The following is a 57,671-nucleotide window of genomic DNA, read 5'->3' as shown; positions in this document are numbered from 1 at the left end:
TATGTTAGATAATCATATAATATATGTTTTTATTAGAAGTGTCAATATTTTCTCGCAAAAAAATACACATTTAAAGTTTTTCACTTTAAATGTGTATTCTATAACTGATTATTTTTCTATAAATTGATTCAATGCTTTTAATATTTCACTATATCTTTGTTTATTTAATGAAACGTATCTGATATTCTTAATTTTTTCCTCATGTAAAAGACCAACGCTTTTCAATGACTCTAAATGATGTGATATTGTAGGAGTCTTTACATTAAGTTTATCAGCAAGTTCTTTCCCATAATAAGAATTATTACTGATAATTTTAATAAGTTCAATTCTAGTTGGATCACTCAACACCTTTAATGCTTTAGATAAGTTCTCTCCAGTGAATTCTTCCTTGAAGATATCTAGAGGTTTTACAAGAATCTGCGTTGAGGTACTGAAATATCTTGCTGGTCCATTTTGCATATAGTATGTAGGAATAAGTATATATTTTCTAAAATCATACACTCTCTTAAAGGTTTTACCCATGATTTCTTGGGAAACATTAAGAGGAGAATTATATTTAATTTTTTTATCTATATCATCAAGATCTGAACTGTATAAGGAAATAAATTGACTCATTGATTCTTCAACCACTTTGTTCAATTTTCTTATTATTCTACAACATCCTTCTCGAATCCATTGAGTTTTAAACATTAAACTGTTTACAAATTCAAATTCCTTTTCATCAATCCATTTATGCGTCTTAAGATATTCTTGTAAATCTAATTTATGATTTTTTATACCTTTTATTTCTTGTTCTGTTATCATCTCACTATGAAATAGATATATAAAATCCTCTTCATTCAAACTCTTGATATGTTCACAATAAAGTTCGGGATTATCATAATGTTCATTAATAAATAAAAATTCTATTAAGCTTCTCCCTTGTAACTGACTTACATTAAGTACTTCAATAATCTTCATATCATCTTCGTCTAATAATTCCTTAAATTTTTGAATACATTCATGATCATACATTTTATTCTTTTCAGATATGATAGCATTTATAACCCCTATTATTTCAACCATTAATGAAGTTCTGCATTCAGTATATGTTTTATATATAATCGGCAAATTATTTTCCATGGTAACCACCCTATTGATATTTTATCTCATGATACCATATTGTTGTAACTTGAACAAGTTATGCGTGGACCTATACCTTTTACCTTTTCTATTTTAAATCTAGTTTATCCCAATACTCTACTAATGACTTTAATGTATGACCATCTCGTCCACATGTTGTATCAGCGCATATCATTGAATTCAATATTGCTTCTTCACAAGCATCAGCTACTCCAAGGAACACTTTATCAATCATATTTTCATTAATAATTTTCATGTCCACAATGTCTCTTTCCTCATAATGATTTATTCTGTTTGACGTAGTAAAACCTATAGCTACTTCCCCACTACCATTGCCAGAAAAGGAACCTGTCCTTGCTAATGCTACAGATGATCTTTTTATAACTCGCTTTAGTTGTCTATAGGAAAGAGGAATATCTGTGGCAATAATCATAATTATTGAACCTTTTTCTTCTTCTATTATTGCAGCTTCTTCGTCACTAATAATTTGCCCAGCTTTAATTCCATTTAACACAAAATTCTTTTTTATGCCAAAATTAGAAAGAACTAAAGTCCCTACAGTATATTCTCTTCCATCAAGTTCTACAATTCTTGAAGATGATCCAATACCCCCTTTAAAACCATAACACCACATGCCTGTTCCAGCACCAACTGCACCTTCTTCAAACATTGTATCTGCATTTCTTATGCTATCAAAAACATGTTCTTTTTTTATATGTCTTCCTCTTATATCATTTAGATAACCATCGTTGCACTCACACACAACAGGATTAACCGTTCCTGTTGATACTCCAATATCTTCGTTGAATGAAAGCATATAATCTACAAGTGCATCACTTGCAGTACCTACACTCAATGTATTTGTTAAAACTATAGGAGTTTCTAATGTTCCAAGTTCCTCAATTTGTATAGTTCCAATAGTTTTTCCAAAGCCATTAATAACATGAGATGCTGTAACTAGTTTCTCCTTAAAGATATTTCCTTCATGAGGGATAATAGTAGTTACCCCTGTTGTTATATCTCCATTGTTTAAAGTAGTGTGACCAACTTTAACTCCTTTTACATCAGTTATCAAATTATTTTTACCACACTTTAGATTTCCAATTTTCACACCATAATCCTGTATTCTTTTAAATCCCATATTTTCACCTCTTAAATATATTTATAATTATCTTTTTTAATATGTATTGTGATAGCCACACCTATTTGGTTTATATTACCACATAACTCATTCACCATCAAATTCTATTCATATCTCTAACGAGAAGTTATTAAGAAAAAAAATCAGGCTTAAGCCTGATTAAAAGTAACTATAAGTTATTTATCTTTAATATTATTCAATGCATTTATAACATCATTAGAACATTTATTCATATCTTCTAATGCTTCTTCTGCTTTTTCTATATCACCTTTACCAAAATGAATAGTTGCGTCCTTAGCTAATTCATGTAATTTAATATGAGGTCTTTCTAAATCTATATAATTTCTATCATTTTTAAACTTTTTACCTTCTTCTCCATAATACCATTTACCAAGCCGGCATTCATGATGAGTTCCAATAGTATTAATATCAATTTTATCATATTTAAGAATCATATTATAAACACGCCATTTCCAAATTAAATGATCAGCAATACATATATCAATTAATTCTTTTTCACCTAAGCACAAATCATTATTAACTATATTAATCCTTAAGTCATTTACAAGGTTACTAACATCAAAAATAGCTTTACCCGTTCTATCACATTCACTTAATAATTCATCAGTACAACTACTTAGATTGTTAATATCTCTTGTTATTTCAGTAGTAACTGCAGTTTGCTCTTCTACATTGGCAGAAATTTGAGTTATATTATTGTTTATTTCCTTTATTCTATTAATTATTGAAGCTATTGATCCCATTGCATTATCAACTAAATTCTTACCTGCATCTAATCTAGATGAAGTTTCATTTGCTCTATGCACAGACTTTTCAATATCTACTTTAAGTTCGTTAATATTTACCTGAATTTCAGTAACAGATTCTTTAGTATGCTCTGCAAGCTTCTTAACTTCATCTGCCACAACAGCAAATCCTCTTCCCGCATCCCCTGCTCTTGCAGCTTCTATTGCTGCGTTTAATGATAATAAGTTTGTTTGATCAGCAATTCCTTTAACAATGTCTACAATATCATTAATCTTTTCTGTTTTATTCATAACCCCTTGCATATCTCTGTTTATTTGATCAATCTCTTCAAAGGATTGATTAACGAAAGAAAATGCTTTGTTAATATTTTCTCCACCTTCTACAGCAATATTTTGTGTATCACTTGTAGAACCAGCAACCTCTTCAGTGAAGCTAGCTACACCTTCTACTGAAGCATTCATTTCTTCACAGCTAGCAGCAATATTGTGAAATGTTTTTGTTTGAGCCCTTACATCATCAATCATTGTTTTAACAAATTCCATTTCAGTAATAAACTTTAATATACTATTTATATTCATTAAAACATCTTTTTTTTCTTCACATATAGAGTCTAACATATAATTCCAAAGTTGTGCCATTTCTTTACAACCTATTTCATCTTCACTTATATGAGATGCCTGCCCATTAATTACATCCTTTATAGCATTTTTTAGTTTTTCTTTACAAATATAGGATTGACTAAATTCCATTGTTTTATCTTCTTTGGTTTCTTTTCTTCTTCTTAAAAACATATGTAATCCCCTTTCGCTTATGTAAATTTTACAAATCACCCAAATTATTAATAATTAGATTGATAACTTTTATCTTCACCTATTTATCACAGCAATTTTCATGCCAAATCAAGACTTTCATAAAAAGTTAATAAACTCTAAGTATATAGCCGTTACAAATAAAAAATCTCCATAAAAAAATTTTTATGGAGATATCTTTCTGCAATTTTTACAATTTCTTAATTGCTTTTCTGCAATCCTTACAATTTCATATTATATTTTTTGATTTTATTATAAAGTGTTTTTTCACTTATACCAAGGATTTTTATGGCGTCTTTTTTATCACCATTAACATTTTGTAAAGTACTTTTTATATGATGTCTTTCAACTTCTTCAATAGTTAGCATTTTATATTTGCAAATTTGCCTAGAACATACACTTTCAATTTTAGGAGTTAATAAATAGGAAGGTAAATCCTCTCTTAATATAACTTCTTCCCTAGCAATTGATATCATTCTCTGAACAACATTCTTAAGTTCACGAATATTGCCAGGCCAGTTGTGTTTCATGAGTAAATCCATAACTTCATCAGAAACATGTTTTACAATTGTTACATAATCCCTTCTAAATAATTGAATAAAATGTTGGACTAATAAAGGTATATCATCTCTTCTTTCTCTTAAGGAAGGAACATTAATATTAAAAGTATTAATTCTATAAAATAAATCTTCTCTAAATCTTCCTTCCTCAACCTCTTTTAAAATATCTTTATTTGTAGCACAGACAATTCTAAAGTCAGATTCAATCTGCTTATTGCCCCCTAATCTTTCGAATGTTTTATATTCAAGTATCCTAAGAAGTTTGGTTTGAAGTTTTATATCAAGTTCGCAAATCTCGTCTAAAAACAAAGTTCCTTCATTAGCGGCTTCTATCTTCCCAATTTTACCAACCGAAGCGCCAGTAAATGCCCCTTTATCATAACCAAACAATTCACTTTCTAACAGTTCACAGGGAATTGCTGCACAATTGATCTTTATAAGTCCATTATGTTTTCTAATTGAGTTATAATGAATATAATCTACTAATACTTCTTTTCCTGTACCACTTTCTCCTAAAATCATTATAGGAGCATCGCTATTTGAAAGTTTCAATGCCTTATTAATACATTTCTTTATTGCTGCACTTTCACCAATAACTTTTCCTTTTTCTTTTAAGAATTCCTTATTATTCATCTTTTTTCCCGATAAAACATTAGAAACAATATTCCTTATATCTTTTAATTTAAAAGGCTTGGATATAAAATCCACAGCACCATTTTCAAAGAAAAAATTGGATTTCTGTTTTTCTGCATAAGCTGTCATAATTATAACCTTTATATTTGAATGCAGCTTTTTTATATTTTTTAATACCTCTACCCCATCCATATTAGGCATTTGAATATCTAACAGTACCAAATCAGGACAATCTGCTTTCACGGCTTCAATTACTGAATAAGCGTCATAAAAAGCTGTTGTATTATAATTTTCTTTCTCTAAAACTTTCTTAAGAAGATCAGAAATTTCTTCATGATCATCAACAATATATATTTTCTTCATTAATTTCCCCCCTTAGCAGAACAATCAACAGGCACAGTTATTTTAAATGTACACCCTTTATCATCATTGTTTTTAATAAATACATTTCCACCGAAAGCTTCAATGATTTTCTTAACAATACTGAGACCTAAACCAACACCCTTATATTTCTTTTTAGTAGAATCATCAATCTGATAAAAAGGTTTAAATATATCTTCTATTTTTTCGGGTTCTATACCAACTCCGTAATCTTTAATACAAATTTCTATATAACCTTCTATTTCCTTAAGAGAAATTTCAATATCTCCATCATTAGAAAATTTTATTGCATTATCTATAATATTATCTATAACTTGCCTAAGTCTTAGCTCGTCTACAATAATATATAATTCATTCTCTAAAGGATTAAATGATATATTAGTATCCTTATCCTTTATTAGAATGCTTCTATCTATTATTAATGAAGTCAAGAACTTATTCACACCTATAGCTGTAAAATTAAATTTATTTTTATTTGTTTCAAGTCTAGAAAGATCAAGTAAGTCATTTATCAAATACTTTAATCTATCAGAATTATTATAAGTTGTTTGTAACATATCTTTTTGTACTATATTTAATTTTCCATCCTCTTCTTCCAGTATATATTCTAAGTATGTCATAATTATATTCAATGGAGTTCTTAATTCATGGCTTATGTTAGCAATAAAACTACTCTTAGCTTTATTTGCAATTTTTAATTCCTCATTTTTTCTATATAAAGATTCTAAAGTTCTCATATGTTGTTCAGTTAATAATATTAATTGTTGATTTTTCTTCTCTAACTTTTCTCTTTCATTTGATAACTCTTCTATTAACGCATTCTTTATTTCTTTAGCTTTTTTTTCTTTAGTAATATCTTTAAAAATTCCCACACCATGAATTATCTTATTATTATAATCATAAACAGGACTTGTTCCTCCTAAGATAACTTTTTCCTTTTTATCTTTAGTACGAACTAGAAGTTCTTGTTCTTTAATAACCTCTCCATTTTTAATTGATCTTACAAGGGGATGCTCCTCTTGTGATATTTCACGTCCATCAATGGTATGAAGAGTATAAACTTTTTCAATCTTATTATCATTTATTGAAATTCCACCTAACTTATGAGCTTTATCTTCCAATATATTATCTGCTGCAGTATTTGTTAAAGTGATTTTACCATTTGCATCGGATACAATAACTCCAACTGGCATTACATTGATAAGAGCATTTAAAGTATTATTTTTAGTCTTAAGCCTATCGTTTAAAAGTTCAACTTCTTTCTGTTTATTATTAATCTCATTTATATAAAAAATCTTCTTATTGTTATCTTTTGCTATTGAAAGGATAATAAATAATGCTGCTTCTGAAAATAAAGTCATTAGAACATTAATAATTAGCCAAAATATAAAGGAAACTTCCAAAGTAAAATAAAAAATTACACTTCTTACTAAACTCTGAAATAAATATATAATCATTATCCTTTTAGTATTTTTAATAAGATATGTGAAACGATCAATTTTTTTCTTATAAAAAATCCCTCCAATCAAGGCAGGAAGCAAAGTACCAGAAATTATGCCCACCAAAGCTGTCGGTCCCCCAATATACCATCGGTATAAAGAAGGTAAAATAGCAGAAACTAATCCTGCTTTAATACCAAGCAAATGGGCTATTAAAAAAATAGGAACTGCTCTTATGTCAAAATTCATACCTTTATATTGAAACGCTTCTGATATGGTTATTATTGAAAGTATACTGCCCCATAGAGCTAGTACCCAAATAGCGTATTTTTCTTTTATTTGTTTCTTTGAAAAAAGTTCTCCAATCTTAATACTTATAAATATAAATCCTGAAACAACAATAATGTTGTGTAAAAATGAAACTATCAATCTATTCTTCACCACACTTAATTAATTTTAACTCTGTATAAATGTAAAACTTATTCCATTATATATTAGCGTTTATTTTAAAATATTTCTAGGGTAAAATTTATTAAAAACATCTTCTATTTAACATATAAAACAATATTATAGGCTAACTTTTTTCAGAAACAAACAATTATTCATAAAAAAAAACGGCTAAACAGCCGATTTCAATGTTTTATTTATTAATTAAGTGTACGTCCATCTGTGGATAAGGAATATTAATTCCTTCTTTGTCAAATTCTAATTTAACTGTCTCCATTATATCAAAATAAATTTTCCAGTAATCTTCTGTTTTACACCATAATCTAAGAGAAAAGTTTACTGAACTATCTCCATGCTCCGATAAAACCACCTGAGGAATTGGATCCTTCAAAACTAATTGATTATTTTCAGCCACTTTATATAACACTTTTTTAACTTTAAGAATATCATCCTCATATCCTACTCCAAATGTAAAATCAATCCTTCGTGTTGCATGGGCTGAGTAGTTAACCGCACTACTATTAGCAAGTTCTCCATTTGGTATAAATATCCTCTTATTATCAGGAGTATTTAAAATTGTATAAAACAATTGAATCTCTTCTACTGTACCTGAATGACCAGCAGCTTCAATATAATCTCCAGCTTTAAAAGGCTTTAAACATAGTATTAAAACTCCCCCTGCTAAGTTTGAAAGACTGCCTTGAAGAGCTAAACCTATAGCTAAACCAGCAGAACCTAGCACAGCAATAAATGAAGTCATTTCAACGCCTAACATAGTAGCTATAGTTATTACTAGTAGAATATATAATGTTACCCTAGTAGCTGACATTGTAAAAGAATATAAAGATTTATCAACACTGCTGCTTTCAAGTCCTTTTTTAATTACCTTTAATACATATTTTATTAATTTTAATCCTACAATTAAAACTATAAATGTAAGTATTAATTTACCTCCATAACTTATCATTAATGGTTTTAAAATATTAAAGTTCAATATATCTACCTCCAGCTTTTTCATTAGTCATAAGGCACATTCAAATAATCATGTACCTAATATTACTCTTATGAATTATAACTCCTTTTAGTAGAAAAATAAATACTAAAATCAAATTTTGTCGAATTTTTGTTGAAAATTAATATTTTCATTATTTACCTCTGTATTTATTAGTTATAAATGGCACTAAAAGCATTCCTGGAAAGTATGTATATTTTTCTTCAGGCATATCTTCAATGCCCAACTTCATGTTTACATGCCCCCCCTTAGGTTGTGCTTTATAGGATTTGAAAATAAAATCCCACCATGGAACGCTAAATCCAAAATTACTATTTCTTTCATTCATATGAATAGAATGGTGTACTCTATGCATATCTGGAGTTATTAATACTTTTCTTAATATTTTATCTGCCTTTAAGGAGATATAGATGTTTGCATGATTGAACAAAGATGCTGAGTTTAAAATTATTTCGAAAATAACTACTGATATTGGAGATGCACCAATTAGTGCTATTAATCCAACTTTTAATAATGTAGATATAATTATTTCAATTGGATGAAATCTTACACCTGTTGTTGAATCAAGTTCTAAGTCTACATGATGCATTTTGTGAAGTTTCCAAAGGAATCCTATTTTATGAAATATCCTATGTTGCCAGTATACAAGCATATCTAGTAATAATACTTCTATTAACACCTTAATCCACTTAAATATATTAATATTATTTAATAATCCTATACCTTTTTCTTGAACAATAAAAGCCATTTTTATAGGTACAAGTGGAAGTACTAAAAATATTAAAAGATTATTCAATATTACTATAGAGATATTACTAAAACCTCTTTTCCAAAAACTAAATTCCCATTTCCTTCTTGGTTTAACCTTTTGAAGAATTATCATAATTACCAATGTACCTAGAAAAGCGCCTATTCTTATGTTTCTTAAATTTTTCATTATTACACTCCTAAAAGAATTATATTAGAATACCTTTTAGGTTATTATGTGTTAATAAAACAAAAACCTTTCCACCCAAAAATGGAAAGGTTTTTTTGAGACTATTTAACCAAGCTTTAGTTTACAAGTATTATTTAAGATAGTCTTCTATCAATGTCATAAATACTGACGATGTCCAAGCGAATGCAGGGTCAACAAGTCCTTCTCCTGTTTTAGGGTCAAAGTTTTCAGCCATACCCCCAATTAGTATTCCTTCAGTGAATCTTTCTGCAAGATCTTTTGCAACTTCTTTTTCACCCATTCTATCCAAAGCCTCTATAAACATAAGCATTGTTGGTGCCCATACTGGACCCCTCCAGTATCCGTTATACTGATAGAATTTACTATTCATAGCTTCAGTTGCCAAACCATATCTTCCATTGAATCTATCTTTGTCCTTAATAGCCTTCAAGAGATTTTTTTTCATCCTGCCATCTAATCTATATGCTATCATTAGTGGTAGCAGCAGTTGCAAACTGTCCCCTTCCTCGATATACTCATCATTAGGAATTGAAAAAGCTTTAAATTCACCATTTTTCCATAGATGATTTATAAATGTTTCTGTTAAGGAGTTTGCTTTTTGAATCCACTTTTCTTTTTCTGACTCCATTTCTAGTATACCTGCAATCCTACTTAGGAAATCCATCTGGTATATAAGAAGTGCACTTAAGTCGGGTGTTATAACTGGAATACCTTTTGCATATAATGTTCCGTTATCCCATCCAGATTCGTTACCATGGGTGTAATACGGCAATCCCATAACTCCCAATCTGTGTGTCATCCAAAACTCAGTCTGCTTAGAGACTGTATCATAAACTTCTTTCAATTTTTCTGTGTTCCTAAATAAATCGTTTCTTTTCATCATGTAATCATATGCCCACCCGTAAATAGGAGGCTTTGCACTACTATACGATGCATATGTATCATTGATGTAATCAGGATACATTCCACTATCATGCTGATGATCCTTGAACATCATATATTGATCATATGCTAATTCTGGATGAATATTTGCTAAGAATATCGCACCGAAACAATTATCCCAACTCCAAATATTCGTCATCCAATTTTTTGACATATACATTGCATATTTCTTTAATTGCCCTTCTGGTTTTACAAAATTCATCCAAGTTATGTATGAGGCTATCTTCTTCTTTTCCTCATACTTTTCAGGTACAGTGAGTAATTGATTTGTCCATTTATCGTATTCAGCCTGTACCCTATTATGACTTTGATAAAAGTCTTCATTTTTTTTATCCACGGACTTAGGTAAAACTTTGAAACTTTCCAGTTCTATATCGAAAGGTTCATCATCAGATGTCAACATCAAATCAATGGAAGTATTACCAATAGTATCCCAAGGTGCTTTAACTTCCATCCCTCCAGCTATTCGTTTAATCCTAATTCTTAGTTCTTTTGAATAACTGCATAGCTCCCATTCATCTTCCTTAATTGAAAAAATATTGTCATATTTCTTGAGAATATAGTGCAAGTTGAGTCCCATCCCCTCTCCTCTAATTCTCAAGGAATCTTCATCTGAAAAGAACATTTCAATTTTACCAGTACCTCTTTTAACAGTAAGCAATGTTTCTGTACATGTAAACTCATAATCCTCCACAATACTTCCATTTTGAAAGAAATCCAGGCAAAATAAACGTCCTGGTGTTAAATCTCCTCCACGAACATCTCTAATATAAATATTACTTCTATCGTGGATTTCATATTTAGATATTACAAAAAAAGATCCAAATCGGCTGAATGGTATTGTTACTAAATCAATCATATCATTACCCTTAAAATAATTTTTCCTATCCATATTATATTTCACCTCATCAACATAATTCTTATAATATTTTTGTGGTTAAATCATACTATGTTAATTCCCTTTAATATTTAAATACTTTTGATACGTCAGAACTACCAGTTAAAAAAAGCAAAGCCTGATAGTAAAGCTCAAAATCAATAATATCTCCAACCTTTAAATCAACATTTGTATCTGTATAATCCATTACAACATGATCACTGCTTGAACCAATAATATCCAAACCATGTAGCTTTGAGATTAATTTCGTTGAAGAACCTATATCTTGATTCCCAACAGCTACAATAGCTCTTTTTCTTAATCCTTTATCTTCATAAGATGGTTTATTTCCAAATGCATCTATGAACATAGTGCCGATAGGATATGATGGCTTAATTTGCACTTCAACAATCTCAGCATGCAGAACAAAAGTATCCGTATAAAATCCTCTCATATCAAGTTTAAAATAATCTTTAAGATCCCTAGCTAAAAGAATACCTTCGCCAACCCTAAGATGATTTATTCTATGAGGCATTTCCCCATTGAATACAAGAGGCAAAGAAGTTGTCCCGCCTCCAGATATAACCTGTAACTTTCTACCTATATTCTCTTCAATAGAACTGGCTATATTCACTAGCCTGCTAAGATTTTTTACAGTAGGTACAATTGAACCTAAACATGAGAGGTTTGTTCCTAATCCATATAATATTACATTTTCGAATTCGAACTCTATTCTCTTTGCAACTCGTATAATTTTGTCTAATTCAAAGATTCCTTCTCTAAGATCCCCTAAGTCACACATTAGTATAACCTTATGTGTTATATCATTTTTTTTACACACTTCATTTATAAATTCCAAAGTAGATTCCTCTGAATTAAGACTGATATCAACAAATTTAACCATATCTTCAACTTCAGTTATCATAGGAATTCTCACTAACATTGTTTCAATGTGCTTCAAATGTTCTTTAATATTCTTTAATTGATGTAATCTGGATGATCCAAATGAACTACTCCCAGCCTTATACATTGATTCCGCAACTTTAGTTAAGCCATTAACCCCTTTTATTATAGTTGTAATGGCTATTCCATAAGTGCTACAGACTTTTTCCATATGTTTATAATTACTACTGATTTTATTCAGAGCTATTTCTAACTGAGGATATTTGCCACTATTCATTAAATCACATCCTTAATTTGAATAATTTTACTTTGTAAACTATTATGTAAGATTATACAATTTAATGAATGTTACTCTAAATCCGTATTGAACATTTTGGTACAAACCAAACTTCTAGTCCATTTCCTCAACCTTTCTTTTTGCTACTTTTGCAATGTATAATTTATTTCCTTCTTCACTAACTTCCTTATACATTTCTTTTGCTTTTTCTACTTCTCCAAGTTTCTCATGGATTTTTGCCAAGCCATATAATGCACTTACGTGGGTACGCTTGTCACTTTTTTCATTTAACAGTTCCTCGAACGCCGTCTGACTCTCTTCATATTTTCCTAATATATAGTCCCTCTCAGCATTCAAAAATTTAATTGCTCTTTTGAATGGTGCTTTAGTTATTGGTACTGAATCTAGTGTTATATTGAAAAGTTCTCTTTCAAATATACCTTCTGCTTCAGCTATCTCCCCTAACTCATATAAACAGCAAATCAAGTTTATAGTAAATACCAACAAGGTGCCATTTTTAGTAGAAAGCTTGGACTTATCAATAGATAGCAAAAGATTCTTCCCCTCTTGATACTCTCCCATGCACACTAGAGCAGCAGCTTTGTCCACATTTAAATATGCCTGCAGCTTAGCATTCTTACCTGTAATCTCCATTTGTTTCTCTGTTCGTTCTAAAAAAGCTTCTGGATCACACTTCTCATTTAATAAACCTAACCTTTTCTTACTTCGTTTAATTGAAATTATAATATACCCAACCATAATAACTGTAAATGTTATAACTCCTGATAATATTGAATCGTCTGTTAACACTAATAATGTTATCATCATCACAAATGTAACAACAACAAATGAACTTCTTTTAACTAACATTTTTATCCTCCTCGTTAAGTTAATCAATTATTCTCCATCAACTAAAAAAAAGTTATATTTTCGACTTCACTTTATTATATTACATTAATCTTCTTTAAAAGTTAATAAATATTAACAAAACTATAAATTTGAATATTATTTCTTCAATGAATAAAGAGTTAGTATTAGTGCAAACTAATACTAAAATTCTAATTAAGAGGTGCTTTTAATGAGACATAATCATGAAGGAACGGTTGATAGAGTCAGAAGCTTTTTAAGAGAAGGAAAAGGCATGACTGAAATTATGAATATTACTAAGCTTTCATCAGAAGAGTTTCTTGAAATCAGAAATAAACTTCAATCTAAGTATAAGAAAGAACATAACGATAGATTACGATAGATGATTTCATCTAAAGAAACACAAGCAATATAGTATTATTTGAATATGCCTTATACCCTAATGAATAAAGAAAACGTATAAGTGCAAACTAAAAATAAAATTTTAATAAAGGGGTGTTTTATTAATGAAAGGCGATCATGGAGATAAAGTTGATATGGTAAGAGATCTTTTAAGACAAGGAAAAGGAATGATTGAAATCATGAACTTTACTAAACTATCATCAGAAGAATTTACTGCGATTAAAAATAAGCTTGATGATAAAAAAGAAAAAGAATTCAATGATAGATTAATATAAATAACTACATATTCTTAAAGAAACACAAGCCATTAAGTTTTCCTTAATGGCTTGTATTTATTAAATCATTTAATTGACCACCATATGACCACTAACCGGATCTGTTGTACTTACTTTTATAATCTTATTTGTACTCTTCTAAAGTCTTTAATAAAATTTCAGTATCGAAAGGTTTCATAATATAACTCTTAGCTCCTAATGCCATACATTCATCTTTCACACTTTCGTGCCCTACTGCTGATATAATAATTACAACTGTTTTAGGATTAATTTTCATTATATCAGTTAACACATTGATACCGTCCATCGTAGACTCAGACATGTTTAAATCTAGAATTACAATATCTGGTTTTTCACTCTTGAACACCTCTATTGCATCATCTTTACCTGATGCCTCAAATATGTTATGGAAACTTCCTTTTTCAATAATCTTTTTTACAAACATTCTCATATAAGATGAATTATCAACTATTAATACCTTTTTCATATTAAAAACTCCTTTATATCTCTGAATTTTAAAGACACCCTAGTGAAGCAAATCTTTTATTTTAGCAAAAAGTCTAGCACATTCATCTGTTTCCTGTTTCAAAGCTGCCTCCTCTAACTTTATTGCTAATTCATGAATAGAAATTATTCTTAGAGTTCCAGAGGAACCTTTTAACTCGTGAGTCACCCCCGCTAATTTATCAAAATCATTGTTATCTATAGCATTGTTTATATCTTCCAATAAATTAGGTAGACATTTTATATATTCTTCAAGTATTTCTTTTGCATCATCTTTTTTAAGTCCTGTGGTTTCAACAAAATAATCAATATTATTATCTATAATATTATAATCGGTCACAAGCCCACTCTCTTTAATATTCTCTTCTATCATGTTAAACATAGTATCAAAATTAATAGGCTTACTAATATATTCGTCCATACCAGCTTCAATACATTTTTCGTAATCACCCTCCATAGCATTAGCAGTCATTGCAATAATTGTAGTATGTTTCTTATCACCTTCAAGCATCCTTATTTCATATGTACATTCATACCCATCCATTACTGGCATCTGGCAATCCATAAAAACAACATCATAATCTTTTTCTGATACCGCTTTTAATGCTTCCTTACCATTCACCGCCACATCACAAGTCATGTCATGGGATTTAAGCATACTTATAACGATTTTACGATTCATTTCATTGTCTTCAACCAATAAAATTCTCGGTTTTAATGTATTCTTAACTTCTTTAACTATATGTTTCGTTATAAGTTGATGTTCTTTTTCATATTCTTTTTTCAACCCCAATACTATAGCAATACAACCAAGTAAGTCGTCTCGTCTTACAGGTTTACCCAAATACGATGAAAATCCATATTCTTTTGCAACCTTCGCATCTCCCTTTTGAGTTACTGAGGTTAGAAGTATTAGCTTAGTATCCTTTGCAAAAGGTATTGTTTTTAATGTAGTTGCAAGTTCATAACCACTCATGTCCCGCATTTGATAGTCTATAATAGCGACACTTATTTTATTTTTTGTATTTGCATTTGAAAGAATTGTTGTAATGGCACTGGTAGCATCCTTGGCCTCAAATACCTTCATTCCAGTTCCTTGAAGATATGAACTAACACTTTTTCTATTATTCGCATTATCATCAATAATCAAAATATTCACACCTTGAAGCTTTTCAAAAGCAAACTTCTGTTCTGAGGCTCCTTTAGCAATCTTCAATCTCACATCAAATTTGAATGTAGACCCTTCCCCCAGCATGCTTTCAACACGAATTTCACCGCCCATCATTTTGACTAATTCATTAGATATGGCAAGTCCAAGTCCCGTTCCTCCATACTTTCTAGTTGTAGAAGCATCTGCCTGACTAAAATATTGAAAGATTGTATTAATATGCTCCTTACAAATTCCAATTCCAGTGTCCTTTACTTCAAAGCTAAGTACGGCTATTTCATTCTCTTCCTCTAAATAATCAACTGTAACAGAAATTTCACCGCGTTCGGTAAATTTTACTGCGTTACTTATAAGATTATTTAATATCTGCCTAAGTCTTGATGGATCGCCAATAACCTCTTCAGGAACACCTGCTTTAATCATAGTATAAAGTTCAAGGGCTTTTTCTGCAGCTTTAGGGGCAAGAAGTGAAACCGCATCTTCAATAGTATTTCTTAAATTAAACCTAATTTTTTCCATAGTTAGCTTTCTAGCTTCTATCTTTGAAAAATCCAATATATCATTAATTATATGTAATAATACCTCTGAAGCAGATTTTGCTTCACGTATAAACTCTTTTTGTTCTAAAGACAGATTAGTTGATTGCAACAGTTCAAGAAATCCAAATATTCCGTTCATTGGTGTTCTTATTTCATGAGACATATTTGCAAGGAACTGACTCTTTGCGATATTTGCTGCTTCCGCCTGTTCTTTTGCCTTGTTAAGCGACCTTTCAGCAAGCCTCTGCTCTGTAATGTCCTCCGCTGTGCAAATAAGATACTTAATATTACCTATTTCATCTCTTTGGGGCTTACTTTTAATTTTAAGTAGCCTATTTTCACCTTTACAATTCTTAATCTCAAGCTCTTTTTCTGCGGGCTCATTCTTTCGAAACAACTCCCAGTTATGTTCAGAAAACTTATTTGCAGTATCTATATCAAATATATCATATAAATCCTGATATTCTAAATCGCTTTTCTTCTTGCCGAAAAACTTTGCATGAGCTTCATTAACAGTTGCATAAGAAGTTACATTGCTTAAAGCCCAAATCTGTGATTCACAATTATTAAGTAATATTGCTTGCCCATTAAGTGTTGATTCATATGCTTCTTTCTTTACAATCCTTGCTCTTGTATATGAAAAAGCCTTTGAAATATCTCTTAATATCTTGATTTGCTCTTCTTCCCATGTCATAGACTTTGATAAATTTTCATAGCCTACAAATCCAATTAACTTGTTTTCGCTTTTCAATGGAACTATAAGAGAAGATTTTATTCCTTCCTTTAAAAAAACTTCTGCTTCAAATACCGCTTCTGCAGGAAATTTCTCCACATTATTTATTGCAACAAAATCATTATTCTTAATCTCCCGAATCAACCATGGAAGAGCATAAACTACCTCTTCCTCCTGTATTGTTCTTTTTGGCCTTATATCTTTCTTATTCCATTGACATTCTATTTGCATAAAAGTAGGATCTTTAGAAAAATAATAGATATAAATTCTATCCAAGTCAAAAAATAAACCAATTTTCTCCAATGTTTTTTTTAACTCACTCTGATAATTAATACTATCTACATCCAAAAATCTCTGAAAAGTATCATTAATTAGTTTCAGACAATCATTGGAATACCTAATATTTATGTAATTACCTTCACCACTCATAAAATCCCCCCCAAATTAAAGTTCACAGGTCTTTGTAATAAAAAGAGTTAAATCTTTTAATAAATCAATTTCATAAGGTTCTAAAAGTAATTTTCCATCTTTATCATATATAACTTTTACCACAGGCCTCATGGGCATTGAGTCGTTTTGCTTTACTACTAAACTTTTTTCATTGGTACTTAGAAGAACTCCACTCCCTGTTGGGAAAGCAGCTATATTATTAGTAAATTTTGTAACTATTTCTGCATCAAAATAAATGTTACTCATACCTATAAGATATTCAATAACCTCTTGCACAGATTTACCTTTGTCTGAATTTCTACCTGATATTAAATTATCAAACACATCACATATACACACTATTTTTGCAATTTCATTTATTTCATCATCTTTTAATTTTAAAGGATATCCACTGCCATCACTTCTTTCATGATGCATTAATGCAACTACCTTGACAAACGCATTCCAAACATACTGATCTCCTAAAAAATCATAACCAACCTTTGGATGCATTAATCTAATATATTCATCTAATTCTTCCTTAGTCTTAAAATTTGCTACAAGTTTCTTATCATTCATAATTTTTATCTTACCTATATCATGTAGTAATGCACCTGCAGCTATATCTTTAAGCTTTAACATATTGTATCCCATATGAGTTCCTATTATTGTAGACAATACACAGACATTTACCGAATGGGAATAAATATTGTTATCACATGCACTTATTTCAGCAACATTTATCAAAACATTTTTATTTGATAGTATATCTTCAATCACTGCGTTCACTGAATTCATAACACTACTATTATCAGTTTTTCCTTCACGACAATAGCTTTCAATCATCTCCTTAACAGCACGTTTACTCATTTGCCTTGTCTTTTCAGAAATACTTTCTTCAATAATCACATTTTTTGATATGTCATCATCAATGTATATTGTATTAATTCCCATTTCTTTAATTTTTTCAATATAATAAGGTTTTAATTTTACTCCAACATTAAGTAAAACCCTACCTAATTCATCATAAATCTGCCTTCCAAGGATTTCATCTCCCTTTAGGCTGAAGACACTAACAAGTCTCATATATCCCTCCAACTAAAATAATTAATTTTTTACTGAATAGTAAAAATTCTTATAAAAAAAACAAATATCTTTCACTCAAAAAACGTAGTATCCTTTACCAACTAAACAGAAAAGGAAAACTTATCATTAACGATTATTATTTAAATATATTAGCATATTCTTTTACTTTTGACTACATAAAGCGTGTAAATTACTTCTAATTATACTTTTTAGCTTGCTGTATAATACTTAGCCTGAGCGTTCCACATATCACAGTATAGTTTCTCATCTTTAATCAACTGTTCATGATTTCCACGTTCAACTATACTACCATCATTTAATACAATAATATCCGAGCAGAACCTACAACTGCTCATTCTGTGTGAAATATATATACATGTCTTATCCCCAACCAAAGAATCAAAGTTTTGATATATTTCATATTCACTTATAGGATCCAGCGCGGCTGTAGGTTCATCAAGAATAACAAAAGCTCCATCTTTATATAAAGCTCTAGCTATGGCGATCTTCTGCTGTTCTCCTCCACTGTATTTTTCATTTGAACTGCTGTCACTGCCTCCAAATGCTTCTACTTCACTCAATTCATTCAAACTTTCATCCAACCTATGCCCATATTTCTCAAGTCCGGTTTTAAATAAACATTCATGGACTTTTTTCTTATGAAATTCAACAGAGTTTGAGATATTCTCACCTAAACTGAAAGAAAACAATCCAAAATCCTGAAATACAACAGAGAATAGCGATAGGTATTCCTTATAATCATATTTTTTAATATCCACACCATTCAATGTAATTCTTCCTTTAGTTGGTTCATATAATCTGCTTAATAATTTTATAAAGGTACTTTTACCAGCTCCATTTGGTCCCACCAGAGCACTCTTTTGATTTGAGTTTATTTCGCAAGTTACTCCCTTAAGTACATATTCATCACTTCCAGGATACTTAAACCAAACATCCTCAAAGCATATGTTATACTGGTGATCACTTCTTTTTTCCACTGGAATGGAACCTGTTTCAAACTTGTTTTCCATATCCAAAAACTCAGTAAGCTTATCCATATATCTCATCATATCCCCAATTTCATGATTAAACACAATGGTTGCTAAAAGTGATTCATTCATCTTAATAATAGCCTGGCTATATTTAAGAAACCCTCCTATTCCAATAGCATTTGCAAGTACTTTTAAAGCTACAAGACTGTACGCTAAAACAGTTATAACTCCACTTGATGAAGCTTTAACAACTCTTTCATAAACTCTATATTCTGCTTCTTTTTTATTATTATCATTAATGTATTTACTTGTATTATCAAGAAGATTGCTTATGGATTTCTCTGCATCATAAGCTTGTATTGTTTTAATCATCTCTTCGTCTCTAAACATTCTACATAAATAATCAAATCTTCTTTCTGTGTCCAGTCCTACTTCAAATAGTTCACTTATTTTACTTTGGCTCCATTTCACCACTTTCCCCGTGATTCCCATAACCCCTAAAACAACAGCTAGAATTAACAAAATACAAACAACTGGATTGGTAACAATATTTAAAACCTTAGATTCTGATCTGCTAACACTGATACAAAACTGCAGAGTTAACCCAATTGCAAATAAAAAAGATACAATGCTTTGTAGAAGTTCAGCATATTTACTAAACAACTGCTCATAACTTGCATTATAATTTAAAGCACTTATAGCACTTGTATAGCTACTTATAACTTTTCCGTCCTCTATACTTTCATAGTCTACCTCAAGAGGTTTTTGGTGAATTATATCCTCTATCTTTTCAGATAGTGCTGAATTTCTATCGGTTGTTACTTTCTTTAACCACTCAGATAAAATACTCCCTACACAAAATAAAAGTGACATTGCTATTGAATAGTATAAAGCTTCTTTAAACTGCTTATTTATAACTGATGTAAGTATATAATTGCTGAAAACTATTGGTATAAATGGCACCAACCCTCGCATTATTCCTAAAAGAAGAATCAGTGGTCCTATTGAATGATCAAGATAGTGAAACCTCTTCATTATTTTAAATGCTTTATTATGTGTTTTTAACATTTGCATGCTGCCACCTCCTCTTGATAATAATGTGCTTGTGCATTAAACATCTCTCTATATGGACCCTCTTCTTTTATTAGCTCTCTGTGACACCCATCTTGTTTAATAATTCCATCCTGCAGGAATATAACTCTATCACAGAATTGTGTTGAGCTTAATCTATGAGATATAAATAGAGATGTTTTTCCTTTAGTCAACTGATTATACTTATTATACATCTCTGCTTCAGCTAGTGGGTCCAGTGCCGAAGTAGGTTCATCTAGAATAAGAACCGGTGCATTTTTATATAAAGCACGTGCAAGCATAAGTTTTTGATACTGCCCTCCGGATAACTCCACACCTGTTTCTTCTAAATTCTTTGTAAGAATAGTTTTCTCTTTATTAGGCATTTTCTGAACGTGATCATAAAAATCAGCCTGCTTTAAACTTTCATTTAAACGCTTCATATCAACATCTTCATCTAATTTACATGAAATGTTTTTTCCTATACTCTCTGGAAATACTTTTGTTTCTTGAAAAACAACGCCTGTAAGTCTTAATAGTTCCTTTGGATTAACTTTTGAAATATCCACCCCATTTAGGAGAATTCTCCCCTTTTGAGGTTTATACAATCCGCACATAAGCTTCACAAGTGTGGTTTTACCAGCCCCATTAGCTCCAACCAATGCGATTTTTTCTCCTTCTTTTATGGTCAAGTTTAGATTATGAAAAATTTCTTTTCCTCCTTCGTATCCAAAACATACATTTTCAAAAATATAATTATACCCTTGAGCTTTTGGAATATCCAACTCATATTCTCCCTCTCCTAGTTCTTGTTTCTCCAAGAAAATTCTGAAATTATTAACTAGAATAACATTTTCAGCAAGCTTAGAGTATTCTGTAAAAATGTTTTTTATCCAAATATTAAATTCAGCTATCACTGAAAGATACAACACAAATTCACTTATGGCCATACCTTGGGATACTCTGTATATCAAATAGCCATAACAAATAACATCTCTTAAAACTCCTGAAATATGCTGAATGCTCTCTGCAGCAAAAGTATTTTTTGACTGAACTTTAACATATACCATTCTTCTCTTAAGTAGACTTTCAAATTTATCAGTAAACCATTTCTCCATTCCGTATATTCTAGCATCTTTTCCTATTTTACTATCAAGACACTTTCTATGAAGATACATCCTTTCATACAACAAACTATTTTTCTTATCTTGATTTTCTAATATCCACGCTCTATTTTTCCTGTCTTTAAATGTTCTCACATAACCGGTGAAGAGAAGTACTATCATTATAAGTGGATTTAATTTAGCTGAAATTACCATAAAAATCGTTAAGCATAAAATATTCACTATGAGATCAGCTATATTTTTTATAAGCGCCATTACCCCTATAGTATTATCACCTACAGCCTCACTAGCCTTCTCAAATTCCCCTTTTCCAACTCTTCCTTCCACCTGATTAAACGGCAGCTTCACTAATTTTAAAAACAGACTAGGCATTTCTAATATTTTGTATAAAAATATGCTGGTATTTCTCTTTGTTAAAAAAAACTTTTCTGCCATAACTAAAAAAGCATAAAGACAAACAATTGCTACTATCTTAAAAAATGCCCTTTTGGGATTATCTTCTTTTTCCAAAATAAAGACAATTCTACTTGCCAGTACAACAGTAAAAATAGTATTTATCAATTTTAATCCCATATATATACAGAAACTTATTATGCCCCCTATTCCTTCTTTATCTTTCCATCGTTTGAATACAAACCTAGTATTCTCTATCTTTTTTCCCAATTCAATCACCTCACCAATATAATATCAGTTTTTTTTCTCTTCAAAAAAAACTGACGTGAATCGTCAGTTTTTGTGCGTGAAATGCAATTTATAGTGGAATTGTTATCTCACTTGCAAATATTCCAGGTTCATTTTGAAGATTAAGAAACCCATCATATTTATGAACTAAAAACTGCACTCTCTTCATTCCCAGTCCATGTTCTCCACGTTTATTAGATATATAGTTTCTTTCATTGAAATCCAATTCCTCTTGTGCACTATTTTGAATAGACATGTAAAACTGCGAACCAAATACTTCTGAGTATATTCTGATGAATCGTTTATGCTCTGGTATCTTCATGCAGGACTCAATTGCATTTTCAAGAAGATTGCTTACCATTACACACATATCAATATCCTTTACCTTTAGTTCTTCTGGAAGAACTGCTTTAAAATCAACTTGAATTCCATACTTCATCATAATACTGATTTTGCTATTAAGTATTGCATCCATCATTATATTTCCTGACTTCACAAGACTGTCCACAGAATCAAGTTCTAGCTCAAGCTTAGATACGTATTCTTCTAACTCTTTAAGCTCCCCCATTGCAATATATGCCTTCATTGCCTGAATATGATTGTGATAGTCATGTCTCCATCCTCTCATATTAAGATATACATTTTTGATTTCTTCATACTGATGAGATAAAAATTTTCTCTGCATAGCATCGATGCTTTTAATGCTCTCATTATCACTTAATAGTGCATATTGATCAAATGCTAGAACAATAATAACAGCAGTTAAAACCAGATCATCTGTTATAGATATGCTTACAGCTGCAATAGATACTAAACCCAAAATGAAACTAGTATATGCATTTAACTTCTTCTTATATATAAATGTAGTCCACAAGCATACCAAAACGAATATTGATATGCCAATCCCGCTTTCACCAAAAATTCTACCTAAAATATAGAATGCTAAAATGGGAAGAAACCATTTCATCTGTTGAACAAAAATATCATTATTATAAAATATCAGATAAATAACTGCAATAAAACTTTCCATTCCTAGTATCAAAAAAACATGGTACCAAGAATCCATTTTAAATAACATGAACCCATAGTCTATCACTAAGCATGATAGCATGGCCAAAACCCCAACTGATTTAACCTTCCAGTTCTCATCAAGCCTTGTGTTTCTAACAAAAAAATAAATCAATATAAAAAGCATAATTCCTCTATAAATCATCACTTATAATCCTTTCTTCTGTAATCCATGTAAGCCTTCATTAACCCCTCCCACTTTCCTCTTGCTATGGGAATTTCTGTTCCATTTTTTATAAGTATATTCTTCTTATCTATTCTTTCAATACAATTAAGATTAACTATATAACATCTATGAGGTTTAAAAAATTTATCTTTAGAAAGCTGCTTTTCCCACTGACTCATTTTACTATTAGATACGAACTTCCCTTTAGATGTGTTTATATTAGTATTGTGATTATCACTTTCAATATATATTATCTCACTTTCATAAAAATTCACAATTCCATCTTTTGTTTTAATAGTTATAGAAGGTTCTATTAAAGATACTTTATCTTTAATTTTTTTCAGGAGCAGAGAAATACTCTCCTGTTTTATAGGCTTTAATATATATCCACAGGCATCAACCTTATACCCATCAAAAACATAATCTTTTTCTCCAGTAATAAATGCAATTGGAATATTTTCATCTTCTTTTCTTATAGCTTCTGCCAGAGAAAATCCGTTCATCTTATTCAGTATAATATCCAGCAGAACAGCATCAAATTTTTGGTCTTCAAGTGCAAACAAAAATCTCTCAGCGCTTTCAAATATGTTAAAAGATAATGTAATGCCTTCATCTTCTGCTGCTTTTTCAAGCATTGAAAGAAGATACTCCTGATGTATTTTCTCATCTTCTATTATGGCAATTTTCATATTCTACCTCCGGAATATTGTGTATAATCTTTTTTATTATATCAATTTTCCAAATCTTTGTATACGAAAACCCAGGACAGTATATCCTGGGTTTGCTATCTTTTAAACTCGTATAATCCCTGCTGAGCTACAACCTTAGATAAGTGCTTATTCCTGATATTACATTAAGTATAACGATGCAATAACATTACTCCAAGAGTTATACCCTTACATAATCATAAAAACCCACGACAAAACTGTCGTGGGTTTTTATGGTGGAGACGAATCGCATTATCCGAAATCCACTAATACTTTTATTTATGCCTTATAGTACGATTATTTTTATGATAGCGAGTTGTCGCCTTGAATCATTACTCACCTTTTTCATCAAACGTTTGTTGCAACAATTTAATATATTTTTTACCCCATTCCTCCATGGCTTGTGTCACTGGTAAAAACTCAAGGCCTATTTCCGTAAGTGAGTATTCAACTTTAGGAGGAACTTGTTTATACACTTCACGATGTACAATTCCATCTTTCTCAAGTTCTCTTAACTGCTGTGTTAAATATCCTTGTCGAATATTTGGCAACGCTCTGTGGAGTTCTCCAAATCTTATTGGACCTTCTGAAAGAAAATGAATTATAGCAAATTTCCATTTGCCTTGCATAACCATATTTGTAATTCCTACACTACAACCCATTTCAAGCAAATCTTTATTCAATGCAATCAACTCCTTTATTTTCAGTATTTCTACTAAAAAACATAGTATATCAGAAATACTATAGTACTATTCATATAAACTCTTTATAACTATAATATATTTGAAAACATATTCTCTGTCAATATTTTTAAACAGACTATATACTCCTTAGTCCATGTCCAGATAGATTCTTAAAATCATATCTAGAAAAATTGTAATTTTCCATTAATCGTTTATTAAAAATCCGCATTCTTCGCGCTGCAACTTATTATTAATAAAATTCATTTAACAGCTTAACTCCTTATTTTTCAACATTACTACTATTTATAGTAGTATGTCATATTAATTATAGTACTACACAAATTTCATCAATAGTATTATACTGAAATTAATCAAAACAATAAACATACCCATCGGAAATAAAACTAACAGATATGAAATCACATAAATATTTTTGAAATAAGGAGTGGAGTATAAAATGAGTAAAAAAATACTAACAACACCTGAGAATCGCTTTTTAAACCTTAAGGATTACCCTTTTGAATCACACTATATGGATCTTGGTGGAATGAAAATGCATTATCTCGATGAAGGTGATAAAAATAATAAAACAATTTTTCTGCTTCACGGGCAGCCCTCATGGAGTTACCTTTACCGACATATGATACCTGTATTAGTAAAAGAGGGATATCGCGTTATTGCTCCCGATTTAATAGGTTTTGGTAAATCTGACAAGCCCATTGATTCTAATGATCATTCTTATAGTGCTCATGTTAAATGGATGTCAACCTTTATTGAAAAACTAGAGATCACCCATGCAGCTGCATTTATGCAAGATTGGGGAGGTATGATTGGACTACGAGTGCTAGCCAATAATCCAAAATGGTTGGATCGTCTAATTATTGCCAATACTGCCCTAGCAGAAGTTAAAAGTTTTCAAAGATGGATGATGCCTAAAATGCTTAAACTTCTAAGAACAACAAGTGGCAAACCAACACTTCATTCACTTGAACAAAAGATGAATTATGGCAATTGGGCTGGATATTTCACTCATTCAGAAAAACTTGAAATAGGTAATATCATGCAGTTACTTACTACGAAAGAGTTAACTCAAGATGAGATGGATGCCTATGATGCACCATTCCCAACGCCGGAGTATTATGCTGGTCCCCGTAAAATGCCTGAAATTGTAGCAACAGATTTGGATAAGGCATACTCTGATTGGCAGGAACTAAAAAAATGGTCAAATCCTGTTCTTACACTTTTTAGTGATAAGGATCCATTCCTTGCAGATCAAGGATATGACAAGTTATTCCAAAATAACTTTCCTGGTGCAGCAGGACAGCCACATATTACAGTAACAAATGCATCACACTTCTTACAAGAAGATCAATCAAAAGAATTAGTTAATAGAATTTTAAAATGGCTTAGTCAAACCAAATTTTAATATAAAGTATAAACAATAAAATAATAAAAAGAGGATGATATAATATGAAAATTTTAATAATTGGTGGAACAGGTACAATAGGAACCTCAGTAGCTTCACTTCTAAAAAAGGACAATCATGAGGTTATTACTGTTGGTAGATCGAGCGGCGATATTCATGCAGATATAATGAATAAAGAATCACTTGAGAAAATGTTCACTGAAGTTGGAGAAATCGATGGCATCATTTCAACATGTGGTGGTTCAGGAATAAGACCATTCCATTTGCAAAATGATGATGACATCAATCTAGCGATAAACAGTAAGCTCAAAGGTCAGATTGATGTAATCCGCCTAGGTGTACACAAAGTAAAAGAAAATGGTTTCATACTTGTAACTACTGGTACTGCAAGCCATACTTTCATCCCTGGTGCATCGTTAATAACGATGTCAAATACTGGACTTGAAGGATATGTAAGAGCTATTAACATTGAACAGTATAGAGGTGTTAGAATAAATGCTGTAAGTCCAGCATTTGTCAAGGAAACTGCTGAGTTAATGGGCATGGAAATTCCTAATTCAATTCCTGCAGCTGACACTGCATCTGTTTATAAAATGGTTATGGAATCAAATGAATCAGGCATTGTCGCAGATGTTCCTAAGTACTTGAATCTGTAACATTTAGCATTATATTTAAGTTATAAAGATGTCTAACTCACTTCTAATCGTATAGTATAGAAGTGAGTAATATTTAAACAAATAAGGAGTCATAATATGAAAACAGAACTATACTATTTTACTGGAACAGGTAACGGGCTGCATATTGCAAAGTCAGTTAAGGAGAGTTTAGTTCAGAGAAATGAAGCAGTTGAACTAATTCCCATAAACACTCTTAATCTTTCCCAATCGCTACACTCAAGTGCTAATCGTATAGGCATTATATATCCAACTTATGCTATGACTGCCCCAGCTATTGTAAAAAGATTTGCTGAGAAACTTCGCGTGTCATCAAAATCTTATGTATTTACGTATGCTCATTGTGGTGGCGGAGGGGCTGGAGGTGCTACTTCAAGTATTGTAGATATACTATCTGATAACGACATCATCGTCACCAACACATTTCAAACAAGGTTTCCAAGTAATAGTACACTTTTTAAATACACTGATGAAAAGCTTGAATCGATTTTATCTAAATCGGAAGTTTCCGTTAAGGAAAATGTTCGCGCAATTGTCGATATGGTAGAGAACATCAGACCAAAGTCAAACTCACTGAATAGAGCTTCTAGAAAAATGAGCGGGATATTTTCTTCAGCGTTAGAGAACCATCTTCAATTTAAGGTTATTGAAGCAAATGATAATTGCAATGGTTGCTCTGTTTGCTCAAAAGTCTGTCCCATGGAGAATATTGAAATGAATGGCAAACCCCAGTTCAAATCAAACTGCGAAATGTGCTTTGCATGCATTAATAACTGTCCTCAAAAATCCTTGGGCTTTAAAAAGATGAACCGTAAGGACTTTAAACCTTATAGACATCCAAATGTTAATGTCAAGGAGCTTATGTATCGCTAGGATTAAATTGAATAGGTTACACTTTATTGATTATTAAACATAAAAAGCTGAGTCAGTCTATATCTATATCTGACCCAGCTTTTTTTATTATAATTTCATTATTCTTAATGCATCTAATTTAATAATATAACACGTGCCATTACTATTAGTTTTTACTAGAATTCATTTCTCTATTATCGACTTTTTTAAGCTCTTTTCAAATCAGAGACATGTTATAAATTAATACCTCTTTGACTCATTTACACCAATATCTTTTGCTACATGTGATGCTTTTTTCCCTTGCTCGGTTACCAATTTTATTATGTCTTTTTTATATTCTACTGAAAAACTGCTTCTTTTACCCATTAAATAAACACATCCTTTTCATATCTATATTATACATACTTTTTTATGTGTCTAACAAATTGGGTATACTCCAGGTTTGGCATGGACAATAATAGCAACACTTCTGTTAGGAGATGTTAATTACATTGTAGCCAATAACTCTTAATTCGTCTGCCTAAGTAATCTTATATTCAATTCCCACAAAGCTGATCTATTACTATCATACTTTAGTAATTCCATTGCTTCATCATACGAGACCCACTTGAATCCCTTATGTTCAGAGGAAATTTCCAATTTATCACTTATAACATTAACACCAAAACTATATTCTTCAACAACATAAACATCGTCACCCCAAATGAATCCACCTGCACAATGCTCTACAGGAATTGTAGTTCTTGAATCTAACTCAATTAAAGCAGAATTCAATGGAATCCTGGCTTCTTCGTAAGCCTCTCTACGAGCAGATTCAATAATAGACTCATCAAAATCTTCACCACCACCGGCGATCCATTGCCAACATTTCATATCGCTTCTACTAAAGATGGCGAACTTAATATCATCATTGATAATTTTATATGGTATTACTAAAACTTGATATGGTTCTCTCATATTCGTTCCTTTCAATTCTTAAGTAATTGTTATCACCTAACATTCCGAGACTGGATGCCGTCTGGCATCCTTCATTTTGGATTGGCATGGACAACATTTCAATAATTTTTTAGCTCTCTCATCATCATCCTCTTAATGAAATGGATACGAACAATATGCCTCTAAGTAAACCTCATAACTTATTTCTCCAGAATTTAGGAATAATATTATTATACTCTAAAAAACTTATATTTACAATTGTCATATCTGGAATGTTTCAACTTCTAATCAAACATTTTAGTTTCGAAGTATATGATTCACTCTAAATAATCTAAAACCATTGTAAAAGAGTCAATAAGAACTCTTTATCTTATTGACTCTAATAACTTTAGACATTAATTTACAACAACCACCACACCTACTACTTCAACTTTAGCAGTGAGCAGCACTCCACATGTGTAGTATATATAGTAACTCTAAAAAAACCTCTGTTATTTATTATACGGTTCACCATATCCTCCATTATAATCAATTCTATGCTCTATGATTGTTTTGTTTAATATGACTATACTTACTTATGGTAAGGTTAAATGCAGTTGGTATAACCGCAGTTTATCATATACAACTCATCATTCTTAATCTTCTCTGATTTGTATTTCCTGGTAGTTCTTCTTGTCTTAATTACATCAAGTATCTGATTCATTGTATTCTCCTTTTTTATTTATTCGTTCATGAAAAACACTTTTCTAAACAAATGTCGGGAGCCTGCCCCATGTATATGCTCGTATTAATTTATATAATCTTAGTAAAATTTTTTGCTCATTAATAATGATTTAGAATTTTATCTCTTCTATAACATTGCCTAAACCACCATGCAAGCTTGCCACACCGTCGTAAATGCAGAAGGCTTCAAACCTTGGATTATCTGATGACTTATATACTGATTTTAAAAGTGGTTCATATTCAAACATTTCATCTTTAAGTTCTTGACTATCTGAAAATTCAACCTTACCTCTAAGTCTTAGCCATTTCATGTCGTCGCCCATTACAGCAAATCCAGCAGTTGGATTTGCTTTTAATTCTTTAAACACTTCTTTGTCATTTGCAGTACCAAATATGAACTTTCCATCTTTTTCAAAAATAAAATGGAAAGGTCTCATAACCACTTGACCATCTTTAATTGTTGCAAACTGTCCTACTCTATTTTTATTTAAATATTCAACTACTTTACTCATTTTGTTACCTCCTATATTTGGGGTTATTGTATTGATTTCGTTAATAATTTCTACTTTTGTGCAAATACTTCTGCAGCCGTTTTTTTACCTATTCCTAAAGCATCTAATGGCAACTCATTTATTAACACCGAATTTCCATGCTCTGGTGTTCCTGTAATCTCCATTGATACTTCTGTCAATCGTCTAATCAGTTCTTTCTTTTCTTCGGTTGTCATCGGACCTGAAGTTACGTTAATTACTGGCATTTAATCATCCTCCTAAAACTGTGTATTTCATAGTTTGATTACTCGGCAACGTGGTTCATTTTGCTCTCAACCATCTCTGCAACGGTTAACTTACCCATTCCTAAAGCATCTATTGGCAACTCATCAATCAGCACAATATGTGCTTGTTCAGGTGCTCCAAGAACCTCCATTGTTACTTCTGTCATTTGTCGAACCATTTCTTTCTTTTGTTCGGTTGTTAATGGTGACGTAGTTACTCTAATTAGTGGCATCTTGTTATCCTCCTTAAAATTACAATTCATTGTTTATTTACTCACCAACGCATTACTATTATAGATTGACGTTAAGCATTTTGAATACATCGGATACCCTTAGGACCATTACACTGGAAACAAGTATTACATCTTGTATTTTCTCCATTTTTAAATCTGCGGACCAAATCTTGATCTGCTATAAATGGTCTACTGAAAGAAACTGCTTCAATGTTTCCACTATTAATGAGTTCTTGTGCCGCTCTTTCGCTACGAATGCCTCCGATGGTAATAAGAGGTGCTTCAATCTCTTTAGCAAGTTCAATGAATTGATCTTTTAAGTAAGGTTCTCCTCCATTGTAGTCAGCAGTGGGAGCTGTTTCACCAACGATTCCGCCACAGGCTTCAATAGCATCGTACCCTAATATTGCCAAATGTTTCGCAATTTCTTTACCTTCTGAGAACTCAAGTCCTTTAACACCATCTTTCATAAGGTCATCTATTGATAATTTAATGAAAACCGGGTAATCATCACCACATTTTTGGGCAATAACCTCTCGAATTTCGCCCAATATCCTCGAACGATTTTCAATAGATCCACCGTATTCATCTGAACGTCTATTATAGTAAGGTGATAAAAATTTATTAAGCAAGAACCCAGCTGATCCTTGAATTTGAACACCATCAAAACCTGCCAATTGACTTCGATATGCTGCATCTCCAAATCGATTTACAATCGTATCAATATCTTCTTTCGTCATCACTTTTGGGATAATTTTAGAGAATCTATCTTGAACCGCAGATGGTCCAACCGGCTCGTAGTCAGGTTTTAAAAATACAATAGGTCCGCCATGTAAAAGTTGAGAAACAATTTTACCCCCAGCTTCATGAACAGCATCTGTCAATTCTTTGAATGGCACAATACAAGAATCGTCGCAGATTCTCATTGAGTTTGTGAATACTTTTTCTTCTGTTACTTCCAATCCACTTGTTACTATTAAGCCCACTTCTTCCTGAGCCAGTTTCTTGTATAGATTAATGATCTCAGGTGTAACTGATCCATCAAGAGATATGCTCTCGTGAGTTGCTGAACGTACAAATCGGTTTCTAACTTCAATACCTCCTAATAGAGTCTTTTCGTATAATGATTTCATTTGAATGCCTCCTCCGTTATAGATTCTCTTTCTTAGCAAACTAGCTCAGAAATTTATCAATATTTATCGATGTGTCTCGTTGATTACAAGTTAATTGTATTACCATCCCATCATTATCACAAGTACTATAATTAATCGTATATAGTACTATAAAACGGAGTAAAGGCGATTTTAGTACCTTTACCCGTATTATAAAATTTATTTTTTTACCTAATCTGATTTTTCATGACTATCTCATTTTTATGTATATATTTAGTACAAGATTTTTAATTAAACATAAAAAAAGTGATCAGCAAAATTCATTTAGCTGACCACTTTTTTATACCTATCTATCCACTCTATCCACCTTTATGTACTGAAAAATCAAAATATAATCACGATGCTTGTCTTTACTTATGGTGCTGTTCACCTCTATTTATCCAAAATATCAAATAAAAAAACCACAACATTTAGAGAGTTTTTTTACTATCTTTAAAAATACGTTCTATTATATATCAAAAAAACATATTTATAGAGTGAGTGCTCGTTCTATATTAATTATTAAAGTGTTTATATTTTGAAGGGAGGTTTAAAATGACTGATCAATTGACTAAAGCTAATATTAATCTTTATGCTGTATTGCGTAATCTTGAAGACCTATGTGAATTAGACAATGAAATGAAAGAACTAATAAAAGGTAAGAATATTTCAATTCAATTTTCAGTAAAAAATGGACCAAAAGCATTTCTCTCCTTTAAGGATGATAAATGTGTATTTACGAGGGGTAAAGGAAAATGTAACTTGAAGCTTTATTTTAAGTCACCAGAACATTTCAATGCTATGATTGACGGTAATGCAAATCCAATTCCTACAAAGGGATTCACAAAGATAAAATTTCTTACCAATGAATTTGTCACACTTACCAATAAACTCTCCTACTATTTAAAACCAACAGAAGAACTCTTAGAGGATAATTCATATATGAAAATAAATACAATATTATCATCCTATGCTGCATTCTTTGCACTATGTGAAATAGGAAATACAGACAGAATAGGAAAATTAAATGCTAGCAGAATTCCCAATGGAGTCATAGGGGTTTCTGTATTAAATGGTGGACCATCAATAAAAATAAGTGTAAAAAACGGTCATTTGGAAGCACAAAAAGGCCCTGTTTCTTCTCCAAGGTCTTCAATGATTTTCGCAGATATTGAAACTGCAAATGCTGTCTTGAATGGAAATATTGATTCTTACACCTGTATTGCTACAGGAAGACTGCAAATGAAAGGTTTTATCCCAATGCTTGATAATCTTAATAAATTACTTGGCCAAGTACCATCATACCTATAGCGATATTGAAAGGAGTTAACTATGAAATTATATAAATATGAGAAAAATTTAGAATTATTTAAAAGAGCTTTAAAAGTTATTCCTACTGGTATTTATGGACATCTTGGACCTGTGGAAGGATGTTATATACCTACTAGCGCATATCCTTTCTACTCTGAACGTGCAAAAGGTTCTTACTTCTGGGATGTAGATGGAAATAGATTTATAGATTATATGTGTGCCTATGGTCCAAACGTTCTTGGATATAACGATGATGTAGTTGATAATGCAGTTAAAGAACAACTTAAACTAGGAAACTGTACTACTGCTCCATCTACTAAAATGATAGAATTTGCTGAACTAATGGTAGATACAGTTGAAATGGCCGACTGGGCTTTCTTTGCCAAGAACGGAGGAGACGTTACTAGCTTTGCTCTTATGGTTGCTAAAGCCGCTACTGGCAGAAAAAAAACAATTCTCGTTAAAGGTGGATATCATGGTGTTGCACCTTGGACACAGAAACTAGGTTGCCCTGGAATAGTTGAAGAAGATATAGCTAATAACATATACGTAAACTGGAATAACTACGAAGAGGTTGAAAAGATTGTTAAAGATAATCCTGATGAGATAGCATGCTTTATGGCTACACCTTATCACCATCCTGTATTCCAAGATAATGAACTACCTCAAAAAGATTACTGGCAAAAAATAAGGAAGTTATGTACAGACAATGGTATTGTACTTGCTATTGATGATGTTCGATGTGGTTTTAGATTAGATATGGCTGGCTCAGATCATTACTTTGGATTCAAAGCAGATCTAATGTGTTTCTGTAAGGCTTTAGGAAATGGTTGGAACTTCTCAACTCTTTGTGGTACAGATGCACTAAGAGATGCTGCTTCTTCCGTTATGTATACTGGCAGTTATTGGCTCTCAGCTGCCCCCTTTGCAGCTGGAATCGCTTGTATCAATAAACTTAAAGAAATTAATGGACCAAAGCTTATGCAAGAAAAAGGCAAAAAGCTAACTGACGGTCTAGTTGAAATAGGAAAAAAATATGGTTTTGATTTAAAAGTTAGTGGTATCCCTTCTATGTGGTATATGAGAATCACTAATGATGACTCTCTTACACTCCATCAAGAATGGATAGCTGAATGTGTAAGAAGAGGTGCTTTCTTTGCAGCACATCATAATTTATTTATAAACTGCTCACTCAGTAATGAAGATATAAAACTTACTCATGAGATTGCAGAAGAGGCGTTTAAAGTAGTTAAGTCTAACCATCCTGAAATCAAATAAATTTATAATATTTGTTATAAAAAATATTATTTAGAAAGGAAGAATAATATGCCATTATCAAATCAAGAATTACTCATGCTTGAAAAGAAAGCTCACCAATTAAGAAAACTCTGTGTTGACACAGTAGTTTGGGCTGGGAGTGGACATGTCGGTGGTTCCCTTAGCTCAATGGATATTTTTACAATTCTATATCATAAATACATGAAAATTGACCCTAAAAACCCCCTTTGGCAAGATAGAGATAGATTTATTTTAAGCAAAGGACACGTAGGTGTTGGGTTTGCGCCAGTACTGGCTGATAAAGGATATTTTGATAAGGAGTTATTGAAGGAATATAATCACACAGGTTCTAAACTAGGGATGCACTTAGATTCACAAAAAGTTCCTGGAGTTGATGCATCAAGTGGTTCCCTTGGTCACGGTCTCCCAATTGCTATTGGAACTGCTCTTGCTGCAAGACTTCATAATAAGTCTTATATAACCTACTGTCTTCTTGGTGACGGAGAATGTGATGAAGGTTCTGTATGGGAAGCTGCTATGTCCGCCTCTCATTATAATGTAACTAATCTTATAACTATAGTTGATAGAAATAGATGTATGATTGATGGTCGTACTGAAGATGTTATGAAGCTAGAACCTTTTATTGATAAATGGAAGGCTTTTGGATTCATTGTAAAAGAAGTTAATGGACATAGTTTCAGAGAATTATCTGAAGCAATTGATTTTGCTCTTCAAGAAAACTCTGCTCCTGTATTAATTCTTGCTAATACAATAAAGGGGTGTGGAATTGACTTTATGGAAGATGACTATCGCTGGCACTATGGTTCCTTTGATTCTGAAAAATATAAACAAGCAAAAGAAAGTCTTGAAAAATATTATGAAGAAAGAATCAAGGAGGTTAAATAATGGCTGGTTTAACATATACAATGCTTGATACTACTAACTTATCAACTGCTGAAATATACGGTAAAGTTTTATGTGACCTTGGAGAACAACATCCTGAGATAATCGGTCTATCAGCTGACCTTGCAAAATCCACAAAGATTGGTGTTTTTGCAAAGAAGTTTCCTAATCGTTTTTTTAATCTAGGAATCGCTGAACAGAATATGTTTGGAATAGCTGCTGGGATGGCTAATGCTGGGCTAGTTCCTTTCGTATCTACCTTTGCTATTTTTACTTCAATGAGAGCTCTTGATCAGGTTCATACTGATATTTGCTATCAAAATCTTAACGTTAAGATGATAGCAACTCATGCTGGGCTTTCCTTTGGTCAAGCTGGTTCTACTCATCACTGCACCGAGGATCTTTCAATTATGCGTGCTATGGCAAACTGCAAAGTTATAGCTCCTGCAGATGGAATAGAAACTGCTAACGCTGTTCAGGCTGCTTATGAAACTAATGGTCCTATATATATTCGAATTAACCGCGGTTTTGATCAAAAACTCTATACTAAGATGGATTATGGTTTTGAAATTGGTAAAGCAGTCCAGATGGTAGATGGAACTGATTTAACTATCATTGCTTGTGGTTCTTGTGTTTATCAGGCTGTAGAGGCAGCTAAAATACTTGATACTGTTGATGGAATAAAAGCACGAGTTTTAAATATGCACACAATCAAACCTATTGATGTAGAAGCTATAATGAAAGCCGTACATGAAACCAGAAGAATAATTACTGTTGAAGATCATAATGTTCTTGGAGGTCTTGGAAGTGCTGTGGGTGAAGTTATAGCTGAGGGTGGAAAAGCATGTGCTTTTAAGCGCTTAGGAATCCCAGATGAATTTTCAATAATAGGCTTACACGAGGATCTTATGTCTTATTATAAGATAGATACTAATGGAATTTTGGAAAATGTTCGTGAACTTATGGGTAAAGACTTTGAAGAAGATGATGATTGGGAAGATGAGGTGTAATTATGATACCTATTGAAGAGCTTTATGCAAATAAAATTTTCTTAAATGCTGTGCTACCCTTATTAAAAGTCATCGTAGAAAAGAAAGAAAATCTCTCAAAAAAATTCAATAATAAAAATGTATTGATACAGATAAGTGCTAAAGATTCTGATGGTAAAGTAGGAACTCATTATAAAGTTGAGGATGGTTTATGGACTGTAGTAAAAGGTATAACTCCTTCCCCTGACATTGAACTTGAATTTAAAAGCATACCAGCATTAAATAATTTTTTTAGAGGAAAAAGCAAGAAACTACCTAAAATTAGAGGTTTCAAAAATATAGGCCTTTTGATAAGTACTTTTAAAGCACTGATTACCATGTCCAATTTATTAGGAGCAACTTCACCACCTAAGGACACTCAAGAAAAAGACCTACTTGCACAATTGTATTTTTATCTTCTCTCTTCAGGGATAAGTCAACTAAACAAAGCTGGTCATCCTGAAGTTTCAAAGTGGGTAAAAAGAAGTCCAGATAGAGTTTATGCTTGGGTTATAGAGGGTAAACCAGAGTTATCAGCATATATTAGAATTAAAGCTGGAAAAAGTAAGGCTTCTAGAGGTATATATAAACGCTCTAAACCTTTCTTCACTATGCATTTTGATTCTGTTGACAGTGCCCTTGGTATACTCCTAGAAACTGATAATCTTATTGAATCAACAATTAGCGAGAAATTGGTTATGGAAGGAGCTCCCGAATTTGGAGCACAGTTAGGTGAATATATGACATTAGTAGGCTCTTATGCCAAATAATTTAAACTTGTCTTAAGGATGGTGTTAATATGAAAATACGCTCTATAAATCATGTTGGACTAACAGTATCTAATTTTGAAAAAGCAGTAAAGTGGTATTCCACCATGTTTGGATTCAAACTTATATCAGAGCAAACACTTAGTGAAGATGAAGTTGAGCAGCTATATCCTCTATATAAACTTCACAACACTAGTATAAGACTAGGTTTTTTACGTGCTCCTAAAGGAGGCATACTTGAAATATTTGAATTTAATACAACATCCCCTTCAAGTCATGTTATATGGAATAAACCTGGGTGCACTCACTTCACATTAGATGTGAAGAATATCTCTAAGTGGTATAAGAGCCTTAAGGCTAGAGGTATATTCTTCTTTATGGAACCACAACAAACTGATGGAACTGATTGGGTGTTCTTAAAAGATCCAGATGGAAACCTAATTGAACTCATAGATTTAAAAATCAATTATCCAATTATTCAAATTTTAGGTGGGTTAGTTGGTAATTTAATGGCAAAAGGTAAATTCAAAAAGTATTATATGGAGGATTAATATGGAGAATAAATATCAAAAACAAATTGAAGAACTAATGAAGAATCTGGATTCTTGGTTTGAAGATCCTAAGAAACTTGAAGATGGAAAAATGACCTCTAATTTATTTCCATATAATAAACTATTTGAACCAATACAAATCAATAAACTTAAAATAAAAAACCGTATTGTAATGGGTCCCATGGGAAATGTGAGTATGGCTGATGAAACTGGGAAACCTAACGAGAAGATGATTCAGTATTTCTTAGAACGCGCTAAAGGCGGCGTTGGTCTTATAACAAGCGGAATGACTCCTGTCTACTGGAAAGATGATCCTTCATATGAAGATCTAAATAGTACAGGGATTTTCCCAAGACTTGATAGTCACAGATCTTCCTATGCTGGTTGGAGAGAACTAGTTGAAGGATGTCATGCCTATGGTTCAAGATTTTTTATTCAGCTAGCTCCTGGTATGGGACGAGTTGGGAATCCAGAATGTTTAACTAAGAAAAAGAAATTTCCTATATCTTCATCATTCAATCCCAACTGGTATATTCCACAGATACCTTGCAGACCTTTAACAGATAGAGAATGTAGAAGAATTATAAATCATACTGGTCAAATAGCCTCAGACTCAAAAGAATTAGGAATTGATGGTGTTTATCTTCATGGTCATTCAGGATATCTCATTGAACAGATGACAGATCCTGCATATAACAGAAGAAAACTTGGCCGGTTTTCCAATTGGCAGACCTTTGGTTTGAATACTGTGAACGAAATTAGAAAAAGATGTGGTAAATTCTATCCAATTCACTACAGAATAGACCTTTCTTTAGTCTTACATGAAACATATGGCGATAGAATGAAATCTGTTAAGGTATTAAAGAAATTCAGTAATGGTCGAACCGCTGATATGACTTTAGATTATATGAAAAATCTAGTTGAAGCAGGTGTTGACGCTTTTGATGTAGACTTAGGAGGATATGATAATTGGTGGATGCCACACCCTCCAAATGGAATGCCCCCTGGAGTATATATTGAACTAGCTGATATGGTGAAAAGATATTTCAAGGAGAATAATATTAAATCCAATATTGGTTTATCCATTCCCATTATTGCTGTAGGAAAATTAGGTTATCCTGATCTTGCTGAAAGAGCACTTAGAGAGGATAAGTGCGACATGGTCATGCTTGCTAGACCCCTTCTTGCTGACCCATTTTGGCCTAATAAGGTTTACTCCGGAAGAATATCTGAAATAATCCCTTGTATTGGAGATCATGAAGGTTGCCTAGGTCAACTGGCTATAGGGGGACACCCACACTGTGCAGTAAATCCACGAACAGCATTCGAACATAAATATAATAATGACATGTCCCCTACCCCTACACCTAAAAAAATTGCAGTAATTGGTGCAGGGCCAGCTGGAGTTATTTTTGCCTGTACTGCTGCAAAACGAGGTCATGATGTTACCATATATGATAAAAATAAAAAAGCAGGAGGTATGATTATTCCTGGCTCAAAACCTAAAATAAAGTTTGAATTGCAAAACTATGTAGATTATCTTAATAATGAGTTAAAAAGAACTAAAAAGTCATTTAAATTAACAACTCAGTTTAATACCTTAGTTACTGAAGAAATTTTAAATAAAGAAAACTTTGAAGCAATAGTCCTATGTACAGGAACTAAACCATTGAAACCGCCAATAGACGGCGTTACTCTTCCTAGTGTTATTTTGGGAGTAGACTTTCTAAATAATCCAACATTAGTGGAAAATGACAAGGAAATTGTAATAATTGGTGGATCAGATGTAGGCTGTGAAATTGCCCATATGTTAAGCTTTGAAATGAACAAAAAGGTAACAATTATTGAAATGACACCATATTTCATGAAAAAAACATGCACATCCAATAGACACTATATGATTTACAATCTTCATAAAAATGGTGTGAAGCTCATGAATTGCTCAACAGTGAAAAGGATAAACAAAAATTCAGTAGAAGTATCCCAGAATATTTCTAAAACTGTACCAGATCCATATATAACATGGACCCCTATTCTTCCAGATAACATTGAGAATCCATTTAAGAAAAAAATCAAAGCTAACAATGAAATTATTACAATAAATACAGATAAAGTAATACTTTGCACTGGTTCCCAGCCAAAAGATGATTTATACTATAAGTGTACAAGAAATCGAATCGCTTCTGAAATTCACAACATAGGTGATTCCTTCTCTTGTGGCAGAGTCCTTGAAGCAGTTAAAGCAGCTTATGCTTTAGGAAATTCTATTTAAAATATATTGATATTCTAAATTTATTTATAAACACCTAAGGAGGATACAATGGATCTAGCAATTGATATTAGGGAAGAAGAAAAATCAAAAGAAAAATTTTATAAAAGTACCTTTGGAAAAATATCAAAACATAGAAGACAAAAAATCCTTAATGTTGCAATTTCAGAATTTGCAGCTAATGGATATACTGCTACCAATATTAATATTATTTCAAAAAAAGCAGGTGTAAGCATTGGTTCTATGTATAGCTATTTTGATTCAAAAGAATCCTTATTTCTTACAGTAGTAGATGAGTGCTTTCACATTTTGGAAAAAGCACTGGAAGAGATTGATATTAATGAGGGTGATTTTTTTCATACATTTGAAAAACTTCTAAGAATAGCAAAAGATTATGCATTAATCTACCCTGAAATAAACCAAATATATATTAATATTACTACCCAAAGTCTTTCATCATTTGCAGATAAACTTTCGTTTAAACTAGAATCAATTACTGCTAACCTATACTGTGAGGCAATTGAAAAAGCAAGAAAAGATGGGATAATAACTTCAGATATGGATAAAAAAATCCTTTCTTTCTGTCTAGATAATCTTATTATTATGTTTCAGTTTTCATTTGCATCTGATTATTATAAGGAGAGAATGAAAGTATTTCTAGGAAGTGAAACTGTAGATGACACAGAAAAGGTTATTCAGGGTATTCTTAACTTTGTTAGGAACTCTCTTTCTATAACACAAAAAAGTAAGGAAAATTAAAGTTATCAAGACCTAATTTGAAAAAATGCTTATAAAATCTAACATATTATATATTAGACATATATAATATGTTAGAAAAGGAGACAGTTTTATCTGTCTCCTTTTCTTATAGTTTAAAAATATATTTATGTTATTCTTACAGTTTTTTTATTGTAGAATACTCTTTTATTATGCCTTAATTGATTACATTATTGCTTATCCATTATTTCCCAATACCTGAAGATTGCGACGTAAATGCAAATGCAGATTATATTTACCTATTTTCAACTTTCACATTTGCTTCATGGCATATTTTCAACTCAATTACTTGGACAATTGAACACAATACAAAACTGGCTAATAAAACAAGTAAAAGTTTTTTCCATATCGCAAGTTCTGTAAATATAATAATCATGGGAGTGATTAATACTCCTGTGAACCCTCCAACAAAATTTAAGATGTTTAATTTGATTTTTATTGATGCAAATATATGTTGATGACAGTTAGAGCATTTCAGAAGCCGTTTTACTCCCCACCACTTACAAGATACAGATTTGCCACAATGTGGACATATATATTCCATATTGAACCCCCCAGACAAAATAAAAATAATCTTGGTTACAGATGTAACACAATATTCTACTATTCCGTAACTTTTATTATAATTCTTTAATTCATAAAACAAACAGTTGATGTATCAATTATTATTTAACATTACATTCTTCTCTTCCCTCACGTTAGCTTCATTTTGTGCAATAACAACTAGATGTTCTCACACAGATATATGTTTGATGTTTATTACTTAATATAAAAAGATAGCGAATTAATCTAACTAATCAATTAAGTTTGCTTCAAAATAAAAAAAGTTACATATTTTGTGTCCTTAAAACCTCTAATAATGTCCTATAATGGGCTTATCCTTTGTCCTATGCTTACGACTAGGTTCATACTCCTGCCAATATACTCTTTTTTCATCTAATCTCGTTCTCGCTTCTTTTTCCTCTGCAGGATACCCAACATATACAATACCAAGAGGAGTAACGTACTCTGGGATATTGAGTATTTTTTTTACTGGCTTAATATTGCTTTCCATGGGGTATACACCTATCCAAACTGAGCCAAGCCCAATACTTGTTGCAGCAATTAAAATATTCTCTATTGCTGCACTGCAATCTTGAACCCACATTTCTTTACCTGGGCCTTTAAATGCTAATTTCATATTCCCACACACAACAATAGCAACAGGTGCATTGTACCTAGCAAAATTAAATTTTTCTTTAATTTCTGAAAGTTTCTCTGCATCATCAATAACTATAAACTCCCACGGCTGACAATTTGCTGCTGTTGGTGCTGCTGTCGCGGCTTTCAATAAAGTTATAATAGTATCTTTTTCAACTTTCTTATCCAAATAGTTCCTTATACTTCTTCTTTTATATATTGTTTCGATTGTATCCACATTAAGACTCCTTTCCAAATTTAAATACTCAAATTGTATAAAACATTAGTACTCTTTTGGTGCATAATAATTTACATTTGTGCTTTAACAGGTGTTTCTTCTACTTTAAATTTTGTTATCCCCTTATGTCACCATAGAGTTATATTGTGTACTCTCAAATATTTTTCACATTTCACTAATCTCTTTTTTTATGTCTTAATTGATTACGTGATTATTAGTTTGTTGTATCGTAACATAAGAATGTTGCGAAGTAAAATAACTTCTGATTATGTTTATAATCCATAGTAAGAAATTTCTCTTAACCCAATTTCACGGATGTGATTCAACTCATGGCCATTCATCAATCCAGACTTAAATAAATTTAGATATTCTTGAGAAACGCTTTGATTGAAAACTAACATATCATCCGTATTAATTGTCACTGGTATTCCATAATCGTATATTTTCCTTATAGGGTGAACTGCATAGCTTTCCACTACTTGCAGCTTAACATTGCTTGATGGACAAACATTTAATTGTATTTTATGTTTTGACAGCCAATTCAAAACAAATTCTGAATTTGCGGATGCTATTCCATGATGAACTTCATCCAGCTCTAGTTCTTCTACAGCTTCCATAACATCATCAGCAGTTCCAAATTCACCAACATGAGCTTTCAACCTAAGCCCATGTTCCTTTGCTTTTCTATAAATTTTCTTGAAATTTTTTATAGGCTGTTCAGATTCAACACCATTAATATCTACAGATTTAAACCAGTTGTAAGATAATACTTCATCAAGCCTTGAAAATTCTTTATCAACGTCACACCCCCTAGTAAATGCCAACTCTGGTAGCAATATTGTATTAGGTGCTAGTTGTTGATTAAAGCTTTTCATTGTATCTATGAAGGCTTCTACAGGCATACCTCCAATAGTCATTGCCTCATCAAGTCCAAAACTCGCCGCCAATACACTGATATTATCATCTGCCGCTTGTACAAATGCCGCTTCCAACCTTTTTATATAAGGGCATTTCTTTTTTATGTTTTCTTTGGCCCATTCGTCCATATGAAATAAAGATTCAAATTTTGAAGGCGGCAAATCAATTTTTAAATTATATCTTGAGGTAATATAATTTACATTGCCTCCCTTTCCTAAATGGTTATGCAAATCACTTTTATTAATTGAACTTATGCCACTTAGATTATGATTTTGTAGAAAAGTTTCAAACTGCTTATTCATAATGACCTCCTAAATAAATGATTATATAAATAATCGTTAATTTACATTTTTTACATTTCTCAATTTATTTCTATTTTAGTGCTTGGCAAATTTTTGAATCTGTGAACTCGCTATTCAATATATCCATGAACACTTCATCGAATTCATTTTCACCATAAATAATCGCATTTCTCCTTCTACCAATTTCCTTGAATCCGACTTTTTTACACACTTTAATAGCTCTCTCGTTGAAAGAAAATGTTTCTATCATAACATTTCTTAAATTAATTACATTAAAAGCAAAATCTAATATTAATTTAGTGGCTTCAGTTCCAATACCACTATTTCTATTACTGGAGTCACCTATGAAAACTCCTAATACAGCATTTCTATATATGTGGTTTACTCTCATTAGTCTTATAATCCCAATTGCTTCATCATCAGAAGCATCTACAACATAAAATGCATAGCCCCTTCTATTCATATTCTCTAAATATTCTTTTTGTGCCTCATAAGTAATCATGTCAGAAATATCACCAGTTCTAATTGACACCCTTAGGTCATTACTCCATTTTGCTACCTTTTCTGTCAAACTATCATCTACTGGAGACAAATAACATTTATCTCCAACTATCTTTTTTAAAAAATCCATATTAAAAACCCCCATAGTTTATTTGATTAAATTTATTTCCTAAAGAAATACCCCTTTATTCTGTAGATATTTTTCAACCTTATCAATTCTGATACCATTTTTCTGTACAAATAGTTCATATCTTCTTTTTATCCACATGAAAGATTTATCTCTAACATGGCTATCATCATACCCATGAACTAAAGATAAACATTTTGATAAAGAATCAAAACTTAATAATGCTTCAAAATATTCTAGTTGATGAATTGTTAACCCTGAGGTATTCTCATATGCCTCTAAAAATATTGATTTAAAATCTATTCCAAACCATGAATAACATAATACTAAAGTATTTGCTAAATCAAATCTAAAGTCCGTAATTTTAGCTTTTTCCCAATCTAGAACAAATAATTTTTCTTCATCAGTATATATTACATTGAGAAAATGAAAATCTCCATGATTGAGACATTGATTACCAAATTCCACACTCTTAAATCTTTCAATTATCCCCTCAAGTATTCTCATATACTGAGGTTCCTCATAGCATTCTATTCTCTTTCTAATGCTCTTAATATATTCATAAAAGTGCTCTTTTGAACTTTTATTACTAATCAGAACATCTTGTTGAATATGTTCTATATCTAAAAAATGAATGGAAGCTAATGTGTTACCAAACGCTTTTATTGAATACTCAAATTTTTCTGGATTTTTTATGTATATCTCATCTAATGAGGCACCACTAATTTTGTCCATTATAATTGTTTTAGCTTCTTCATCTTCAAAATAAACTCTTGGCATATTGATACTACCCCTTATATATTCACTATTAAATATAGATACTTCCTTATTAAACTTAGTTAAACTATCATTCCCTTTATATTCTTTAGAGTAATCCTTGAAAACAACTTCTTTATTAAAACTCTTTCCCTTTAATTCAAATTTCAAATTAAACATTGCAATATCATTACTGAATCCTATTTCGTTTTCATAAAGATTTAAAATCCGAACTTTAGGTTTCACTCCAAGTTTTTTCATAAGTAGATGTCTAATTTTTTCAGTCATAACTTTGTAACTCCTATTTTCTTGATATAAAAATGCTTTATATTCTCATTCTTCTATCAGGGTGAACTTAATTTGTCCTTATATTTTTTATATAATGCTCCATATTATACCATATTTATACATTTAAATCAAAATCGCTAAAAGAGGCTATCAACAAATACTTTCCAATCATTTGTTAACAGCCCCTAATATTTTATTGCTACGTTAAATTTCTTCATGCTGAAAGTCCTCAACATATATTCCTGAATTATCTTTAATTATAATCATAGTATCTAAACCATAAGGTGGATTATGAGAGCCAACAAATGTTGTAACTCTTACTTTTATTTTATATCCTCCTTGAATTACTTTTATATCTAAAATTCCTGAGTCCATATATTGTCTAGATTCACCATAATATTTACTTATTGCTTCGTAAATATATGGATTAAGTACTGATAATATAAATCTTTTATACATAGCGTCTTTATAAACATAATTCGGAATAGGGTTATCAGAAAAATACACTTTAGTTAAATTAGGCAATTCCTTTATTGGACTTATATCTGTAATTTGGTTATTTGAGATATTTAATCTTCTTAGATTTATTAATGTGCTTAACCCTTTAATATTAGTTATTTTATTATTCTCAAGATACAAGTGTTTTAAATTAGACAATGAACCTAACCCATCAATATCAGTAATTTTATTATTGTTAAGACCTAAAGAAGTTAAATTTGACAATGAACTTAACTCATTAATATCACTTATTTGATTATAATCTAATAATAATTTTTGTAATTTATTTAAATCACCTAAACCTTTTATATCATTTATTTGATTATGTCTCAAATTTAAATCCTCAAGACTAATTAAAGATTTCATACCTTCAACATTCTCAATTAAATTTTCTCTCAAAGATAAATACTTTAACTTTGTTAAAGATTCTAAATGTTTAATATTTGTAATTTGATTTTCTGATACATCTAAATACTCCAAGTTAATTAAATTAGTTAATGTGTTTATAACATTAACTTTATTATTCATTAATCCTAATGATCTTAAGTTAATTAAAGATTTTAAAGGTTTAAGATCAAAAATATTATTATTTCCTAAACTTAATCTCGTTAAGTTAGTTAAATTGCTTAGAAAATTTATATTGTTAATCTTGTTTGTGTATAAGCTTAACTGATTCAATTCTGTTAAATTACTCAATGGCTCAATATCACTAACCTTGTTAAAATCTAAACTTAGATTCTTTAAATTAATTAAATTACTCAATGAACTAATATTAATAATCTCATTACTAGCTAAATTCAATTCAGTCAAACCCTTTAATTTATGTAATGAACTTATATCACTTATTTCGTTGTAACTCAATTCTAAATCTTGTAAATTAGTTAAATTAACTAATGGGCTTATATCTACTACTTTACTGCCCCATAAATCTAAACTTTCTAAACTGGTTAAATTCCTTAATGGAGTAATATTACTTATTTCTGTATTACGCAAACTTAAAACTCTTAATTTTGTTAAATTACTTAATACATCTATATCTTTTAGTTTATAGTTTTGAGATAAATTTAAATATATTAATCCAGTTAAATATTCTAAACCATCTAAATTTGTAATATTTCTAGATTTTGCTTCTAAAATCTTAATGTTATGGACATCACTTTGATAAATATCACCTTTGGATTTTTTTATAACTTCTCTTATTATTTTTTCTAAACTAGAATCTGGGAATTTTATAATTTTATCTTTTTCATGATGGTTTAACTTATTAACTTTCATAATACAACTTATAGAATGAGTATTTGTATCTTTAGAAAATGCAAAAACGCTTGAAGGAACCATAAATAAAAATACTATTGTCATAAAACAACTTATGAATATTTTCTTTTTCAATTTACAAGCCTCCCATACAATATAAAATTTATTTAATTATATTGTGTGGAACCCATTCAGCATTTAAACAAAAAAAACTCAATATAACAATAGCTTTTCAAAGCACATCTCCCAGCACTTCGAAAAGCTTTTATTAATTCAATTCCTTTAAGATAATCTCTTCAATATTTTCTACTAGTTCGAAAATAAAATGATTCATTATATTTGACAAGGCTATAATTTGCACATTCTCCTCAATAAATACTTCATTAGTGCATAAAAAACCATTAATCTCTCCACCATGGTATATTATGTTTCTAACTTTGCCTGCGATTTCCTCCAAACCTAAGCTTAATCCATAACCATAACTATTACTGTCATCCTCTGCAACATAAGGTGTAGTGATCTTCTTTAAAGACTCCTTACTAATTATACTCCCATCAAATAGTTCCTTGTTCCAAATGTGTAAATCTTCCACAGTAGAATATAATCCTCCATCACCTTGAATGATACTCATATCTATATACGATGAATTCCTAAACTCTTTACTAACTTCATCTATACAGTAGCCACTTGCTCTATTTTTCAATATCTTTAAAGGGCTATCATCACCTGACTCATTCATAGAGAGTTTGTCAAAAATACACTCTTGTATGTACTCTCCATACATTTTATTTGATACCTTTTCAATTATATAACTCAGTATCATATATCCAGAGTTTGAATATTCGAATTTGGAGCCTGGTTCAAAATTTAAAGGTAAATACTTAAAAGTTTCAATAAGTTCTTCTATAGTGTATTTTTTTACCTTCATCTTTGCATAATTCTCAGTCCAAGAATGATTTACTATACCTGAAGTATGAGTTAGTAGATGATGAATAGTTATTTTATTTCCCTGTGGGTAGTCAGCTATATACTTGTTTAATGTATCCTCCACACTCACCAAACCCTTTTCAACTAATTGCATTAAAGCAACAGCTGTAAACTGCTTAGTTATTGAGCATATACGGAACTTTGTTTTCTCTGTGTTCTTTACATCTAACTCAAAATTTGCATATCCATAGCCCTTACTAATCAGTTTTTCGTCATTTACAGAAACAAGTAAAGACCCATTAAATTTTTCACCTGCTTCATTGATGTAAGTTTTTATGTTTTCTCTAATTATTTCTAATTTTTTTATGTTCTCCCCTATTTTTTCTTCCATTTTGATTCTCCTTTTTTATTATCAAATTGAGCATAGCATATATCTAAATTATCTCGATTCGCTACTAGAGAACCCCTCCGCGTTTTATGAAGGGTTTTAATTGCTCTATACTTATATTGTATCATCAGTAAAACCCTAGAAAAACCTCAAAAATAGTACAGAAACATTCTTGAGCAAAATAAAGACCTTCAATATAAAAGAAAACTATACCCATATTGTTACATCTGATAATTATAAGGAATCTTGTAATGATAAATATAAATATTAATTATTAAATTCATTATTAGTGTGGGAAAACAGAAATCAAGCCCATTCTCACTCAAATGAGAACCGGCTTATATCAATGCTTTACGGTACACCTAACAGGATTCGAACCTGCGACCCCCGGATTCAATTTTATGGAAATTGCGCCCCCCTATAATTCCCTTTAACCGTTGGTATTACTTGAGTTAAACCCTATTCCATAATAAGGAATACTGTAGTTATCTAAAACTTTTGTGGGAAAAGTGTGGGAAAATCACTTGTACACTTTTATTTTTTCATAACTAAAATAATAAACATGATATTGTTATAGATGATTTTTAAAAATACAGGGGCAATTTTGATACATTGTTTGTCCCTGTTATATATTTGTTTTGATTTTATTGGACATGAGTATTGAATCATCTAATGTTTTAAGTATAATTTATTTCATAAAAATCAAGGATAACTTTTAAAAGTCCTTATCTCTGACTTTATTGAATTTTTATTCCGATAAATAAATTTATCTTATAATTTAATTTTTTGATTACTACAACATATTACATAATTATTTGTTGTCACTTCCAACATTATATGTTTTTATATTCGATTTGTTAATGTTAATTATCTTTCTAGATATTTTTTCAACTTAATTATTTTAATGCTATCACCTTGAAAAGCTTCAATTATCTTTCGTGCTTCATTTTTCATACCGTTTTTCGTTAAGATATCTATTGTATGATCTAAGATCTTTATATTGTTTGGAATTAAGTTATTTCCTACTTTAAGTAATTTAATTGCTTCATCGTCTCTACCTAATCTTGTATAACATTTTGATAGCCTAATGTAACTAGCCACTAATGTTGGATTTAATTCCAAGGATTTTTTATAAAAGCAAATTGCACTGTCAATATCTTCAATATCCTCATATGTTTTTCCTATAGAATAATATCCCTTATAATTATTTGGATTCTCCTGAATTGCTAACTTAAAATATTTTAATGCTTCTGCGTAGTCCCTTATGCCTAAAAATTTATCCGCAAGTTTATATGCCATTTTGAAATCATATTTATTTGATGCTATGGCTTCCTCAAGTGTCTTGATTGATTTATCAAACTCCTTGTCAAGCTCATAATAATGCGCTAATGAATCGTAATATTCTTTATATTTGTTCTTTTCTAATGCTTCTTTTAATATTTCAATTGCTTCATAATACTTTTTGCTATTCTCTAATATTTTCGTTTCCAATATAATATTACTTATCTCCATTTTACGGTTCACATCTGAATTTAAAATACGATTTTCTTCCAACTCCTGATTAATTGTTTTTTTTGAGTCCACAACAAACTTATTAATTCTATCATGTTCTTTTTCTTCTCGAATCCTAGAATATATCGGCACAACTACGACCCCTATGGTTATTAAAAGCCCAAATACTGTGAACATCGTAGAAACTGTATTTTGATAGTCTGATTGCATATCTTTATAATATTTAATAACTTCATCTTTATCATAATTTTTCTTGAATTCTATAAGCTCATTATTAAGACTATTTAATGACTTATTTTGTTCTTCAAGTACTTCAATTTTCTTTTCTAAGTCTTGTATTTTATCACGTAAATAATCATTATTATCTGCAAATACACAACTACTACCTACTAGAAATAGTACTAGCAGAACTATAGTAAATATCCAATTCTTCATTTTCATCTCCTTATGTCTCTAATTATTGATAAACAATAAAATTTATATTATTCTTAAATAAAAATACTACTATATACTTTCCAATATTGTCCTATTTAATATTAAAACTCTGCTCCAATCCCATTTGTCTAACTCTATCTAGCCAGTCATAGATCATAGCTTTGTTATATAATGGTTCTCCATTTTCATCTTTAGCTTTTTCAAGTGCTATTGCCATAAGAGCATATTCATTTTCTAAGTATGTTCCAAATACCCCTTGGTCGTCTGTATTGATTGAAACAAATAACTGTGGGCACTTTTCTATTTCATCTCTATCAGCAGTTAATCCTAGATTAAAGAAATTAACTATAGGATGCTTATCATATCTCTTAAAATTTCCTATTAAATAGTTGGATGATGGATTAGTTTCGATACCTATTCCTTTAGTTCCTAAAATCTTTTGCATTTTCATTTGGATTTCCACAACCACTTTAATATAAGCTTTACTTACGGAAAACTCATATTGCTCAGCACCTTTTTTCTTAACTTCTGGATTAAAATGATAATTAGAATATATATATGAACAACTGCTATTCTCTCTTATTGAATCATCAACCAAATTGTTTATCTTACATCTATCCCAATAAAGTATTTCAACTTCCTTATTGTATTTATTATCTATATACAAATATGGGTCATCACCTCGAAGTTTCCAAGCATCATAATATGTCATATGATTATTCACATATTTGAAATGCCTATCATCTTTTTTACCACTCAAATAAACTTCATGATATAGTCTATTAAATTCATCTTCTAGATTATATTTTAAACTTTCATTATCATGTATATTGAATTCTCTCATTTTAGCAAGAATCCAAACTATATTATCTAAATAATCTTGTTTAGGCAGCATAAGTCTATACATTTTATTCTTGTACCAATCTTCTACATTAACACCAAGTGCTAATGCATGTCCAATTCTATCACCTGATTTTAGATTTAAAAACATTATTGCTTCTTCAATAGCCCTTATTCCATCAACAAGATCTAAAAAATCTTCACCAGCATGATATGTAATTCTAAGTTGAGGTATTTCATTATCAACTATAATACTTTCTTCTATTGAATTAGTATGATTACTTAAATATCTAAAAGAATGTGCAAAAACCTCAGGTCTACATCCGATCTCATTTGCACATGCATCTATTCCCAGAATTCTTTTAACTGCTGGATTAATCTTTTCTCTGAGAGCAACAATATTAAAAGCTTGTTCTTTAGAATATTCTCTAACCTCTGAATCTCTTGCTTTCATTGATAAAATAGTTTTTTTATCTATAGAGTCTATCTCATCATACTTTGTTTTATCTCTTCTTTTTGGAAAATGAATTACATAAAAATAATCCTTATTTTCATCCACATCTTTATCATTTGTTAATTCTATGAGTCTTTCTAAATCCTTGTCACTGCTTTTGTCATTTTTCCAAACCTTTTCCTCATTATCAATTATTCTATCAATATCGTTTATTAATTTGGCCGTATCTTCTGCAGTATCATCTGGACAAATTCTTGCCTCTAGACTTTTTACATTCTGATCTTTCATAGTCGACCTTATTGCCATATTATATATAGCATTATTTAATAAAGGATCTTTCTTTAAAAAGTTTGTTTTTCTTCCTTGATAATCAGCAAAATTCTTAAATCCAACCCTGTCATTTATTTGAATAAGTTCTCCTCTGAATTTAGCTTTAATAATTAGGTACACATAAAACAAATCTGCATATTTTAGAATCTTCTTATCTCTTTCATAAATTTTCTTGAACATAAGATACAAGAAATATCTCTCCCCTACCAAAAATAGATTACTATTTCTATTAGATGAAACCAAGTTTTTAGTTATACAATAGTCAATTGGACTCTCTGTTCCATCACTATCATTCTTAAATTTATAACCATAAACCATCTTTAGGATATTCAACTTTTCTTGAATTTCCTGATTATCCAACTCAAGGTTTAACCCAGTCAAGTATCTTTTTAGTTCTTTCATTTTTGAAATCTTGGTTTTATTATTCTCATTATCAACTTCACTCTCATTAACATCAAAAAACTCAATATCCATTAATTCACTGAAAAGAAATGCTCTTATTATAGCTGCTCTTTTTACCCATAAATTAGTTTTTATAAACTCGTCCCTATCATCCATCATTACATCTGGAATTAGCTTTTTCTCACCTATTCCTGATTTTTTAAATTCATTTTCTCTCCCAATCACTCTGTTCATAAGGCTAATCCAAGTAAGATTAAAATATGGAGCAGAACCTTTTAAATGAAAATGATTTTCTGCTAATCCTTTTTGCAACATTTCATGTAGTCTATTATTGTCACTTCTAATAACCGGTTCCCAAGAAAAGTACTTTCTCTTTCTATTGGATAGAACATCTCTATATGCTAAATATGATGTAGTAAAAATATCTTGTTCAAGTTTGTGTGATAGCATTCTCCATCTTAACATGTGTTCAAACTTACAAAATGGTTCTTTATCTCTTTCAACAAGAACATCATCAGTAAATTGAATTAGTAGATTAAAGACTGAAGAAAATTTCTTTTCTTCAGCCATTCCTCTACTTATCTCTCTCATATCCTTCATAGAGACAAATAGCTTGTCATAGATATTAACTACTTCATCTTCTGAGTAGTGCCTAAATTCTTCTAATGCATTGGTTATAAAAATGTCCTTATTAACTTTATCATGTAGATGCTCATAATTATTCTTATTTCCGAAAAAACTATTCAATATTTTTTCAGGTGATTGTTTTCTAAATATAATATCAATGCAACCTCTAGTAATGTCCATTAAGAATCACTTCCTGGTTCATTTTTATTTATATTATGTTTTTCTAATTCTCTTTTTCTATTTTCAAGTATTTCTAATAATTTATCTATATATACCTCATGTATTCTATTACCTCTTTTACCATCAATAGTATAAGTATAATTGCTTATAAATTTTTCCCATACATTAATATCTTCTTTTAATTTTTGATCATCTTTTATTTTTTCCTTATATATCTCTTCAACTTTATCTTTTAATGTTTTTTCAGTTCTATCTTTATTTCCCTTGAAGTAATTTATTATTTCATTAATTTTATCTATTTTATCCTTAATATCTTTTTCATTATTATTCATTTCAGCCCACAAGTTAATTACCTTTTTAAAATCTTCAATATTATCATCTTCTAATATGGGCTTAATAACTGGACAATTCACATAAGCATTAACAACACCATCCTCTTCAATGTTATTTAAAAAAATATTTTTTTGAACAATCTCTTCTAAAATCTTTTTAAATGCTTGAATAATATCTTTAAAAACATCATAATAAGTCTCAATATTATTTCTTCTTTTTGATTTTGACTCAATATTATTATAAATATATTCTATTAATTCAATACTGTAAAGTGGAATTACTACTTTATATTTTTCTTTCCATTCTACTACTTTTGTAAACATAGATTGACTTGTTTTAACCTCTTTTGTGATTTTATTATTTTGATTAAAATTAACAGAATATATCCTTTCTAGATTTAATATTGGATTCAATAAATAAGAAATAAATGCTGTACAATCAAATATTCCATAATCAACTTTTATATTTCCTCTAGTAATATTTGATCTCTTATACCAATATTCTTCTTCGCTAATTCTATAGGAGCCATCATACATCTCCTTTCCTAGGTATATAAAATAAAATAACCATTCTAATAACTCTAAATCTTCATCATTATGATATTTAATTCTATCAAATGTTTCTTTTAGGTTATCTGCCCTAAGCATATTTGCCTTTACACCTAGCATGTGTTTTAAATTTCTATATTCTCCGATTGAACATTCAGCATATTTTGTTAATTTAAGTTTGCTTCCATCTTCCATAAATCCAAGCTCTTTACCAGCTACTATTTTCCTAGTTCCTCTAAAAACATTTCCTCCGATTATTGTTTCTACATTATTAAAATTGTCATTACACCATATTTCTTTATATATCATAATTGAATAAATTGTTTTAATCGCAAATTTAAACTTCTTCATTTCTACATCATCATAATCATCATAAATTCTTAATACTTCTAGTACATCTCCAATACTTATATTACGTGGATTATTATCAATATTAAATATTATATTGTTATCAACTTTATCTAATTTTCCATTATCATTAAAAATTCCTTGGTATCTTTTTTCTTCAAGTTCTTTCTTAAGCATTTTAAAAATTAATGAAGACATTTTTGTAACAACAAATTTATTTTTCTTATCAATACTCATATCATAAATTTCTTGTACAAGACTTTCATTTTCCTTTGATAAGTTTCTTTTGATCCATGATTTCATAAAATACGTTTCAAATTTTTCGATATTCTTAGTCCTTTTTTCAATAATATACTTCTGAATTTTTATTTTTTCATCAGAGTTATTATCCAACCTTAGTTTCTCTTTGTCTTCACTAGTCATAATATCTTCCATATTATTAAGCATTATTAAATAATTTTGAAGTTCTCTTAAATTATCTGGAATTAAGAAATGAACATCATATTTATGTTTTATAAAGATTAAACCTGTTTTTCTATACGTCATTTCTAAAACTTTTTCTTCTATTGTTGTCTTATTTTCTTTAGTTTCGTTTTCTTTATTATCTGTTTTAGTAAATTCTAAATAAATCTCATCTACTCTACCATTTTTATGAGCTCTAATATCTGGTAGAAATAATTTTCTCCCATTTGGAATTAATTTTTCAATATACCTTTCAGCCATTTCTTTTGGATTATCTGATAAATTACCTTCTTTTAGCATTACTTTATAATTTTTCCTGCACATCTGTTCGACAGAATCTTTTAACTGATCTATTTTAACTGCCATCAATATAATTACATTTGGAATCATAAGATATTTTCTTATTTGTTCAGCCATTTTTGCAGAATGCTCGATATTCATATCTAAATCATCAATTGAAATCACAAGAAATCTACTGTCTTCTTTTTCATTTGAAAAAAGTTTTAGAAACTCATCTACTAGCTCTATAAAGCTATCTCTCATATTGGATCCTGAAGCTAAATTAATTAATGTTTGAAGTATATCTTCGCTTCCTGCTGAATCTTTAAAAAACTCTTTTCTATCAGTATTAATTATTTTTAAATTCTTATATACATTTTGAAATTTCTTCAACAATCTTTTCTTATCATCAAATTCCAAACTATCATCTTTATCTAATTTTTCTTTAAACTTAGAAAACATTTTAGCAATAACTATTTCAAATATTGATTCTTTTTCTTCTAATAGTGCTGGATCTATAACATCTAAATTAATATAAGAATATCCTTGAATACCTATGAACTCTTTTGACATTTCACAATCTTTTACATCTTTATTATTTATATCTTTTAGAGCTTCTGCTACTGAAACTATTGCTGAACTTTTACCTGTTCCTCTTTCTCCTGCAAAAGCAATTATATTATTTCTTTCTTCTTTATCTTTATAAAAGTTTTCTTTTTTATTAATTCTATGATATTTTTCTGTGTTCTCTATTATATCCTTAATATTTTTAGCAGCACTGTCATATATATCTTTAAAAAAAGATTTATTAAATTCACTTATTTCTTCAACTTTAATTTTAAATTCTGATCCTTCATCAATTATTAGTATTTTATTGTTTGTATTCTCCAATCTAACCATCCTTTCGTCTTGCTCTTAAATAAATTTATATCATTTATGTATCCTTTTATTTTTACACTCACTTACTATATTCTTTATATTAAAAAATAATCCTCCAAAAATGGTTTTTATTTTCTTATTTTCGATAATTTAATAATTGCTATTGTTCAATTACTTTAACAAATCAATATATTCTTACATAAAATTCAATACAGTTATTGATATAATATTGTACTAATTAGTAATGTAATTATATTATTTTAGATTATTCTTAATAGAAACGTAGTTTTATATTTTAAAATTTCTCTGATAATAACAATGTTTCTTAACTCAAAACACCAAGTTCTTGTGCATATATACAGATAAAAGGCAGGTGTTGATATGACTAATAAATCTAAAATTATTTCTTCAATACTTCCTTTTGCTGAAATGCTATATAAGAAATATAATCTACTTCCATCAGTGATTATTGCTCAGGCAATACTGGAAACTGGATGGCTTCGTCACTGTAAAGGAAATAATGTATTCGGGATCAAGTGGACCAGAACGTGTGGGTATGATTATTCAGAACTTCAAACTTATGAATGGATAAATGGAATTAAAACTCCTATGCTATGCCTATTCAGAAAATATCAAAATTATGAAGAGAGTTTACTTGACTATGCTAAATTAATCACAACTTCAAAACGGTATGTTCCAGTTGTTAAAGCTGCTAATTATGAGAAAGCATGCAATGAACTTTATAAATGTGGGTATTGTACAGATCCTAATTATCCTTTAAAACTTATTAGTATTATTGAAGAAAATAAGCTTTATGAATATGACCCTATCCCTAATAAAATTATTGATAAAAAAGATGATTCAATAAAAGAACTCCAGAAAAATCTAAATCAGATTCATATTTATGACTATGAAAATAAGCTTCTTATTGTTGATGGCATAATTGGGCCTAGAACAAAGAGTTCTATTGAAAAATTACAGATGATATGTGATATAAAAGTGAATAGTATACGTGAAGATCAAATTCTAAAGATTACAAATATCATATTACTCTACAGTATATACTTATCTGAAATTCATTAAAAAGATTAGTCCCTACATAATTACTTATCATATATAACCAACACACAACCAAAGAAAACTCTCATAAAAAACTCTAATCTTCCCAATCAATTTCACCATAAGGTTGCTTTGGACAAACTCAACAGCTGCTTCAATTTATCATACTATAATGTTTCATATATAGTATTCCCTAAAGAACAAACCCCGTTTAAGCAGCAGTTGAACTTGTCCAAAGTTATTTTAATATTAAAGGGATACCCTCCTGGTATCCCCAATTTCACTCTATCCTTGAATGAATTATTTCATTTTTTTATTAATCATTATCTTCTATTGTTATTTTAATTGAAAACCTCAATATTGCTATAAGAAATATCAATTATAAAAAGTTATGTTATTGTACCATATCTTTCAAGAAGATTATCAATCATATTTTTAGTTTCTTCTATCAAGCTATCCTCATCCTCATAATTTACACTATAAACCTTAATCATCTTATTTCTATCATTTTCAAGGTACCATTCTTCAAGGAATTTGCCACTACCTTCTGCAACGTATTCATTATACGGATATAGCAAAACTACATCGTTTACATCTTGATATCTTGTTAAATAAGCATACATTTGATATAAATCTTCTCTTTTTACACCATGTCTATTATAAGATGAGCTGATTTGCTTCCATTTTGTATCTATTATCAAAATATCCTTAGAATCTTTTTTAATTACAATGTCAGGGTTTAAATCAAAGATACCTCGATTTGTTTTTTTATTTTTTAAGAGTTTATAACCTCTATCTAGTTCTAAATCAATCTTTTCAATATTTCTTGAAATTACTTCTGTAATGTATTTTTCAAAAAGATCCTGCATCTCAAATAGTATTGAAAATCCCTTGTAACTTCCTAAAGAAGTTAATGATGTCATATTAAGAATAAACATTTTAGCAAGTACAAAACTTTCATAAAAACGTTTATTACTTCTATTTAATAATACTTTATTTACCTCATCTTGACCTATTACCTTATCTTCTACATCAGCAAAATTAAGCAAACAAAATTTTAATATTTTTAATGTACTATCATTTTTAATATTTTTAATCAATATTGTAAGAGCTCTTTTAAATACTTGATTTAATGCATTGTTAATTGAAAACTCATCAAATTGACAGTTTGCTTTTAAGTTCTTCTGAA

48 protein-coding genes and 1 pseudogene (1 of these 49 only partly in view) are annotated in these 57,671 nt (G+C 30.3%); 14 read left to right on the top strand and 35 right to left on the bottom strand.

Annotated features, from left to right (window positions below):
* Positions 1 to 108: 108 nt before the first annotated feature.
* From KDK92_RS15895 to KDK92_RS15850, 10 genes are all read right to left on the bottom strand, one after another.
* Positions 109 to 1,122 (bottom strand): ArsR/SmtB family transcription factor, encoded by a 1,014-nt coding sequence (locus KDK92_RS15895; RefSeq protein WP_250860325.1) that lies wholly within the window; start codon positions 1,120 to 1,122, stop codon positions 109 to 111.
* 88 nt (positions 1,123 to 1,210) lie between these two features.
* Complete coding sequence (locus KDK92_RS15890) at positions 1,211 to 2,263, bottom strand: DmpA family aminopeptidase (RefSeq protein ID WP_250860324.1); 1,053 nt, start codon at positions 2,261 to 2,263, stop codon at positions 1,211 to 1,213.
* A 176-nt stretch (positions 2,264 to 2,439) separates the two neighbouring features.
* A complete protein-coding gene (locus tag KDK92_RS15885; RefSeq protein ID WP_250860323.1) occupies positions 2,440 to 3,822 on the bottom strand; it encodes a methyl-accepting chemotaxis protein in 1,383 nt (460 codons plus the stop codon).
* A gap of 239 nt (positions 3,823 to 4,061) precedes the next feature.
* Positions 4,062 to 5,396: a sigma-54-dependent transcriptional regulator gene (locus KDK92_RS15880; RefSeq protein WP_250860322.1), complete on the bottom strand. Its 1,335-nt coding sequence runs from the start codon at positions 5,394 to 5,396 to the stop codon at positions 4,062 to 4,064.
* The gene (locus KDK92_RS15875; protein WP_250860321.1) at positions 5,396 to 7,282 is read right to left on the bottom strand and encodes an ATP-binding protein; all 1,887 of its coding nucleotides are present in this window, start codon (positions 7,280 to 7,282) and stop codon (positions 5,396 to 5,398) included. The genes KDK92_RS15880 and KDK92_RS15875 overlap by 1 nt, the downstream gene beginning before the upstream one ends.
* 211 nt (positions 7,283 to 7,493) lie before the next feature.
* Entirely contained in the window at positions 7,494 to 8,318 is an 825-nt protein-coding gene (locus tag KDK92_RS15870) for a mechanosensitive ion channel family protein (RefSeq protein ID WP_250860320.1), read from the bottom strand.
* Positions 8,319 to 8,445: 127 nt separating this feature from the next.
* Entirely contained in the window at positions 8,446 to 9,249 is an 804-nt protein-coding gene (locus tag KDK92_RS15865; RefSeq protein ID WP_250860319.1) for a sterol desaturase family protein, read from the bottom strand.
* Between the two features lie 130 nt (positions 9,250 to 9,379).
* Positions 9,380 to 11,104 (bottom strand): amylo-alpha-1,6-glucosidase, encoded by a 1,725-nt coding sequence (locus KDK92_RS15860; RefSeq protein ID WP_250860318.1) that lies wholly within the window; start codon positions 11,102 to 11,104, stop codon positions 9,380 to 9,382.
* Positions 11,105 to 11,174: 70 nt separating this feature from the next.
* On the bottom strand, positions 11,175 to 12,269 hold the full coding sequence (locus KDK92_RS15855) for an alanine racemase (protein ID WP_250860317.1): 1,095 nt from the start codon (positions 12,267 to 12,269) through the stop codon (positions 11,175 to 11,177).
* A gap of 114 nt (positions 12,270 to 12,383) precedes the next feature.
* The gene (locus KDK92_RS15850) at positions 12,384 to 13,139 is read right to left on the bottom strand and encodes a tetratricopeptide repeat protein (RefSeq protein WP_250860316.1); all 756 of its coding nucleotides are present in this window, start codon (positions 13,137 to 13,139) and stop codon (positions 12,384 to 12,386) included.
* A 208-nt stretch (positions 13,140 to 13,347) separates the two neighbouring features.
* On the opposite strand from KDK92_RS15850, the gene KDK92_RS15845 reads away from it, so the two are divergent.
* Together KDK92_RS15845 and KDK92_RS15840 are read left to right on the top strand one after the other, a co-directional pair.
* Positions 13,348 to 13,518 carry a hypothetical protein gene (locus tag KDK92_RS15845; protein WP_250860315.1) on the top strand — a complete coding sequence of 57 codons (171 nt, stop codon included), beginning with the start codon at positions 13,348 to 13,350 and terminating at the stop codon, positions 13,516 to 13,518.
* Positions 13,519 to 13,642: 124 nt separating this feature from the next.
* Positions 13,643 to 13,813: a hypothetical protein gene (locus KDK92_RS15840; RefSeq protein WP_250860314.1), complete on the top strand. Its 171-nt coding sequence runs from the start codon at positions 13,643 to 13,645 to the stop codon at positions 13,811 to 13,813.
* Positions 13,814 to 13,937: 124 nt separating this feature from the next.
* On the opposite strand, the gene KDK92_RS15835 is transcribed toward KDK92_RS15840, so the two are convergent.
* From KDK92_RS15835 to KDK92_RS15800, 8 genes are all read right to left on the bottom strand, one after another.
* Positions 13,938 to 14,300, bottom strand: coding sequence for a response regulator (locus KDK92_RS15835; RefSeq protein WP_250860313.1), 363 nt, complete (start codon positions 14,298 to 14,300; stop codon positions 13,938 to 13,940).
* A gap of 39 nt (positions 14,301 to 14,339) precedes the next feature.
* Positions 14,340 to 17,186 carry a response regulator gene (locus KDK92_RS15830; RefSeq protein WP_250860312.1) on the bottom strand — a complete coding sequence of 949 codons (2,847 nt, stop codon included), beginning with the start codon at positions 17,184 to 17,186 and terminating at the stop codon, positions 14,340 to 14,342.
* Between the two features lie 15 nt (positions 17,187 to 17,201).
* Positions 17,202 to 18,272 (bottom strand): HD-GYP domain-containing protein, encoded by a 1,071-nt coding sequence (locus KDK92_RS15825; RefSeq protein ID WP_250860311.1) that lies wholly within the window; start codon positions 18,270 to 18,272, stop codon positions 17,202 to 17,204.
* Between the two features lie 209 nt (positions 18,273 to 18,481).
* Positions 18,482 to 20,338 carry an ABC transporter ATP-binding protein gene (locus tag KDK92_RS15820; RefSeq protein WP_250860310.1) on the bottom strand — a complete coding sequence of 619 codons (1,857 nt, stop codon included), beginning with the start codon at positions 20,336 to 20,338 and terminating at the stop codon, positions 18,482 to 18,484.
* A complete protein-coding gene (locus tag KDK92_RS15815) occupies positions 20,326 to 22,122 on the bottom strand; it encodes an ABC transporter ATP-binding protein (RefSeq protein ID WP_250860309.1) in 1,797 nt (598 codons plus the stop codon). The genes KDK92_RS15820 and KDK92_RS15815 overlap by 13 nt, the downstream gene beginning before the upstream one ends.
* 88 nt (positions 22,123 to 22,210) lie before the next feature.
* Entirely contained in the window at positions 22,211 to 23,353 is a 1,143-nt protein-coding gene (locus KDK92_RS15810) for a sensor histidine kinase (RefSeq protein ID WP_250860549.1), read from the bottom strand.
* Positions 23,353 to 24,063 (bottom strand): LytR/AlgR family response regulator transcription factor, encoded by a 711-nt coding sequence (locus KDK92_RS15805; protein ID WP_250860308.1) that lies wholly within the window; start codon positions 24,061 to 24,063, stop codon positions 23,353 to 23,355. The genes KDK92_RS15810 and KDK92_RS15805 overlap by 1 nt, the downstream gene beginning before the upstream one ends.
* Before the next feature lie 350 nt (positions 24,064 to 24,413).
* On the bottom strand, positions 24,414 to 24,764 hold the full coding sequence (locus KDK92_RS15800; protein ID WP_276576006.1) for a winged helix-turn-helix transcriptional regulator: 351 nt from the start codon (positions 24,762 to 24,764) through the stop codon (positions 24,414 to 24,416).
* Between the two features lie 457 nt (positions 24,765 to 25,221).
* Between KDK92_RS15800 and KDK92_RS15795 the strand changes: the two genes are divergently transcribed.
* From KDK92_RS15795 to KDK92_RS15785, 3 genes are all read left to right on the top strand, one after another.
* Complete coding sequence (locus KDK92_RS15795) at positions 25,222 to 26,190, top strand: haloalkane dehalogenase (protein ID WP_250860307.1); 969 nt, start codon at positions 25,222 to 25,224, stop codon at positions 26,188 to 26,190.
* Between the two features lie 44 nt (positions 26,191 to 26,234).
* Entirely contained in the window at positions 26,235 to 26,846 is a 612-nt protein-coding gene (locus KDK92_RS15790; protein ID WP_250860306.1) for a short chain dehydrogenase, read from the top strand.
* A 96-nt stretch (positions 26,847 to 26,942) separates the two neighbouring features.
* Complete coding sequence (locus tag KDK92_RS15785) at positions 26,943 to 27,737, top strand: EFR1 family ferrodoxin (RefSeq protein WP_250860305.1); 795 nt, start codon at positions 26,943 to 26,945, stop codon at positions 27,735 to 27,737.
* 234 nt (positions 27,738 to 27,971) lie between these two features.
* Here KDK92_RS15785 and KDK92_RS15780 read toward each other — a convergent pair.
* From KDK92_RS15780 to KDK92_RS15755, 6 genes and pseudogenes are all read right to left on the bottom strand, one after another.
* A pseudogene (locus KDK92_RS15780) lies at positions 27,972 to 28,082 on the bottom strand (transposase); the annotation flags it as partial.
* A 141-nt stretch (positions 28,083 to 28,223) separates the two neighbouring features.
* Positions 28,224 to 28,673, bottom strand: a complete 450-nt coding sequence (locus tag KDK92_RS15775; RefSeq protein WP_250860303.1) for an NUDIX hydrolase — start codon at positions 28,671 to 28,673, stop codon at positions 28,224 to 28,226.
* Positions 28,674 to 29,485: 812 nt separating this feature from the next.
* Positions 29,486 to 29,887: a pyridoxamine 5'-phosphate oxidase family protein gene (locus tag KDK92_RS15770; protein WP_250860302.1), complete on the bottom strand. Its 402-nt coding sequence runs from the start codon at positions 29,885 to 29,887 to the stop codon at positions 29,486 to 29,488.
* Between the two features lie 50 nt (positions 29,888 to 29,937).
* Positions 29,938 to 30,132 carry a tautomerase family protein gene (locus tag KDK92_RS15765; RefSeq protein WP_250860301.1) on the bottom strand — a complete coding sequence of 65 codons (195 nt, stop codon included), beginning with the start codon at positions 30,130 to 30,132 and terminating at the stop codon, positions 29,938 to 29,940.
* Positions 30,133 to 30,170: 38 nt separating this feature from the next.
* Positions 30,171 to 30,383: a tautomerase family protein gene (locus tag KDK92_RS15760; protein WP_250860300.1), complete on the bottom strand. Its 213-nt coding sequence runs from the start codon at positions 30,381 to 30,383 to the stop codon at positions 30,171 to 30,173.
* Positions 30,384 to 30,454: 71 nt separating this feature from the next.
* Positions 30,455 to 31,516: an NADH:flavin oxidoreductase gene (locus tag KDK92_RS15755; RefSeq protein ID WP_250860299.1), complete on the bottom strand. Its 1,062-nt coding sequence runs from the start codon at positions 31,514 to 31,516 to the stop codon at positions 30,455 to 30,457.
* Between the two features lie 573 nt (positions 31,517 to 32,089).
* On the opposite strand from KDK92_RS15755, the gene KDK92_RS15750 reads away from it, so the two are divergent.
* From KDK92_RS15750 to KDK92_RS15715, 8 genes are read left to right on the top strand one after another with little or no spacing between them, the layout of a single operon-like run.
* Positions 32,090 to 32,845: an SCP2 sterol-binding domain-containing protein gene (locus KDK92_RS15750; protein WP_250860298.1), complete on the top strand. Its 756-nt coding sequence runs from the start codon at positions 32,090 to 32,092 to the stop codon at positions 32,843 to 32,845.
* Positions 32,846 to 32,866: 21 nt separating this feature from the next.
* A complete protein-coding gene (locus KDK92_RS15745; RefSeq protein ID WP_250860297.1) occupies positions 32,867 to 34,123 on the top strand; it encodes an aminotransferase class III-fold pyridoxal phosphate-dependent enzyme in 1,257 nt (418 codons plus the stop codon).
* Positions 34,124 to 34,171: 48 nt separating this feature from the next.
* Positions 34,172 to 35,029, top strand: a complete 858-nt coding sequence (locus tag KDK92_RS15740) for a transketolase (RefSeq protein ID WP_250860296.1) — start codon at positions 34,172 to 34,174, stop codon at positions 35,027 to 35,029.
* A complete protein-coding gene (locus KDK92_RS15735) occupies positions 35,029 to 36,036 on the top strand; it encodes a transketolase family protein (protein ID WP_250860295.1) in 1,008 nt (335 codons plus the stop codon). Before KDK92_RS15740 ends, KDK92_RS15735 begins: the two co-directional genes overlap by 1 nt.
* Positions 36,037 to 36,038: 2 nt before the next feature.
* Positions 36,039 to 36,824 carry a hypothetical protein gene (locus KDK92_RS15730; RefSeq protein ID WP_250860294.1) on the top strand — a complete coding sequence of 262 codons (786 nt, stop codon included), beginning with the start codon at positions 36,039 to 36,041 and terminating at the stop codon, positions 36,822 to 36,824.
* A 29-nt stretch (positions 36,825 to 36,853) separates the two neighbouring features.
* On the top strand, positions 36,854 to 37,372 hold the full coding sequence (locus KDK92_RS15725) for a VOC family protein (protein ID WP_250860293.1): 519 nt from the start codon (positions 36,854 to 36,856) through the stop codon (positions 37,370 to 37,372).
* A 1-nt stretch (position 37,373) separates the two neighbouring features.
* A complete protein-coding gene (locus KDK92_RS15720; RefSeq protein ID WP_250860292.1) occupies positions 37,374 to 39,644 on the top strand; it encodes an oxidoreductase in 2,271 nt (756 codons plus the stop codon).
* Between the two features lie 48 nt (positions 39,645 to 39,692).
* Complete coding sequence (locus KDK92_RS15715; RefSeq protein WP_250860291.1) at positions 39,693 to 40,400, top strand: TetR/AcrR family transcriptional regulator; 708 nt, start codon at positions 39,693 to 39,695, stop codon at positions 40,398 to 40,400.
* A 253-nt stretch (positions 40,401 to 40,653) separates the two neighbouring features.
* Here KDK92_RS15715 and KDK92_RS15710 read toward each other — a convergent pair whose 3' ends face one another.
* From KDK92_RS15710 to KDK92_RS15665, 10 genes are all read right to left on the bottom strand, one after another.
* Positions 40,654 to 40,962 carry a hypothetical protein gene (locus KDK92_RS15710; RefSeq protein ID WP_250860290.1) on the bottom strand — a complete coding sequence of 103 codons (309 nt, stop codon included), beginning with the start codon at positions 40,960 to 40,962 and terminating at the stop codon, positions 40,654 to 40,656.
* Between the two features lie 309 nt (positions 40,963 to 41,271).
* Positions 41,272 to 41,835 carry a nitroreductase family protein gene (locus tag KDK92_RS15705; protein ID WP_250860289.1) on the bottom strand — a complete coding sequence of 188 codons (564 nt, stop codon included), beginning with the start codon at positions 41,833 to 41,835 and terminating at the stop codon, positions 41,272 to 41,274.
* 272 nt (positions 41,836 to 42,107) lie between these two features.
* Positions 42,108 to 43,055, bottom strand: coding sequence for an amidohydrolase family protein (locus tag KDK92_RS15700; protein ID WP_250860288.1), 948 nt, complete (start codon positions 43,053 to 43,055; stop codon positions 42,108 to 42,110).
* A gap of 70 nt (positions 43,056 to 43,125) precedes the next feature.
* Positions 43,126 to 43,686: a GNAT family N-acetyltransferase gene (locus KDK92_RS15695; RefSeq protein WP_250860287.1), complete on the bottom strand. Its 561-nt coding sequence runs from the start codon at positions 43,684 to 43,686 to the stop codon at positions 43,126 to 43,128.
* 39 nt (positions 43,687 to 43,725) lie between these two features.
* Positions 43,726 to 44,727 (bottom strand): phosphotransferase family protein, encoded by a 1,002-nt coding sequence (locus KDK92_RS15690; RefSeq protein WP_250860286.1) that lies wholly within the window; start codon positions 44,725 to 44,727, stop codon positions 43,726 to 43,728.
* Between the two features lie 204 nt (positions 44,728 to 44,931).
* Positions 44,932 to 46,614 carry a leucine-rich repeat domain-containing protein gene (locus KDK92_RS15685; RefSeq protein ID WP_250860285.1) on the bottom strand — a complete coding sequence of 561 codons (1,683 nt, stop codon included), beginning with the start codon at positions 46,612 to 46,614 and terminating at the stop codon, positions 44,932 to 44,934.
* 133 nt (positions 46,615 to 46,747) lie between these two features.
* Positions 46,748 to 47,797 (bottom strand): serine hydrolase domain-containing protein, encoded by a 1,050-nt coding sequence (locus KDK92_RS15680; protein ID WP_250860284.1) that lies wholly within the window; start codon positions 47,795 to 47,797, stop codon positions 46,748 to 46,750.
* Between the two features lie 864 nt (positions 47,798 to 48,661).
* Positions 48,662 to 49,741 carry a tetratricopeptide repeat protein gene (locus tag KDK92_RS15675; protein WP_250860283.1) on the bottom strand — a complete coding sequence of 360 codons (1,080 nt, stop codon included), beginning with the start codon at positions 49,739 to 49,741 and terminating at the stop codon, positions 48,662 to 48,664.
* A gap of 91 nt (positions 49,742 to 49,832) precedes the next feature.
* The gene (locus KDK92_RS15670; protein WP_250860282.1) at positions 49,833 to 52,574 is read right to left on the bottom strand and encodes a hypothetical protein; all 2,742 of its coding nucleotides are present in this window, start codon (positions 52,572 to 52,574) and stop codon (positions 49,833 to 49,835) included.
* A complete protein-coding gene (locus KDK92_RS15665) occupies positions 52,574 to 55,435 on the bottom strand; it encodes a hypothetical protein (RefSeq protein WP_250860281.1) in 2,862 nt (953 codons plus the stop codon). The genes KDK92_RS15670 and KDK92_RS15665 overlap by 1 nt, the downstream gene beginning before the upstream one ends.
* A gap of 369 nt (positions 55,436 to 55,804) precedes the next feature.
* Between KDK92_RS15665 and KDK92_RS15660 the strand changes: the two genes are divergently transcribed.
* Positions 55,805 to 56,506: a glucosaminidase domain-containing protein gene (locus KDK92_RS15660; protein ID WP_250860280.1), complete on the top strand. Its 702-nt coding sequence runs from the start codon at positions 55,805 to 55,807 to the stop codon at positions 56,504 to 56,506.
* A 365-nt stretch (positions 56,507 to 56,871) separates the two neighbouring features.
* Here the strand turns inward: KDK92_RS15660 and KDK92_RS15655 are convergent, their stop codons facing one another.
* A protein-coding gene (locus KDK92_RS15655; RefSeq protein ID WP_250860279.1) for an McrC family protein crosses the window boundary here: on the bottom strand, positions 56,872 to 57,671 show its 3' portion. 478 nt of this gene lie beyond the right edge of the window; the window shows 800 of its 1,278 coding nt (coding positions 479–1,278); its start codon lies beyond the right edge, outside the window; it ends in the stop codon at positions 56,872 to 56,874.

Source organism: Oceanirhabdus seepicola (assembly GCF_023684385.1).
In the GTDB taxonomy this organism is placed as follows: Bacteria; Bacillota; Clostridia; order Clostridiales; family Clostridiaceae; genus Oceanirhabdus; species Oceanirhabdus seepicola.
The sequence above is the reverse complement of the archived record's forward strand: the minus strand, read 5'-3'. Positions and strand labels throughout refer to the sequence as shown.

Excerpts from the sequence above, each read along its gene's own strand:
- KDK92_RS15850 (WP_250860316.1), bottom strand. The coding sequence starts at position 13,139 with ATGTTAGTTAAAAGAAGTTCATTTGTTGTTGTTACATTTGTGATGATG.
- KDK92_RS15725 (WP_250860293.1), top strand. The coding sequence starts at position 36,854 with ATGAAAATACGCTCTATAAATCATGTTGGACTAACAGTATCTAATTTT.
- KDK92_RS15680 (WP_250860284.1), bottom strand. The coding sequence starts at position 47,797 with ATGGAAGAAAAAATAGGGGAGAACATAAAAAAATTAGAAATAATTAGA.
- KDK92_RS15835 (WP_250860313.1), bottom strand. The coding sequence starts at position 14,300 with ATGAAAAAGGTATTAATAGTTGATAATTCATCTTATATGAGAATGTTT.
- KDK92_RS15740 (WP_250860296.1), top strand. The coding sequence starts at position 34,172 with ATGCCATTATCAAATCAAGAATTACTCATGCTTGAAAAGAAAGCTCAC.
- KDK92_RS15890 (WP_250860324.1), bottom strand. The coding sequence starts at position 2,263 with ATGGGATTTAAAAGAATACAGGATTATGGTGTGAAAATTGGAAATCTA.
- KDK92_RS15715 (WP_250860291.1), top strand. The coding sequence starts at position 39,693 with ATGGATCTAGCAATTGATATTAGGGAAGAAGAAAAATCAAAAGAAAAA.
- KDK92_RS15880 (WP_250860322.1), bottom strand. The coding sequence starts at position 5,396 with ATGAAGAAAATATATATTGTTGATGATCATGAAGAAATTTCTGATCTT.
- KDK92_RS15710 (WP_250860290.1), bottom strand. The coding sequence starts at position 40,962 with ATGGAATATATATGTCCACATTGTGGCAAATCTGTATCTTGTAAGTGG.
- KDK92_RS15845 (WP_250860315.1), top strand. The coding sequence starts at position 13,348 with ATGAGACATAATCATGAAGGAACGGTTGATAGAGTCAGAAGCTTTTTA.
- KDK92_RS15865 (WP_250860319.1), bottom strand. The coding sequence starts at position 9,249 with ATGAAAAATTTAAGAAACATAAGAATAGGCGCTTTTCTAGGTACATTG.
- KDK92_RS15795 (WP_250860307.1), top strand. The coding sequence starts at position 25,222 with ATGAGTAAAAAAATACTAACAACACCTGAGAATCGCTTTTTAAACCTT.
- KDK92_RS15885 (WP_250860323.1), bottom strand. The coding sequence starts at position 3,822 with ATGTTTTTAAGAAGAAGAAAAGAAACCAAAGAAGATAAAACAATGGAA.
- KDK92_RS15720 (WP_250860292.1), top strand. The coding sequence starts at position 37,374 with ATGGAGAATAAATATCAAAAACAAATTGAAGAACTAATGAAGAATCTG.
- KDK92_RS15770 (WP_250860302.1), bottom strand. The coding sequence starts at position 29,887 with ATGAGTAAAGTAGTTGAATATTTAAATAAAAATAGAGTAGGACAGTTT.
- KDK92_RS15810 (WP_250860549.1), bottom strand. The coding sequence starts at position 23,353 with ATGATTTATAGAGGAATTATGCTTTTTATATTGATTTATTTTTTTGTT.
- KDK92_RS15755 (WP_250860299.1), bottom strand. The coding sequence starts at position 31,516 with ATGAAATCATTATACGAAAAGACTCTATTAGGAGGTATTGAAGTTAGA.
- KDK92_RS15840 (WP_250860314.1), top strand. The coding sequence starts at position 13,643 with ATGAAAGGCGATCATGGAGATAAAGTTGATATGGTAAGAGATCTTTTA.
- KDK92_RS15855 (WP_250860317.1), bottom strand. The coding sequence starts at position 12,269 with ATGAATAGTGGCAAATATCCTCAGTTAGAAATAGCTCTGAATAAAATC.
- KDK92_RS15870 (WP_250860320.1), bottom strand. The coding sequence starts at position 8,318 with ATGAAAAAGCTGGAGGTAGATATATTGAACTTTAATATTTTAAAACCA.
- KDK92_RS15735 (WP_250860295.1), top strand. The coding sequence starts at position 35,029 with ATGGCTGGTTTAACATATACAATGCTTGATACTACTAACTTATCAACT.
- KDK92_RS15670 (WP_250860282.1), bottom strand. The coding sequence starts at position 52,574 with ATGGACATTACTAGAGGTTGCATTGATATTATATTTAGAAAACAATCA.
- KDK92_RS15660 (WP_250860280.1), top strand. The coding sequence starts at position 55,805 with ATGACTAATAAATCTAAAATTATTTCTTCAATACTTCCTTTTGCTGAA.
- KDK92_RS15805 (WP_250860308.1), bottom strand. The coding sequence starts at position 24,063 with ATGAAAATTGCCATAATAGAAGATGAGAAAATACATCAGGAGTATCTT.
- KDK92_RS15760 (WP_250860300.1), bottom strand. The coding sequence starts at position 30,383 with ATGCCACTAATTAGAGTAACTACGTCACCATTAACAACCGAACAAAAG.
- KDK92_RS15830 (WP_250860312.1), bottom strand. The coding sequence starts at position 17,186 with ATGAGTGGTGAAGGTAATTACATAAATATTAGGTATTCCAATGATTGT.
- KDK92_RS15775 (WP_250860303.1), bottom strand. The coding sequence starts at position 28,673 with ATGAGAGAACCATATCAAGTTTTAGTAATACCATATAAAATTATCAAT.
- KDK92_RS15675 (WP_250860283.1), bottom strand. The coding sequence starts at position 49,741 with ATGAAGAATTGGATATTTACTATAGTTCTGCTAGTACTATTTCTAGTA.
- KDK92_RS15730 (WP_250860294.1), top strand. The coding sequence starts at position 36,039 with ATGATACCTATTGAAGAGCTTTATGCAAATAAAATTTTCTTAAATGCT.
- KDK92_RS15690 (WP_250860286.1), bottom strand. The coding sequence starts at position 44,727 with ATGACTGAAAAAATTAGACATCTACTTATGAAAAAACTTGGAGTGAAA.
- KDK92_RS15765 (WP_250860301.1), bottom strand. The coding sequence starts at position 30,132 with ATGCCAGTAATTAACGTAACTTCAGGTCCGATGACAACCGAAGAAAAG.
- KDK92_RS15695 (WP_250860287.1), bottom strand. The coding sequence starts at position 43,686 with ATGGATTTTTTAAAAAAGATAGTTGGAGATAAATGTTATTTGTCTCCA.
- KDK92_RS15790 (WP_250860306.1), top strand. The coding sequence starts at position 26,235 with ATGAAAATTTTAATAATTGGTGGAACAGGTACAATAGGAACCTCAGTA.
- KDK92_RS15825 (WP_250860311.1), bottom strand. The coding sequence starts at position 18,272 with ATGAGACTTGTTAGTGTCTTCAGCCTAAAGGGAGATGAAATCCTTGGA.
- KDK92_RS15700 (WP_250860288.1), bottom strand. The coding sequence starts at position 43,055 with ATGAATAAGCAGTTTGAAACTTTTCTACAAAATCATAATCTAAGTGGC.
- KDK92_RS15895 (WP_250860325.1), bottom strand. The coding sequence starts at position 1,122 with ATGGAAAATAATTTGCCGATTATATATAAAACATATACTGAATGCAGA.
- KDK92_RS15745 (WP_250860297.1), top strand. The coding sequence starts at position 32,867 with ATGAAATTATATAAATATGAGAAAAATTTAGAATTATTTAAAAGAGCT.
- KDK92_RS15820 (WP_250860310.1), bottom strand. The coding sequence starts at position 20,338 with ATGCAAATGTTAAAAACACATAATAAAGCATTTAAAATAATGAAGAGG.
- KDK92_RS15785 (WP_250860305.1), top strand. The coding sequence starts at position 26,943 with ATGAAAACAGAACTATACTATTTTACTGGAACAGGTAACGGGCTGCAT.
- KDK92_RS15860 (WP_250860318.1), bottom strand. The coding sequence starts at position 11,104 with ATGGATAGGAAAAATTATTTTAAGGGTAATGATATGATTGATTTAGTA.
- KDK92_RS15750 (WP_250860298.1), top strand. The coding sequence starts at position 32,090 with ATGACTGATCAATTGACTAAAGCTAATATTAATCTTTATGCTGTATTG.